Genomic DNA, 57671 nt, shown 5'->3' on the forward strand with positions numbered 1-57671 from the left:
TGTTGCGGTATTCTCTGGCATGATTGGGGTAACTATTTTTGGCCTTATCTTAACGCCACTGTTTTATTATGCGCTCGCAAAACGTGGCAAAAATAAAACCGAATTAGCTGAATCAAGCATAACCCAAGATTAACCACGTTATTGATTCAATGATAACCAAAAAGAGGTCACCTTAGGGTGACCTCTTTTTATGACTAATAACGCTACTCTACACCCACTTGATCCATTATTGCACTTGTGACCAAACGGGCAACGCAGGAAATGCGCCTTTTTTCGCACACGTTATCGCACCACACTTAATCGCAAACTCAGCAGCAGTTTGAACCTTCACTCGATTAAGCAATTTTTGCACTAAAAGCTCTGGCGCTAAATATCCTTCATCACTGCCAAGTTCATATAAGAACCCCGCAACAAAACTATCTCCGGCGGCTGTAGTATCTGTGGCGACAATTTTAGGCACCGGCAACTCAAAGGAAAATTCAGCGCTGTGACATAAAATGGACTCTGGGCCATTGGTGACCAAAATTAACCTCACCCCTTGTCCAATACAGAATGCTAAATATTCGTCAAATGATGCCCCACGCTCCTGAGCCAAATACAGTGCCTCCTCTTTACTCATTTTAAGCACGTGAGTATAACGAAAGCATTGCTCCACACGGGCTGATAACAACCGAGTGTCTTGCCATAATGACAAGCGTAAATTAACATCAAAACTGACTAAAGCTTGTTCCTTATGCGCTTTTTTAGCACCATAAAGACTGACGTTGAAAATAGCCTTTTCAGTAAAGGTATTAGAACAAAGATGAAAAATATCAATTTTTGACCAGTCGATAGCATCAAAATCAGCTTCACGGTATAGCATGTCAGCAGTGTTCTGCCGATTAAAGCTAAACGACCGCTCCCCCTGCGAATCCAAACTAACTAACACTGTGGCAGTAGCAGCATCTGGTATTAATGCTAAACAACTAACATCAACACCTTGTTCTACCAGTGTATTTGTTAACAACTGGCCATGATCGTCAGCACTAATGCCACCAGCAAAAAGACTCTTACCACCTAATTTAGCGTAACCCACAGCGACATTGGCAGGCGCGCCGCCAGGGATAGGCTCGTGAACCAAACCAGAATGGCCCACCGGAAGTAAATCAATTAATACTTCACCAAAACTCAATAATGTACTCATATAAAACGTCCAAAAAAAAGCCCATTTGCATGGGCTTGTTAACAGGGATCTCTAAAAACTAATACAACTAATACAACTAATACAACTAATACTATTACAACTAAGGTTATGACAATAAACGATTAAAACTCGTACTTAACCGTGGCGCTGGTTGTACGACCGTTAATGGTTCTGGCACGAATGATATTGTTATCGGGTACAGAACCTTCTTCAGCTTCGGTAATACCCACAGTATCAAACAAGTTATTGACGTTAAGCGCGACGGATAACGCATTGGTTAACTGGTAAGATGCAAACGCATTGACTTGAGTATAACCATCAAAACTTAGGTCATTATTATCTTGAGCATAAGACTCAGTGGTACCAATCAAATTGACCCCAACAGAGCCTTTATCAAAGTTATAACGGCCCATTAGCGAGTAAATAAAATCAGCTTGGCGACGAGGTGTGTTGCCAATTACACTTGGATTAAGGGCATCTTTAACAATTTCAGCATCGGTCCAGGTTACGTTACCGCGAAAATCGAAATCACCAACATAATAAGCACCTTCTAACTCAATCCCTTTGGCTTCATATTTACGGTCAAAGAATATTTGGCTAGTGGCTTCAAAGTTTTGCTCTTCTGTTTCAGAGTAAAACGCCGTGGCAAATAGCGACACGCTATCGTAACGATACTTCACACCCACTTCGTACTGGTCTACTTCATCCACAGAGTCTTCGTCAGAAACTGAACCATCAGCATTCACTTTACCAAACAACAAACGGTCAGCATTGGCACGACCACCATGACTGATACGACCAAATGCGGCTAAATCTTCAGATACTTGATAGTTAGCACCTAATGAATATGATAGGTAACCCCAGTCATAATTCACTAGTTGTGGGTTAGCATTATCAATTGACGACACACTTAGCTCAGGCTGAGAAATCACCCCATCACGGTTCATATCCACTTGTGATTGCACATTACCCGCATAGTAACCACTGGCATCGCCAGAGTCATAGCGCACGCTACCGTCTAATGATAAATCGCCGAACTTAGATGACGCAGCAATATACGGTGCTTTAATAGTGTAGTCTGAATCATAGTTACGTTGACAGCAATTGCCCCAGTAAGGCACGCCATAAGCGTATAAACCATTATCTGAGTACTCAGAGCCATCGGCACCGACCACATCTAAAAGTGCCGCATTATCGCCTTGCACTTCCATCAAATAAGAGTTCCACATCCAAGTCATATTGATATTTTGCGTGGCAGTATAAAAACCAAAAGTGACATTAGAATCATCAAACGTTTTGGTTAATTTCATGTCATTGACGATAGAACCAAAGTCATTCATGGTCACATCAAAACTGTGTACGCGCATAGCTAAATCACTATCAAATGCTTGACCCGCTTTGGCACCATTAGCATAAATCAGTGATGATCCGCTGCCACCAATACTGTCAGCAATACTCGAGCTGTTAGCCACTTCAGCAGGCATTAACGACATAAAATTACCGCTAACATCCGAGATGCGGAAACGGTTTTCAACTAACCAGTCATCGCCTAAATCAAATGAAGCTTCTAGTCCAACTGAATTCACAATCGGATTCATACCATCACGCATATCACCACGGCTGATATTGCCGTCAGCATCTAAGCGCAGGGTTGATAACATGTTAGCCGAATGAACCGTATCAGATTGGGCATCAAATCCAGGTATTGAACTGCCATCTGAATACATTGGCATCGGTAAGTAGCCAATACTTTTGTCGTCTAAATGTTTGAAATACAAACGCACATAACCAGAATCAAATTCTTTGGTTAAGTTAGCTTTAATTTGGCCACCCTTGTTCGCGGTGTAACCAGGATCACGCGGACCATCACCGGTACGTACAAAACCACCAATATGAAAACGCATAGAGTCATTAATGCTTGCGCCATATTCAAAATCAGTACGCAAAGTATCGTAATCAAGACCCACAGTAGACGAAATACTGCCAGCATCACTGGTGCCCGTTTTACTAATGACGTTAATAATACCGCCTGGTGCGTTACTGGCAGCTGTTGAGGCTGAACCACCACGGATTGATTCAATAGTTTGTGTTGTAGAATCAATACGTAAGAAAATATCCGCATTACCAAATGCAATATCACCAAACTGTAAAATAGGTAAACCATCTTCTTGAATTTGTAAGAATTTAGCTCCACCAGAGGCAACAGGTAAACCACGTACTGCAATGTTGGCGTTACCTTCACCACCGGTCGATTCAACCTTCATGCCCGGAATAATACGGAACGCTTCGGCTGATGAACGAGGTGAGCTAATTGCTAAATCTTCTGGTGACACACTGCTCACTGACACGCTCGAGTCCATTACACGTGTACCACGTGCGACACCCGTTACCACAATGCGCTCAAGACCAATGGCGTCTTTTTTAGTTTCCACAGTGTCAGCAGCCCACAAGCTTGAACTGACCATCACAGCTAGCGTACTTAATACAAATTTCTTAGATGTGCTTTTTATCATTTTTATGTCCCCACATAGAGTGTATTGATGTTGTCTTATCTCCCCATAACAACATCAGTAATATATTCATCAATCGAACTAAGCCCCCAAACTAGCTCAGTAGCGAGTCAAAAGGTTAAGGTTAAGGTTAAAGTTAAATCCAAGCCCTTACTTAATCGATTAAGTTACAAGTTAGCAACTAAATAGTAAATTGCAAGTACAATTTATGTTCAATTATCGTTAACAGGATTAAAAAATCGCCTAAGTAGATGTTTATTAGATTAAATATTTATAATCGCAGAGGTTCATTATTTAGCGTCAGCGGTCAACAAATGTCCTGACGGATCACGAAGTAGATTGTAGGCTGCCAATAAGCACAACATAAATGCAAAGCCAGTTGCTAAATAAAACCCGTATTTAACATGACCAAATATGTCGCCTACCACTCCCATCAACAATGGACCTAATGCAGCAGAAAGCGCAGTAAAGAATAAAATAACCCCAGCAACCGAACCGTGCTGGTCAACAGGGAAACAACTGATCCCTTTAGAGTTTAATGTTGGATACATCATTGACATAAACAAGCCTGATAAAGGCAATAAAATAACCGCCGCAGAAATGCCATACATCATTGCACCTAAATAACATAGGCTAATTGCTAGGCTGAACCAAAACATCACTTGCTGCCAACTGTATCGATTGAGGATCCAGCCACCTAAGAAACGTCCCAGTGCCCGTAATGTGAAAAAGATTGTTAGTGCATACGTCGCGATTAATGCCAACTCACCTTCATAGTTGAGTAATAGCGTCGGCATCCATACATAAATGGCCACTTCAGTAGCAACATAAAGCCCAATCGCTAAAGAGTAGCCCAATGCATAAGGGTTTCTCATCATGCTAAACGTACTGGCTAGATTAATATCTTGAGTAGATGAGCGCTTAAGTTGCGGGTATTCAGCTTTATAAGCTAACCAACATAATATTAAACAAAACACCCCAGCGCCAAAATACAGATATTTCCACGACACGCCTGTTATCAATAAATAACTGACAATCGCCGGACCGACCATAGCACCCACACCGAAATAGCCTTCGACGGTGTTCATGGTGCTTGAGTGTTGTTTCGAGTTAGTTGAAATATCACCAATTAATCCTAGCGCACCCGTTTTGAACACCCCAATAGCAATACCGACTAACGCCAACAAACATAGAAAATAATAAAATGACTCACCTAAAGCGAACATAAAACTGGCTAGCGCAAACAACATTAAACCAATTAAAATTGTTATTTTTCGGCCTAACTTATCTGCAAGAAAGCCTAAAAACAGCCCACTTAATGCAATAAAAAGCATTGGCATGTAATGAAATGCGCTCGCTTGTGACATCGATAAGTCAAATGTGTTAATCAGCTCAGGAATAATCACTCCCACCGCATCAGAAGTCATCGCGAACATAAAAAACATTAAATATGTTAGTATCCTTATCCTAGTGTTACCACTATTCTCATTATCATTCATATGGTTAGCCATATTTCTCACCTTATTGTTATATGTTTTCTTTGCGGTCACACAGTCTATTTATGGCGACATATTCGTCTTCTCCCACAGAAAACGAATTCAATATTTAAACAAAGCCCTTGAATAATGTTTCATATTGGTTAAATATACAACTTAATCGATTAAGTTTTTTCTAAATACTTACTTTAAGAGTCACCAACATGAAAAATAATGTTCAGCTGATCACTTACGTAGATCGTATAGCGCACTCAGACTTAAAAGGACTCAAACAGGTTCTCGACACAGAACTGCATGATCTCTTTGGTGGCGTACATCTGTTACCTTTTTATTATCCGATTGACGGCAGCGATGCTGGCTTTGACCCTATAGACCATGCAAAAGTAGATGAACGTCTTGGTGATTGGAATGACGTAAAGCAGATTGGCCAACAATACGACATCATGGCCGACTTAATCGTTAACCACATGTCTGCAGAGTCTACCGAGTTTCAAGACGTGCTTGCCAACGGCAAAAACTCTGTTTATTGGGATTTATTTTTAACCAAAGATAGTGTATTTCCAGACGGTTTAAGCGCAGAAAACCAAGCTAAAATTTATCGCCCACGTCCGGGGAGTTGTTTCACCACCTATAAACTCGCGGACGGTACACAAGCCGAGTTTTGGACGACTTTTACCTCAAATCAAATTGATATTAATGTGCATACCGCTGCAGGTCAGGCACATTTAAACAAGGTGCTAACGCGTTTTCATGAAAGCAAAGTCGATCTTATTCGTCTTGACGCTGCGGGTTATGCGATTAAAAAACCAGGCACTAGCTGTTTTATGATTGAAGAATCATTTGAATTTGTCGATGAGTTAGCCAAAAAAGCCAACAGCCTAGGCATGACCACCCTTGCCGAAATTCACTCGCATTACATGACCCAGCTCGATATTGCTAAGCGCGTAGACATGGTGTACGACTTTGCGCTGCCGCCATTGATTCTCCACAGCTTATTTAGCCAAGATGCCAGTGCATTAAGCCATTGGCTATCCATTGCCCCACGTAATTGTGTCACGGTATTAGATACTCATGACGGCATTGGCATTATCGACGCTGGCCCGGTCGGCAATAAAGCAGGTTTATTAACAGCTGCAGAAATTGATAACTTAGTTAATCGCATCCATAGCAATAGCAAAGGTGAAAGCCTGCAAGCAACGGGCGCAGCAGCCAGCAATGTCGACCTATACCAAGTTAATTGCACCTACTACGATGCACTTGGCCAAAATGACATTGATTATTTAATCGCTCGAAGCGTGCAGTTTTTTGCTCCCGGTATACCGCAGGTGTATTACACCGGTTTACTGGCAGTGCCTAATGCCATGGAGTTACTGAATCAAACTCAGGTAGGTCGCGACATTAACCGCCCTTATCTACAGGTAAGCGACATTCAAACAGCCATGCAAAAACCGGTTGTTAAAGCGCTATGTGAGCTGATCACTCTACGCAATAAAGTCGATGCCTTTAATGGTGAGTTCACCATGACAAACCAGGCTAATCAGTTAGATCTTTGTTGGGTGCATGGCGACAGTTCAGCCAAGTTAAGCGTTAATTTTGCCAGCAAAGAAGCCCATATCAACATCGTTGAAGCCCAGCAATCGACTCACATTGTACTGACTGATTTACTGGCTAAACACCGCGGATAATCTGCCGTTTGATTTAAGCTTAAACGTAAACAAGGCGCCTAATTAGGCACCTTGTTGGTATCGATATGATTGTCTCGATCTGATTGTCTCGATCTGATTATCTCGATATATTTGTATCGAACTGTTTGTATCAATAATCGTCCGGTCATCAATATTACATCAACAACTACCACCACGAGAAAGTTCATAACCTAACACTTCAGCATGATGGGCATCAGCAATAAACATTTCTGCGGCTTTACGACCTTTTTGTTCTGAATGCTGGAACACTGTTGTCAGCGGCGGGATAGCTCGTGAGCCTTCATCAATACCATCAAAACCCACCACTCGAATATCTTCAGGGATCCGCAAACCTTGTTGGATTGCCTCGCGCATTAAACTCAAGGCAATGAGGTCACTCATGCACAAAAATACATTCGGACGCGGTACACAATTAAGCGCTTCTTTGGCTGCTATAGCAGCAAAGTCGGCATTACTTTCAGGAATATTCCAAATGCGATCATCACCAAGCTTAACCCCAGTATCACCAATGGCATCCAAATAGCCTTGCAAACGCTGATGTGCTACTGAAGTGTCGATTTCCATAGAATGAATATCATACACGCGGCAGGTTAAGTGAGTGTCGAGCAAGCGTAATCCAAGAATTGCGACCTGATCTTGCTCAGATTGAATTGCCAATTTAGCCACTTCATAGGCACCGGCTTTATTATCGATACTCACCGAAGCACTACGATGAATATTAAAGTCGACCGTCACCACTTTTTTACGGATTTTTTTTAATTGCTCGGCCAATAAACGGTTGCGAGGACGGCCATAACAAATAAAACCATCGACAAAATCATTTACGCCATTCACATTGTCAGAACTGCCAGAAAACAACAGTAAATTAATTTTATGTTGCTCAAAAACTGCCGCAACGCCTTTCATAAACTTACTGGCCACGGGATCAGACACCATGTATTCAATACTGTCCGACAACACTAATGCTACTGTATCGAATTTGCCACGCCTTAAAGATTGCGCTGCTTTATTGGGTCCAAAATATCCTAACTCGTTACAGGCAGCTAGAATGTCTATACGGCGTTTTTCCGACAGCTGATCTGGACGATTAAACGCATTAGATACCGTCGCATTCGACACACCTAATTCTTTGGCAATACTTTTTAAGGTCCAATGCTTGGAGTCTGGCATAACGGGTCCGTTTACGTCGTGATTTTAGCCTAAACAGCTATTTATAACATGAATATAGCGATGCTAAGCGGTGAAAACAACCCAAGCAATACTTCAGATGCTGTCCTAAGGTTGAAGCGAATAAACGGCACCAGCTTGTAAAACTGCTGCCAAATTATAAATGATCTTGCTGTTGAGCATGTTCGACCAGCCTGGCTAAAGACATATTTTGCTCAAACGTAGTACTTTTTAAGCGTTTAGCAAACCAAAATCTCGGTTTCCAATACACGTTATTTAAACTCGAAATCTTAACCCCTTTTTGGGTTGATGCATGTAAAAACCTGGCATCTCCCATGTAAATGCCCACATGACGGGCGCTTTTACCGGTTTTAAAAAATACTAAATCGCCCACTTCTAAGGCTTCACGTGGGACTTCTTTACCTAATACACGTTGCGCATTGACAGAGCGAGGTAACTTTTCACCCACTATGTCAAGATAAGCTAAGTACACAAAACCAGAGCAATCAACACCTTGTTTACTCATACCACCTAATCGATAAGGCGTTCCCGCCCAATCCTGATGGTAAGCTAATAAATTAGGCTCACTCCACTTAGGTAATCTTGGCTCAGCCTTTACAATCACAGGCTTTGGTGGAGGCTTAACAACTGTTACGGGAACCTGAGTGGCACAAGCACTCAGTAATACCGACAAGCTAATAAGCGATAATTTCTTTATCAATTTTATAGACCTCTAAGCCTAAACATATCTGTTAATCACGCTAAACTTTGTTTAAAAAGATTAACTTACAATTATACTGTTCAAGTAATAAACAGGGTAATTTACACCAGTTAAAAAAAATCTCAAAATAAAACTTCTCTCATCTATAAAGTAAAAATGGCAACCTAGGGGTTGCCATTCATTGACATCGATTATATTGATAATAAGTGGTGATTAATTTATCGCCATCGATAGGAAGTAACCAACCAAGGTTGCCGTGATCACGCCAATAAAGCCGGGAATAATAAAGCTGTGATTGAGTACATACTTACCAATATGAGTTGTGCCTGTTCTGTCAAAGCTTATCGCCGCTAAATCACTTGGATAGAATGGGAAAAAGAAGTAAGCATAACAAGCGGGTAGCACACCTATTAGTACAGGTGCAGGGATCCCCAGTGAAAAACCTAATGGCAGCATAATAGTTAAAACCGCAGCCTGACTTTTTAAGAAAATCGATGACACAAACATGGCAATCGCAAATGTCCACGGATAAACACTGACAATATCGCTTACCGCGCTAACCAAATAGGTTTTATGGTGCTCTATAATGGTGTCACTCATCCATGCTATGCCAAAAATAATGATAACCGCTGTCATACCTGCGGTAAATACATTACTGGTGACCACTTTTTTCGGTGATATATTGGTGGCGAGTAAAATAACCGCACCAACAGATAACATCATAAACTGAATCGCTACCGACATACTTACACCATCAGGTAACACTTGTTTGCTAAACATCGCCACCATGATCACAGCAAAAATACCCAGTAAAAATACCATTAAACCTTTCTTTGCAGTTGCCTCTGCGGCTGGAGTTTGCACTTGGTCAGCACTAGGATCGATTAATGACTCACGAAACTCATCATCTTTTAAACGTGCCTGAAACTCTTGATCTTTATCTAAATCTTTACCCCGCTTTAAACTCCAGGTACACGCCACCAGCAAACCGATTAAGGTCGCAGGAATAGTCACCATCAATACATCAATTAAGCCAATATCAAGCTGATTATCTACCGCAGTAGCAAGCACTACAGCTGCAGCGGCTGCTATTGGGCTTGCTGTAATGCCCATTTGTGAGGCAACTGTTGCCATGGCTAATGGCCGTTCAGGTCGGATACCTTTCTTGTATGAGACATCATAAATAACAGGAAGCAGGGGATAAACAGAGTGACCAGTACCAACAAGTACAGTTAACGAATAAGTACACAGGGGACCTAAAAAGACGATATGTTCAGGGTGTTTACGTAACAGCTTTTCAGCAAACTTGACCAACAGTTTTAAACCACCAGTGGCCTCTAATGTTGCTGAAGCCGCGACTACAGCCAAAATAATCAGCATTACGCTGACAGGCGGCGTACCCGGTGCTATACCAAATACAAAAGCCAGTACCGAAACACCTAGCCCACCCAGCAAGCCAAAGGCGATTCCGCCATGGCGTATACCAACAAAAATGACAATTAATAACAACAGCATATGTATATAAAACATTATCAGTACCTACCATATTAAATAGCTGTTGCAGGTATAACACAGCAGAAAATACCGTTAGTGACCAAAATCAAGCTATTACATAAAGCGCCGTACCCAATAGATAAAACTGTGAGTTATTGAACACTTTTTATGAGAGTTATACTCATCTAACTAATTAGTTTACGAAAATCAACTTGAAAGGTTATCGCAGCCAAGCTTCACCCACCAATTAACAAACGGCCACTGATATATATTTTTGACTTACAACGAGTCTAAGTTAATCTTAAGTGCAAAGAATAGTGGTACTAAAGGGCGGCAATTAATGAATCGGCTAATAAATGAGTGCCTTAATGCTACTAAAAATCGGTTCAGAACATACCTAAGCATGGTATTAAGTGGATTATTACTTTTACTTACCAGCCAAATAGCCGCAGCCACTGAGGTTGATAGAGTCATCACTATTACCACCCAAGAGTGGGCGCCCTACCAAATGCAAGTTGGCCAGAAAAATGAGGGTTATGCGATAAAAGCATTAGCCTGTGTAATGGATAAACTTCAACAACCTTATAAGGTAATATTTCTCCCGTGGGGTCGTGCGCAGTTAGAAGTGAAACAAGGTAATTACGATGGTTTTTTTTCAGCCTCACACAACAATGAAAGAGACGATTTTGCGGTATTATCAAATACTTTTATAGCACAGCAATGGAGCTTTTACTTACTCAAAAACACCGCTATCCCCTTAAATCAAGACGCTATTAAATCAAACGCACAATTTGGTGCTCGCAGGCATTCCAACGCTACATTCTGGCTACAAAAACACAATTATAACGTTATCCATCAAACAAGTACTTTAGATGAGTTGATATCCTTGCTTGAAAAAAATCGCATAGGTGCGATCTTAGAAAACAACTTATTTTTTGAAGCTGCAGCCAAACGGGTAAACATCCCACTAAGTGATTTTTCTGTGGTGCCCAATCTAGATAGGTCACTAGGAGTTTATTTTGGTAAAACCTTTTTGACACAATATCCCGATTTTTTAGATAAATTTAATCAACATACTGAAAATTGTAGATTTACCTTAGAATAAGTTAACTAAGCGATTTTGCCAAATAACCTCCATAAGCTTGATTAGCTGATATACAGAAAAGCCAGCACGCTGGCTGGCTTTCTCAATTGAGTCTATTTAATGCAGACAAAATCACCGACTTAGATTTATGAATCAGCGATACGGAGTTCGTCGACCACTTTATCTACATCATCAGCATTTTTGGCTATCGCTATGGCTAAGTCACGTTCTGCATCATTTGTTACCGTCCCTTCTAACGTCACAACACCAGACTTAACATCGACATTAATGTCGGAACCCGTCACATCGTCAGAGAACATCAAACGTGTTTTGACAATCATTGCTATCTTAGCATCGGTTAGCTCGTCACCTAAATCACTGTCGTTACTATCGTCTTGTTGCTTCATAACAGTCAATTGATTATCAATGCTTTCAACGCCGTCCAAGCTTTTAACCAGCTCACTCGCTAATGACTTATCAATACTACCATCAACTTTACCCGTTAAAGTAACCTTACCGGCGTGTACATCGGTATTGATATCAAACGAGTTAAGATTGGTGTTGAGCAATAATGTGGTTTCAACTTTACCGTCAATCCATGCGTCTTTAGCGTCATCCTGCCAATCTTGTGCTGCATTTGCAGAAAAAGCCATTGCACCAAGCATCGTACTTACTACCAAAGATAATGTTGTCTTATTCATAAAGATATCCTCCATTGTTTATCTTGATATTAGTAATGCGCAAATCATGCCAACAAATTAAGGTCATGTTTTAAATGATTTTTATTATTTAACATGTGTGTAAGTCTAATCATTTTTGGACATTTTTACCGACAACAGGTAACTTTTTCACTTGAGCGATAACTAATATTCAAATGGCGATTTAATCACTCAATTCGCTTTACCTTTGTGACTCACATAAAGGCTTTCCATACTGTCGCATCCTATTTGAAGCCATGCACAGCCTTCGGCTAATTGTTGAGCAACCTCTTTATTTGTCGCCTGACGAGCTGCCCACTTGAGTTGATGAAGGACCTGCTGCTCTATATCTAATAGTAATCCTAACGCTGTCCATAGCTCGTCTTGCTTTATCGCTTCACTTGCGCAGTCATACTCATCGCTAAAAGAAAACAAACTAATTGGTTGGGCATCATAAGGGACTATTTCGTCTTGCTTCACTTGCTGTAACAAGGGCACTAAATACTGTAATATGCACCTTCTTGTTTCTGCCATATCCATAAAAATACGCTTGATGTTATAGTCATCAGCATCCGCAATTGCTTTTGTGTAAAACAGCTGTCCTGCTTGACATAAATCAATTGCATCGCTAATTACGCCTAAGTCGATTTGCTTGCTTGATAAACGTTTGATATGTGAATATTGCAATGTCATTTCTCCTATCATCAAATAACTAATAGCTATCCTGTAATATTTATAGTCATAATGGATAAACCAATATTGTTTACCTTATGATCAACGCATACATAATTCGTACACAACACCACAAAAACACTTAAGGCACTGATTAATAAATTATTAATAAGTCAAACTCTCCAGTGTAAACCACATGTTAAGAAATAATTACCGATTGTTATTGTCAAATTTACAAATTTGCCATTAGTTAAATGAGCACAAAAAGGAGTAACACTGACATGGCCAGTCCTACCTTGTTTTACCACTTGCTTCACCCTCAAACGGCAACACAGCTCTTAAAAGTACCTAGTTGTGGCCATTTTAATAAAATAGCGAGTATTACTGAGCTCCCCTGGCTAACACAACTTGAGGCGAGTAACGCAGATGTGGCAATTATTGAAGTATCTCAATTAGGCCAAGCTGATTATGCCAGCCTTACAGATAACGCCTTAATGTCTGATATTGAATTTATCTTTTTAAGTGAAGGAAAACCCAACCCTAACCTTGATACATTAATGTCAAAGGGCGCAGGCTATCACTTTAGACAGCCATACAATATGGAACTGATTGATGACACTCTGGAAGATTTTGCTCAAGACTTATTATTAGAGTCGACTAAGCGTCAGCATGTATTGTCGAGTGAACTCGATCAATATGGATTATTGGTTGGATCATCCCGTGCAATGCATAAACTGTATCGCACTGTTCGCAAAGTCGCGGTGACAGAAAGCAATGTATTAATTGTTGGCGAGAGTGGTGCAGGTAAAGAATTAGTAGCTAACACCATTCATCTTGCAAGTAACAGATCAAACGAGGCTTTTATTGCAATTAACTGTGGTGCGCTCAGTCCAGAACTAGTCGACAGTGAGCTATTTGGTCACACTAAAGGGGCTTTTACCGGTGCACACCGTGATCATCGTGGGGTATTTGATCAAGCTGAAGGCGGGACGTTATTTCTAGATGAAATTACTGAAATGCCCATTGATCATCAAGTGAAATTATTAAGAGTGTTAGAAAATAGTGAATATCGCCCCATTGGCAGTGCCAGTGTAAAAAAGGCCAATGTACGTATTGTCGCCGCAACCAATCGCGATCCTGCTAGCGCTATTGAACATGGTCTTTTTCGTGAGGATTTATACTTCAGACTCGCTCATTTCCCTATTCGCGTTCCACCGCTACGTGATAGAGGTGATGATATTAGCGGGTTGGCAAAACATTTTTTAGCCTATAGAAATGTCGCAGAAAAACTCAATAAAACCTTTACGCCAGAAGCTGTCAGCTTTATTCAACAACAGCGCTGGCCGGGTAATGTGCGTGAGTTAAAACATGCCATTGAAAGAGCTTATATTCTCGCTGACGACACGATTGATAGAAGTCATTTCAACAGCTTCGAAACAGGATCTCAAACAGAAAACATGTTTGAGGAGGTTAAAGTACCTACTGGTATGCGTTTAGATGAAATTGAAAAAATAGCCATTTATCAAGCGCTAGAACAGGCTGACGGTAATAAAAATGACACCGCCGAACAACTGGGCATAAGCGTTAAAACCTTATATAACAAACTCAGTAAATATGAAGATAACAGCAATGCCGATTAACGCCTCAAAATCGGGCTTTTTTCTGGCACAAAAACCTTCAACGATTTTGGCACAACCTCTACCGTCACATCGTTAGATTCAAAAAGCTCTCCATCAATCACATAATGTGTTTTTTGTTGAGCTGTTAGGTATATTTTTTTAGCTTGGGCATGATGTATTGCATCAGACTCAAGCTTGTTATTAGTTTGGTTCCACAAACGCGTAATCCCAGTAAATAATAAATCGACCAGACTCAGTAACTGCTCTTGTGATGACTCAGTAGGCTCAATCCAAGTAATATCTAATAGTCCATCAATGATATTAGGCTCGCCATTACCTTGTGCTAGTAAACTGCTGAAAGGAGCTGAATTGGCAATCACTATACTGGTAGTCTCAATTGTATGTGTTTCACCATCATCTAATTGCATAGACAAAGATAATGGCTGATTTTCATCAATCGCATTCCATAAGCCACCCAAATAAGCAAACTGACCCGACTCATTTTTTTTGTCTCGATTAGCACTTTCAATCATCTTATGTTCAAAACCAATACCCACCAGCAACAGCATTATCCGTTCATTACACATAGCTGTATCAATAGGTTGATAATGGCCTTGAATCAAAATATCCACGGCTTGAGCAACAGGGATCACCTTACTGCCGACACCAAATAAGGTATGAGCCAAGGCATTTGTTGTCCCCATCGGAATAATACCTAATGTGATAGAGGTGTTAACCAGCATCGACGCCACCTCATTAACAGTGCCATCACCACCGCAGGCTACAACAATATCAGCACCACACTTAACGGCTTCACGGGCTTGAACTGCAGCATCTTTATCTTCAGTCGTCTCAAGCAGCTTTACTCGATAGTAGCTGGATAAGGTTTGTTGAATATACTCGGCATCATCTTGCCACTTACCACCGCCAGACACAGGATTAGCAATTAAATAGAGTGTGTTATTAATTTTAATCCGATTCTGCTGATACATTTGGGACACTTTAGCAAATTGCCATTTATTCAAACGGGCGGTATGGCGAATTTCATTAATAGAGTGCAACACCTCTTCTAAGTGACTTTTTTTATCGCGACAAGCAAGATAAGAAGCTAGCACGAGTACCGACCGCCCACGGCCTAGCGCACAATGTACTACAACCTTTTTACCGTTAAGTACCTGGTTATTTAGCCAATTTATTGCCTGATTGAGTTGCGCTTCTGACGGGACACTATGATCTAAAACAGGCACATTTAAATAATCGATATCCTCAGCCAATAATGTGCCATCTAATGCATCAAATTCAGCCGTCACATCTAGAATGGCATCAACCCCTTGGGTTTTAAGGTATTCAATATCAGAAGGAAATAAACGACATGCTAAATAGAGTTGATCTTCAATTTTTTGAATTGCGGGTACTTTATCGTGTTTTCTTGCCCAGGCATTATAAACCTGACATCCCAATAGAAAAGGGACAAATCCCCAGCTGATATACCAAGGAATTGAACCATTTTGTTTCTTACGGAAAATACCACCCGCATTAAACCAATATGCAAAACTCACTAAGCCCAAAGATAATGCCAACCAGCCAATAAAAAACTTAGCCCACGATGAATTAAGTAATATGCACAAAAGCGCGGCCAATAAAGCCCCTGCAGTATAGTAATACTTAATATTTATCTTGGTTAGCATATAAACTTCTTATTTTAAAAACAGCAAAAAGCAGCGTACTATGGTGCGCTGCTTAGTTTCTTTAACAATCAGGATCTTCTGCTTTAAGACCTTCTTTTACATCTTCACACGCGTCTTCAACTGCATTACCGGCGTCTTGCATCATCTCATCCACTTTTTCACCCGTATTTTCTGCTTTGTTGTCGGAACATGCCATCATACCTATTGTCGTTAATCCCAATAAAATCATGATACTTAGCTTTTTTAGTAAATTCATATTGAGCTCCTTGCTCACAGGCCATTCCATTAGTTATTATTACATTTAGATATACTCATTTTATATCATTAAGTAATAGGCTCAATCCATAAAGCGTAACTTAGTTAACGTTACGCTTTCGGTGCTTTACCTCGTATTGCACTTACCACTAAAGAGATAACAAGTAACACAATAAAAATAAAGAAAATTATTTTCGCAATACCGGCTGCCATACCAGCAATACCACCAAAACCTAACACTCCTGCAATGATAGCAATAACTAAAAACATCAATGTCCAACCTAACATAAGAAACCTCCTTGAGTATGGGACGATCAATAACACACAAAAATAAACTCGTAATAATGAACAACTGTTTGTGTACCATTTAACTACTTTATACCAAGCCAACTTCATGCCAACCTTGAAGCAACCAACTAAGAATCTAATAAATAAGGAAAATAAATTTAAATTCTTTATTTCAATATCATTAACAAACTCAGTTATTGGCAATAATTACCGACAATTCGGTAAGAGTTTCACATTAATTATGGGTAAAGGGGCATTCCAATAAATTATTGGGGATATCTACGGAAAATGGAGGTGGCCACAAGCAGGTGACGAAGAGACATTAGAAAAGAGATGAGCAACAAAGCGATTGATTCAAAAGAAAAACGGCCTAAAGTTATAAAGTAGAGTTCCTCTGTATTTTAGCAAAAGAACTCAATAAAAAACACTTTAAACAGCTAACCCCGCGGCCACACCAGACGACCATGCCCATTGGAAGTTAAACCCGCCTAACCAGCCACTTACGTCCATTACTTCACCAATAAAATACAATCCAGATACCTTATTGGCTTGCATGGTTTTTGATGATAACTCATTAGTATCAACACCGCCCAAGGTAACCTCTGCAGTGCGATAGCCTTCTGTACCGTTCATAACAATAGACCAGTCATTTAAATCACTAGCCAGCGTTTCACGCTCGCCATGACCTAGTTGATTTAACGCTTTATCCAACTGAGCTTCTTCAAATAAGGCCTCAACTAATCGTTTCGGTAGCCATTGGCTTAGGGTATTTCGCAGGCTTTGTTTCGGATGATGTTTGAGTGCGAATTCGATTTTATCTAACGCATTTTCACCCGGTAATAAATCGATAGAAATTGCTTCACCTGGTTGCCAGTAATTTGAAATTTGTAGCACTGCCGGGCCTGATAGACCACGATGCGTAAATAATAATGCTTCACTGAACTGAGTGCCATCTTGGGCGGTAATGGTGGTTGGCACAGCAATGCCCGATAATGGTTCAAAGCGAATTTTTTGATCACTATGCCAGGTAAAAGGCACCAAACCTGCACTGGTAGGCAGTACTTTTAAGCCGAACTGTTCTGCAATTTTATAGCCATAAGGTGTCGCGCCAAGTTTAGGCATTGATAAACCGCCTGTTGCGATAACTAATGACTCACAACTGAGCTCACCATTAGAGGTGCTTAGGGTAAAGCCTGTATCGGTTTTGCTAACAGATAAAATTTCAGTTCGCAGCTGAACCTTTACCCCAGCCCATTCACACTCTGTCATCAGCATGGTGACTATTTCTTTGGCTGAGTCATTACAAAATAACTGGCCGTGATCACGCTCTTGGTATTCAATACCATGGCGTTCAACCAATTCAATAAAATCACTTGAGCGATAACGGGCTAATGCCGATTTTACAAAGTGGGGGTTACCACAAAGAAACTGATGTGGTTCAACTTTTTGATTGGTGAAGTTACATCGTCCACCACCACTAATAAGTATTTTACGGCCAGCTAGTTTGGCGTTGTCTAGCACGAGGACATCACGACCACGATAACCCGCAGTTGCTGCACACATTAACCCTGCAGCACCGGCACCGATAATAATTACGTCATGATGTTTCACTGTTGAGACTCTCTTTAAACAAGTTGGTTATGCTGACGTTAAGGTCAAAATGTCTTTTTACATGCCATCCATGGTCTTCAAGGATAATGACTTCCATGTACAAAAAAGGGCGCTATATTAGCACCCTTTTATTGGTATTTGTATATTCGCTAGCTATTAGACTGTTTCCGATTTTTTATCTCGGCTTAACAGCTCTTTAGCTGCATCAACGGGTGCCTTGCCTTGATAAAGTACCTGATAAATTTGTTCGGTAATCGGCATTTCTACCCCTAGTCGTTTAGCTAAGGTAAATACCTCTTTGGTATTTCGATAACCTTCAACTACTTGGCCAATTTCAATCTGCGCAGTATCAACATCACACCCTTTACCAAGGGCGAGTCCAAAACGACGATTTCGAGATTGGTTGTCAGTACAAGTCAACACTAAATCGCCTAAACCAGCCATACCCATAAAGGTGTTAGCATCAGCACCGAGTGCCACACCTAAGCGAGTTAACTCAACCAGACCGCGAGTGATTAGCGCTGTTCGGGCATTTGCACCAAAGCCAATACCATCTGACATGCCTGCGCCAATAGCGATAACATTTTTTACCGCACCACCAAGCTGAATACCAGTAAAATCATCATTGGCATATACACGTAAACGTTTTGGGCTGTGTAAAAGCTCAACTAAGTCATGGGTGAACTGCGGACAAGTACCCGCTACCGATATTGCTGTTGGTAAACCTGCGGCTAATTCTTTAGCAAATGTAGGGCCAGACAATACCGCTAGGGGATAATGTTCACCTAATTGCTCACGGGCAACATCTTGTAATAAACGGCCAGTTTCAGGCTCTAAGCCCTTGGTCGCCCATACAATACGTGCATCACTGCGCAATAAGGGTTTTGCTTGCTTAAGCACGTCACCAAAAACATGGCTTGGCACAACCACTAACACATTTTTACTTGCAGCTAAGGCTTTAGCTAAATCAAGTTCAATGTGCAAACAGTCAGGGAATGTTATTCCGGGCAGGTAAGCTTCATTGCTGCGCGAATCGGCCAATGCCTGCATGCGCTTGGGATCGTGTCCCCACAATAAGGTTTTATGGCCATTACTTGCTAAAGAAATAGCAAGGGCGGTGCCATAAGACCCCGCCCCTAATACCGTTATTTCGGCAGTGCTGTTCATCACTTACGCGTTAGCTTCAGCTGGCGCTTCTGCAGCAGCCGCTTGACGCTGTTGAACATATTGAGCAAATAGTGCATCAAAGTTCACAGGCGCTAAGTTAAGTTGTGGGAAAGTACCACGGGCAACAAGGCCTGAAACAGTTTCACGAGCATATGGGAACAATACGTTAGGGCAATAAGCGCCTAAAGAATGTGCTAATTGTGGCTCTGTTAAGCCAACGATAGAGAAAATACCCGCTTGCTGAACTTCACATAAGAAAGCTGTTTCGTCGCCATTTTTAGCGGTAACAGTTAAAGAAAGTACCACTTCATAAGTATCGTCAGATAACTTAGTACTGCGCGTGTCTAAGTCTAACTTAACTTCTGGGTTCCACTCTTTTTGGAAAACAGCTGGGCTGTTTGGTGTTTCAAAAGACAAATCCTTTGTATAAACACGCTGAATGTTAAACTGTGGTGCAATTGCTTCGTTGTTTGCTATTTCTTCAGCCATGATATCCTACCTATATAATGTTATTTTTCGCTTTTCTGTGGAGCGAATATGGTGTTGGGCTAATAAATGAGGGTAACCTCGCCTTGCCCCTAAAGTCGATCATACATCGAAAAGCGACTAAGCACCTTTACCAGTAAGACCAAAAACTAATAGTGTCGATTTTTGCTCAACACTATGTGTTTACTGCAATATGATGAAACTGGTGACTATCTCTTGCTTTTAACAACCGGCATATTTGCTGATTGCCAGTCGCCCATACCACCTTTAAGGTTATGCACGTTTTCAAAGCCTTGCTTAACAAGAAGTTGAGCCGCTTGAGAAGATGTTACGCCAGCGTTGCATACTAATATAATGGGGCTGGTTTTAAACTTTTCAAGACTCGTGGCCTGATTATTTTTAATTTCAGACAATGGCACGTTAATAGAATCAACGATATGGCCTTTTTTAAACTCTTCTTTGCCACGCACATCGACAACTTTAGCGTCTTGCTTGTTCATCATTAGCGTGAGTTCATGATTGTTAACGGTCTTTACTTTTGATGTACTTGATTTGAATGTCGTCACAATTAAAGCAAAAAATAAGCCAGCCCAAGCCAAAGACAACATTGGGTTTGCTCTTAAAAATTCAATATATTCTTGCATGGTCACTGCCTATAACGTATCGAGCTAAGATTAATTTGGCCAAGAGTATATACCCAAACAAGCTTAAGATACAGGGCTCAGAGTGACATCAAAGTGGTTAGGTAAGATTCAATATTGGTGGATATGTTAATTACCTTTCAGACAATTTTTCACACAGAATTACGTACCTCAAACAAGGTCAAAAAGTGTTAATTGCGTAAACACTCACATATAAATGAAATTTAATCACCTGTTAGGGCAATCGAGAACCTAAGCCTGTTGCCAACAGCTAATAAGTAGTAATATTTATCCAATTTCATTTTTAACTTCATCTTTAACACTTTAAATAAGGGTACTTCCATGACGACAACTAAACGTCCGCTGGCACTGCTTATTCTTGATGGCTGGGGCTATCGTGAAAATCCGCAAGATAATGCGATATTTCACGCTAACACTCCGGTCTTGGATAAGTTAACAGCCACCTATGCTAACAGCTTAATTTCAGGTTCAGGTCTTGATGTAGGTTTACCTGATGGCCAAATGGGTAACTCTGAAGTTGGCCATATCAATATTGGTTCTGGTCGCATTGTTTATCAAGAACTAACGCGGATCAGTAAAGCCATTGAAGATAATGAATTTGAACAAAACCAAACGCTGGTTGATGCGGTAGATAAAGCTATTGCCGCAGACTGTGCGGTTCATATTATGGGGCTGTTATCACCCGGCGGCGTTCATAGCCATGAGCAACACATAGAAGCAATGTGCCGCATGGCGGTTTCCCGTGGTGCTAAAGCCGTTTACTTGCATGCCTTCTTAGATGGCCGAGATACTCCACCAAGAAGCGCCAAAGGCAGTATTGAGCACTTTAATACTGTTTTTGCCGAAATAGGAACAGGTCGTATTGCATCCTTAATTGGACGCTACTTCGCATTAGATCGTGATAATCGTTGGGATCGAGTCTCGCAAGCTTATGAACTGATTACTGAAGGCAAAGGTAAGTTTGACTATACGAACTCAGTCGATGCACTTGAAGCCGCTTATGCTCGTGATGAAAATGATGAATTTGTTGCCGCATCGGCTATTGTTGATGCAACTGGCCAGGCAGCGACACTGAATAACAACGATGCATTAATTTTCATGAATTTCCGCGCAGATCGTGCACGTCAAATTAGCCGCAGCTTTGTTAATCCAGATTTTGATGGCTTTGTTCGTCATAAAACACCCAAAATTAACTTTGTCATGTTGACCCAATACGCTGACGATATTAAAGCACCTGTGGCGTTTGAATCAGACAATCTTGTTAATACACTTGGTGAAACACTGCAAAAACAAGGTAAAACTCAGCTACGTATTTCTGAAACAGAAAAGTATGCCCATGTAACCTTCTTTTTCAATGGTGGTAAAGAAGCACCATTTGACGGAGAAGACCGTATTTTAATTGAGTCACCTAAAGTGGCTACCTACGATTTACAACCAGAAATGAACTCAACTGAGCTCACCGACAAACTGGTAGGTGCGATTGAATCAAACAAATACGACGTGATCATGTGTAATTACCCTAATGGCGACATGGTTGGCCACACAGGTAAGTTTGATGCCGCGGTAAAAGCGTGTGAAGCAGTAGACGCGTGTATTGGTCGAGTAGTAGAAGCATTAGCCAAAGTAGGGGGTGAATGTATTATCACCGCTGATCACGGTAACGCTGAGCAAATGACCGATCCAACTACTGGTCAAGCCCATACTGCGCACACAAGTGAATTAGTTCCTTTCATCTATGTCGGTCGTGATGCTACTATCAAACCTAACGGCCGCTTATGTGACATCGCACCAACGATGTTAACGTTAATGGGGCAAAGTGTGCCAACCGAAATGACCGGCCGCTGTATCATTGACTTAAAAGAGTAATTAATTACCTGTGATAATTCGTTTCTTTGTTAAAGCCAGCATTTTCGCTGGCTTTATAATACTATCCTATGCCGCAACAGGCGCCGACCTCAGCAAACGTCAGTCTGAGTTAAAGTCTATTCAGACACAAATCAATGCGCAGCAAAATGATTTAAAAAACACCTCAAAACAACGAGAAAAACTCATCACATTACTTAAAAAAGATGAGCAAGCCATTGCACGCGCGGCAAGCAGGGTAAATGAAACTCAAACCTCATTAAAAAACATCAGCAGCCAACTTATTGATTTAGAAAAACAACAAAAAAGCTTAACGGCACAAAAAATTGGCCAACAAAAAACCTTATCAAAGCAGCTATCTAGCGCTTATTTAGCTGGAAACCATGATTATAGCAAGATGATGCTCAATCAGCAAAACCCAGCAACGATTGAACGCATGCTGGCTTACTATCAATATTTAAACAATGCGCGTATCAAAGCGATAAGCAAACTAAAAACCACTAGTGAGCAATTAGTTGAAGTTCAAAACAAACAAGTCAAAAAGCAGCAGCAACTGAACACAGTGATGATTGACCAGAAACAACAAGCTAAACAATTAAGTAATGAACAAAATCAACGCCAGCAAACCCTAACTCAAATTCAGCGCACCCTATCCAACAAAGGTGCTCAGCTAGAACAATTACAAATTGAAGAAGCCAGCTTAAAGCGTATTGTCGAACAAGCTGTTGTTACGGCAAAAGCCAACCCATTAATGGATGGGCTTGAGAATAGAAAAGGTAAACTAAGCTGGCCAACAAAAGGTCGCATGAGTGAACGTTTTGGCAGCAACCGTTCTGGTCAAATAAAATGGAAAGGTGCTGTATTAACCGCACCAGAAGGGCAAAACATTAAAGCTGTTGCCGCGGGTAAAGTAATATATGCCGATTGGTTACGAGGTTTTGGTATGGTGATGGTACTCGACCACGGTAAAGGCTATATGAGTCTATACGGCCATGCTCAAACCTTATTCAAGGAAGCTGGCGATAATGTTAACGATGGAGAATCGATTGCTTTAGTCGGTCGTTCAGGTGGACAGACCGAACCTAGCCTATACTTTGAAATAAGACATAAAGGGCAAGCGGTCGATCCAGCAAGATACTGTCGCTAGGATAACGTAAACAGCCCATGGTTATAGGGGCAGTTATGCATCAAACAATTCGTTATATTAGTTGCTTTATACTTGGCGTCTGCGTGGCGCTATCGATCAGCATTTCAAGTTTAGAGCACGCTAATCCAAAGCCTGCCTATTATGATTTTGACTACCCACTTTTAGTCGATGTTATTGATACTGTTGAAACTTACTACGTAGATAAAATAGATCGACAGCAACTTATTGATGCTGCAATAAAAGGGATATTCAAAGAACTTGACCCCTACTCTGGATTTCTAACTCATGAAGATTTTCAGGCAATAAGCGACTCCAACAAAGGTGAGTATTTTGGTTTTGGGTTTGAAGTCGCGACTGATGATGGAAAAATTACCATCATCAGCCCCTTCAAGAACTCACCAGCAGAACGTGCAGGTATTAAAGCGGGTGATAAGATTATCAAGCTTAATGATACGTTTGTTGATGCCACAAACCTGCAAATGGTATTAACCGAAATCAGGCAGTATAGTAATAACAACAAAGCCATCTCCCTAAGTCTTCAACCCATCACAAGTAAAGTGCCCCTTACAATCACCTTACAGCCAGACTTTATTCGCATCAATTCTATAAACAGTAAAATTATTAACGGGGATATTGGTTACTTGCATCTGACAAGTTTTCAGGAAGATGCAACCGATGCGATAAGCAAACAAGCAATAAAATGGCAGCATTTACCACTAAGAGGGCTAATTTTGGATTTACGCAATAACCCAGGAGGACTACTTGATCAAGCGATTAGTATTGCAGATTTATTTCTTGATCACGGTCGAATCGTGACAACTACTGGACGTATTTTTGATGCAAATGAAGATTACTATGCCTCATCAGATACTATTTTTGCTAAAGTCCCCATGGTTGTGTTAATCAATAAAGGTTCAGCATCGGCTTCGGAAGTTTTAGCGGCGGCGCTGCAAGAAAACCATCGCGCAACCTTATTAGGAGAAACCAGTTTTGGTAAAGGAACAGTTCAAAGCCTTATCCCCATACTTGGCCAAAGTAATGCGATCAAACTAACTATTGCAAACTACAGTACCCCTAATGGAAATAATATAAACACTGTAGGCATTACACCAGATATAGAAATATCAATTACTGCTGTTACAGATGAGATGAATGTGCCTATAATCGGTACAGAAAAAATGTTAGATAATGATTACGATCAGCAAATCGACTCAGCTATCGCCTGGATAGATAGCAGAGAAAACTAAATAAAATCAAAAAGAAAACAATAATAACTGTGCGCTTTTTATTAATAATAATATTACAATTTGCCTGTTTTTCATCATTAAATGCAGCAAACTTAGCTATCATCATTGACGATATTGGATACCGTCAAACAGATGAGGCAGTTTTGTCATTGCCTCAAAATATTACCTTATCAGTCTTACCGCACACACCTTTAGGACAAAGGCTAGCATTAGAAGGCCATAATAAGGGCTATGAAATAATGATACATTTACCAATGCAGGCTTTAAGCGGTAATGCCTTAGGCCCTGGTGGATTGACCAATGACATGAACGAGCAACAAGTTAAACACGAAATAACATCTGCTTTTGGAAATATCCCTTTTGCCCGCGGGGCGAATAATCATATGGGTAGCTTACTGACTCAATTAGAAAAGCCAATGCTTTGGGTCATGCAAAGCTTAAAAAGCAAGCAAGCGTATTTTGTCGACAGCATGACAACTAAATATAGTAAGGCGAGTGATAAAGCAAAAGCGGTAGGAGTGCCATTATTACAGCGGCAAGTCTTTTTAGATAATGACTTACGCCAACACGCACTGGAAAAGCAGTTCAAACAAATTATTTATCAAGCAAAGCAACGAGGTACACTGGTTGCTATTGCACATCCGTATCCTGAAACTGTTGCCTACCTAAAGGCCAACCTTCCTAGGCTGAAAGAAAATGGTATCAACTTAGTACACACTTCAGATTTACTTGCGACCGATATAGCTAAGGTTTATTCAACTAGCTCATATCAAACACTGAGATAGATAAATCAGGTAAGGTAGAGATTAACTCAGATTTATTGTTTACTATATCCGCTAAAGAATATAGATCCAATACAGCTAAATAAGCAGCAACCGCTTTTCCTAATACCCCTTTCAAATTGCATACGGGTGTAAAGCGGCAAAATGGTTCTTCACAATTAACAGCAATTAATGAGTGTTCTAGTTGTCTAACCAACAAGCCTATTTGGATATCCTTAACAGGAATAGCTAATTTAAACCCACCACTCTTACCCCGGATAGTTTTTAAATAACCTAACTTTCCAAGCTGATGAATAATTTTAGCAACGTGATTTGATGATAAATCAAAAACGTTAGTTACCTCAGCAATACGGAACAATGCATCTCGCTCTGGTTGTACAGCAAGGTACATCAAAATGCGGATACCATAATCTGTATAGCGGGTTAATTGCATTGATAAACCATACTCTATAAAAGAAAAGAAGACTTTAACATGTTGAACGCTCTAGATCATTGATCAACCATAAGGCTTGCTCATTTGAAGAGCCACAAACATCTATACTTGCAGAAAAACCACTACACACTGAAGGCCTCTCTGGTTTACCGAAGATCATACATAGGTTTTCATCACTTAATTGAGCACAACGGACACCTGCGGGTTTTCCGTCAGGCATCCCAGGTATAGCACTCGTAATCGACGGCGAAATACAACACGCACCACAACCCAATCGACAATCCATTCTAATCTCGTATAGTAAAGTAACCAATTATATATCTGATATAACATTTAAAGAAACACTAACAGTTCTGGTGTACCACTCAATACATTTAAAAAACTCGTTTTATAAAATATTGATGAATATCGATATCAATTTCAAACAGCGATATGAATATCTCATTAGAAAAGTTATCAAACAATACCGAGTACTTTGCTGAACTAACAGAACTACCACAGATATTTACAAATTTCATATACGAAGAAGGCCTTTGCATTACAGCAAAGGCCTTCATCTTAAGTTCGCGAAGCGGACGCTGCTTGTAACAAGAGTGAACCCGCGACCTCCGGCGTGACAGGCCGCTGCCCCGAATCTATGTCTCGAAAAAGTCTTAACCAACAAAACTTTCACCAATATTTATAAATTTCACATACGAAAAAGGCCTTTGCATTGCTGCAAAGGCCTTCGTCTTAAGTTGGCGGAGCGGACACTGCTGGTAACAAGAGTGAACCCGCGACCTCCGGCGTGACAGGCCGCTGCCCCGAATCTATGTCTCAAAAAAGTCTTAACCAACAGAACTATTACCAATATTTTTAAATTACACACACGAAAAAGGCCTTTGCATTACTGCAAAGGCCTTCGTCTTAAGTTGGCGGAGCGGACACTGCTGGTAACAAGAGTGAACCCGCTGCCCCGAATCTATGTCTCAAAAAAGTCTTCACCAACAGAACTTTCACCAATATTTGTAAATTTCACATACGAAAAAGGCCTTTGCATTGCTGCAAAGGCCTTCGGCGAAGCGAACGCTGCTGGTAACAAGAGTGAACCAGCGCCCCCCGGCGTGACAGGCCGCTGCCCCGAATCTATGTCTCGAAAAAGTCTTAACCAACAAAACTTTCACCAATATTTATAAATTTCACATACGAAAAAGGCCTTTGCATTGCTGCAAAGGCCTTCGTCTTAAGTTGGCGGAGCGGACGGGACTCGAACCCGCGACCCCCGGCGTGACAGGCCGGTATTCTAACCAACTGAACTACCGCTCCTTTAGCAAATTGCTTACGCACGATGCTAAATCTTTTTAAGTCACTGATATGTCACTATCAGGAGACTTCTCTTTCTTAAAAGAGAAATTAGGCGCCTGGAAATGACCTACTCTCACATGGGGAGACCCCACACTACCATCGGCGATACTGTGTTTCACTTCTGAGTTCGGAATGGGATCAGGTGGTGCCACAGCTCTATGGTTTCCAGACAAATTTGGTTATCTAACGCCATTTAACTAGCATTAAATAATAATTCGGAAAGCTGATTGCTCATTAGAGCTTCTTGAGTTCGCACTGTCTAAGTGTCCCATCCTAACAACTAAGGTTAGTAAAACCCATCTGGGTTGTATGGTTAAGCCTCACGGGTCATTAGTACAAGTTAGCTCAACGCCTCACAACGCTTACACACCTTGCCTATCAACGTAGTAGTCTCCTACGGCCCTTTAGAGAGCTTAAAGCTCTAGGGATGACTCATCTTGGGGCTCGCTTCCCGCTTAGATGCTTTCAGCGGTTATCGATTCCGAACGTAGCTACCGGGCAATGCCATTGGCATGACAACCCGAACACCAGCGGTTCGTCCACTCCGGTCCTCTCGTACTAGGAGCAGCTCCCCTCAATCATCCAACGCCCACGGCAGATAGGGACCGAACTGTCTCACGACGTTCTGAACCCAGCTCGCGTACCACTTTAAATGGCGAACAGCCATACCCTTGGGACCGACTTCAGCCCCAGGATGTGATGAGCCGACATCGAGGTGCCAAACACCGCCGTCGATATGAACTCTTGGGCGGTATCAGCCTGTTATCCCCGGAGTACCTTTTATCCGTTGAGCGATGGCCCTTCCATTCAGAACCACCGGATCACTATGACCTACTTTCGTACCTGCTCGACGTGTATGTCTCGCAGTTAAGCTGGCTTATGCCATTGCACTAACCGTACGATGTCCGACCGTACTTAGCCAACCTTCGTGCTCCTCCGTTACTCTTTGGGAGGAGACCGCCCCAGTCAAACTACCCACCAGGCACTGTCCTCAACCCCGATAAGGGGCCAGAGTTAGAACATCAAAACTACAAGGGTGGTATTTCAAGATTGACTCCACTCCATCTAGCGACGAAGCTTCAAAGTCTCCCACCTATCCTACACATGTAGGTTCAATGTTCAGTGCCAAGCTATAGTAAAGGTTCACGGGGTCTTTCCGTCTAGCCGCGGGTATACGGCATCTTCACCGCAATTTCAACTTCACTGAGTCTCGGCTGGAGACAGCGTGGCCATCATTACGCCATTCGTGCAGGTCGGAACTTACCCGACAAGGAATTTCGCTACCTTAGGACCGTTATAGTTACGGCCGCCGTTTACCGGGGCTTCGATCATGAGCTTCTCTTGCGATAACCCAATCAATTAACCTTCCGGCACCGGGCAGGCGTCACACCGTATACGTCATCTTGCGATTTTGCACAGTGCTGTGTTTTTGATAAACAGTTGCAGCCACCTGGTATCTGCGACTGCCGTCAGCTTAGGGAGCAAGTCCCATCACCAACAGCAGCGTACCTTCTCCCGAAGTTACGGTACCATTTTGCCTAGTTCCTTCAGCCGAGTTCTCTCAAGCGCCTTGGTATTCTCTACCCGACCACCTGTGTCGGTTTGGGGTACGATCCCTACTAACCTGAAGCTTAGAAGATTTTCCTGGAAGCATGGCATCAACTACTTCATCACCTTAGTGACTCGTCATCAGCTCTCAACGTGTACATTTAAGTACGTGTTCCCGGATTTGCCTAAGAACACCGCCTACTACCTTAAACGCGGACTACCAACGCCGCGCTAGCCTAGCCTTCTCCGTCTCTCCATCGCAGTTAGCAGAGGTACAGAAATATTAATCTGTTTTCCATCGATTACGCCTTTCGGCCTCACCTTAGGGGTCGACTCACCCTGCCCCGATTAACGTTGGACAGGAACCCTTGGTCTTTCGGCGAGGGAGTTTTTCACTCCCTTTATCGTTACTCATGTCAGCATTCGCACTTCTGATACGTCCAGTGTGGGTTACCCCTTCACCTTCAACCGCTTACAGAACGCTCCTCTACCGCTTGCAGTAAACTGCAAACCCGTAGCTTCGGTGGTATGTTTAGCCCCGTTAAATCTTCCGCGCAGGCCGACTCGACTAGTGAGCTATTACGCTTTCTTTAAATGATGGCTGCTTCTAAGCCAACATCCTAGCTGTCTAAGCCTTCCCACATCGTTTCCCACTTAACATACACTTTGGGACCTTAGCTGACGGTCTGGGTTGTTTCCCTTTTGACAACGGACGTTAGCACCCGCTGTCTGTCTCCCGAGTAGTACTCATTGGTATTCGGAGTTTGCAAAGGGTTGGTAAGTCGGGATGACCCCCTAGCCTTAACAGTGCTCTACCCCCAATGGTATTCGCTCGAGGCGCTACCTAAATAGCTTTCGAGGAGAACCAGATATCTCCGAGTTTGATTGGCCTTTCACCCCCAGCCACAAGTCATCCGCTCATTTTTCAACATAAGTCGGTTCGGTCCTCCAGTTGATGTTACTCAACCTTCAACCTGCCCATGGCTAGATCACTCGGTTTCGGGTCTACGCCTTGCAACTAAACGCGCAGTTAACACTCGGTTTCCCTACGGCTCCGCTATTCGCTTAACCTCGCTACAAAACGTAAGTCGCTGACCCATTATACAAAAGGTACGCAGTCACGGTCTCAAGAACCGCTCCCACTGCTTGTACGTATACGGTTTCAGGTTCTATTTCACTCCCCTCACAGGGGTTCTTTTCGCCTTTCCCTCACGGTACTGGTTCACTATCGGTCAGTCAGGAGTATTTAGCCTTGGAGGATGGTCCCCCCATATTCAAACAGGATGTCACGTGTCCCGCCTTACTCGTTTTCATCTATGGTTAGTTTTCATGTACGGGGCTATCACCCTGTGCCGCTGAGCTTTCCAACTCATTCCACTAACACCCCATAGACTTAAGGGCTAATCCCCGTTCGCTCGCCGCTACTAGGGGAATCTCGGTTGATTTCTTTTCCTCTGGGTACTTAGATGTTTCAGTTCCCCAGGTTCGCCTCATACAGCTATGTATTCACTGTATGATGACCACTTATGTGGCCGGGTTTCCCCATTCGGATATCGTTAGCTCAAATGCTTATTACTAGCTCGCCAACGCTTTTCGCAAGTTATTACGTCCTTCATCGCCTCTGACTGCCAAGGCATCCACCGTATACGCTTAGTCACTTAACCATACAACCCAAATGAGTTTCACTGCCCTTGTAAACAAGAGAATGAACTAATCAGACTGTATCGCAACTAGCTGGTTTTTACTTGTCTCACTCCCGACCAGGAAGTGTGACTCGCCTTAGTTTTTAGAATATTCAAGACACTTAAACAGTGTTTTGAGAACTCAAGATACTGATGCTTTCGCATCAATATTATTTTCGCACTAACCTAATCACACAAACGACAACGAATCATCATCTATGCGCCTTTAGTTAGTACTATCAGCTTTCCAAATTGTTAAAGAACAACACTTAACCGGCAAGCGGTGTGTTTCACTCTACTTCCGAAGAAGTTAACAAGTAATCTGTGTGAACACTCACATGCATCTCTGCACTTTTAGGTATTGAGTTAGTCGTATAGGTAAGGAGGTGATCCAGCCCCAGGTTCCCCTAGGGCTACCTTGTTACGACTTCACCCCAGTCATGAACCACAAAGTGGTGAGCGTTCTCCCGAAGGTTAAACTACCCACTTCTTTTGCAGCCCACTCCCATGGTGTGACGGGCGGTGTGTACAAGGCCCGGGAACGTATTCACCGTGACATTCTGATTCACGATTACTAGCGATTCCGACTTCATGGAGTCGAGTTGCAGACTCCAATCCGGACTACGACGTACTTTGTGAGATTAGCTCCACCTCGCGGCTTTGCAACCCTCTGTATACGCCATTGTAGCACGTGTGTAGCCCTACTCGTAAGGGCCATGATGACTTGACGTCGTCCCCACCTTCCTCCGGTTTATCACCGGCAGTCTCCCTAAAGTTCCCGACATAACTCGCTGGCAAATAAGGATAGGGGTTGCGCTCGTTGCGGGACTTAACCCAACATTTCACAACACGAGCTGACGACAGCCATGCAGCACCTGTCTCACAGTTCCCGAAGGCACAAGTCCATCTCTGGTCTCTTCTGTGGATGTCAAGAGTAGGTAAGGTTCTTCGCGTTGCATCGAATTAAACCACATGCTCCACCGCTTGTGCGGGCCCCCGTCAATTCATTTGAGTTTTAACCTTGCGGCCGTACTCCCCAGGCGGTCTACTTAATGCGTTAGCTTGGGAGCCCAGTGACTAAGTCACCAAACTCCGAGTAGACATCGTTTACGGCGTGGACTACCAGGGTATCTAATCCTGTTTGCTCCCCACGCTTTCGTGCATGAGCGTCAGTCTTTGTCCAGGAGGCCGCCTTCGCCACCGGTATTCCTTCAGATATCTACGCATTTCACCGCTACACCTGAAATTCTACCTCCCTCTACAAGACTCTAGTTCCCCAGTTCCAAATGCAATTCCTAGGTTGAGCCCAGGGCTTTCACATCTGGCTTAAAAAACCGCCTGCGCACGCTTTACGCCCAGTAATTCCGATTAACGCTCGGACCCTCCGTATTACCGCGGCTGCTGGCACGGAGTTAGCCGGTCCTTCTTCTGTAGGTAACGTCACAGCAATAGTTTATTAAACTACTGCCTTTCCTCCCTACTGAAAGTGCTTTACAACCCGAAGGCCTTCTTCACACACGCGGCATGGCTGCATCAGGCTTTCGCCCATTGTGCAATATTCCCCACTGCTGCCTCCCGTAGGAGTCTGGGCCGTGTCTCAGTCCCAGTGTGGCTGATCATCCTCTCAGAACAGCTAGGGATCGTCGCCTTGGTGAGCCATTACCTCACCAACTAGCTAATCCCACCTAGGTTCATCCAATCGCGAAAGGCCCGAAGGTCCCCTCCTTTCCCCCGTAGGGCGTATGCGGTATTAGCAGTCGTTTCCAACTGTTATCCCCCTCGACTGGGCAGATCCCTAGGCATTACTCACCCGTCCGCCGCTCGCCGGCAAAGATAGCAAGCTACCTTCCCGCTGCCGCTCGACTTGCATGTGTTAGGCCTGCCGCCAGCGTTCAATCTGAGCCATGATCAAACTCTTCAATTAAAGTTTTTTTGAAACCCGAAGGTTTCGGCTCAATGAATTCTGATTGCTTTATCAACCGAAGTTAACAAAGTCTTTTTGTACATATTGCTATGAACATTCATCGTTGCATTGAGTTTAAATTTTTTGATTGCTCTTCCTAAGAAGAAGCAATTTCGAATAACTCAATACCTGTGAATGTCCACACAGATTTCTTGTTTAAGTTGTTAAAGAGCGTTGATGTTAATTTTTCAAACATCGCCGTTGGACGCTAGGTCGTTGGCTTGGGCTGCGTATTCTACAGACCCTGTTGTCAGCGTCAAGTGTTTTTTCAAACTTTCTTTTCGCTGTTGATTTGATGATGAAACCGAAGTTTTTACCCTTTCAAATCAATCTAACTCGCTACTTTGCTTTCGCGCTGTGCCGTGTCAGTGGATGCGCATTATAGGGAGATTCTGAGGCAGTGCAAGGGCTTTTAAGAAGTTTTTTATCAAAACGGCATTGATGGGGTGTTTTTTGGACGAAACGCACAAAAAAGGGACTGTTCGTCCCTTTTTCATATGCTTTATGACTATTCTTACTGTTTTTTACTCACCGAAGAATCGTGTTTCTTGGGTAGTAATGACAGATTCACCATCTATTTCAGTTCGTACAACGATATTGATGTTGGTAACGCTACGTTTTAGCTCTACCGGGTCAATTGCTACACTAATAGGTAATGTTAGAATTTCACCTGCTGCGATACTGACATTGTCCAGTCCGATCCATCTCGCATTATTCAGTCCTTCTACGCTTAACTGGTAATCGTGCTTAGCTTCAGTCTTATTCAGTATTTTAATCGTGAAGGTGTTTTCTATTTCACCTCGATTGTTTTCACGGTAAAGGGCGTTGCGATCACGGATAACATCCATTCGAACCGGCGCTATGGTTGCACTGGCGTAGACAAACAGTAATATCATCACAGTTAATATAACGCCGTAACCAACTAACTTAGGACGCAGCACGGTCTCTTTAACATTATCAAGCTTGTTTTCTGTGGTGTAACTAATTAATCCTTTAGCATATCCCATACGTTCCATGGTGTTGTCACATGCATCAATACATGCCCCACAGTTAATACATTCATATTGCAAGCCGTTACGGATATCTATTCCCGTTGGACAAACCTGAACACAAAGATCGCAGTCAATACAATCTCCTAATCCCTTTTCCTTAGGATCATCTTTACGAGAACGAGGCCCGCGTGTTTCACCGCGCTTAGCGTCATAGCCAACAATATAGGTATTCTTATCAAACATTGCTGCTTGGAATCGCGCATAAGGACACATATGAATACACATAATCTCTCGCATCCATCCTGCATTACCGTATGTAGCTATGGTAAAGAAAATCACCCAGAAGTAGATACTACCATCGGCATTTAACGTAAAGACATCAATATACACTTCTCTTGTCGGAATAAAATAAGATACAAAGGTCATAGCGGTTAAGAGGGAGACAAAGATCCAAGCGGTATGTTTTGCGGTTTTACGCCATACTTTATCAAGGCTCCATGGCATTTGATCTAACTTGATACGCTTATTACGTGCACCTTCAAATTTCTCTTCAAACCAGATAAAGATGAATGTCCATACCGTTTGCGGGCAGGTATAACCACACCATACTCGACCAAGATAAGTAGTGACAAAGAATAGGCCAAATGCGGCAATCATAAAGAGGGCAGCGAGCAATGTTAAATCTTGTGGCCAGATAGTGAGGCCAAAGACGTGAAATTTCTGTTCAGCAAGATGAAACCATACTGCTTGGCGGTCGCCCCATGGGATCCATGGCAGTATTAGAAAGAACAACATGGTAACCCAGCCCATACGACGACGGACTCGTGTCCAAAGCCCATCAACAGCCCGTACATATATACTGTTGCTGGGATTAAAACGGTCTGCCTTATCTGCATCTGGCTGATGAATCTTAATTCGATTTTGCTTCGAATAATCTTTAGGTTTCGATTCTATTGTCATTTTACAGCCTTACTACATTAACATTACAAAGAAACTGGAATAGTATATACCTTTCTAACATCAACTCGGACAAAAAAATGAGAGGTTGGATAGGTTTAGCCATCATAGGTGGCATTATTTATTACTTTGCAACAGAAACTGACAAGCTCGATGAGCCTATAGAATATGTGCAAACTATGTTTGATACGGCAGATAAAAAAGTCTCGTCAATGACTGGTACTAAAATTCAGCGAGTAGATCATAAGCTCCCTATTCTTAAAGAGAAGATTTATGAGCGCTTATCTACTATAGAGATTCGCGAGCTTGATGGTGTCTTCACCGATAGTGACTCTATTGCAGAGTTTAAAGAAACATATTGCTCAAGCTCAAAAGGAAGCCACCCTGTGTTTAGTCGGGATAACCTACAATTCATTTGCGATCAGATATAGTTAACGTTTTTATACTCGCTAGATTGACCTATATATTAATACAGCATAGCCTTTGGATAATGGATTGAAGAAGGCTAGCTTATAATGACACAACCAATTTCAGATATATTTGACTCAACACTTTGGAACACTGTAAGTGGCTTCGACTTTGAAGACATCACTTATCATCGCGCTAAAGATCAAGGCACTGTGCGTATTGCGATTAATCGCCCTGATTGCCTTAACTCATTTCGCCCAAAAACTGTAGATGAACTCTTTATCGCTTTAGACCACGCAAGACAATGGTCAGATGTTGGCTGTGTGCTTATCACTGGCAATGGACCATCAGCAAAAGGTCAATACTCTTTTTGCGCAGGTGGAGATCAACGTATTCGCGGTAAAGACGGTTATAAATATGAAGGCGCTGAAGAAGGTAAGCCCGATGTCGCCCGCATGGGACGTCTGCATATTTTAGAAGTGCAGCGGTTAATTCGATTTATGCCTAAAGTGGTTATTGCGGTTGTGCCCGGTTGGGCTGTTGGCGGCGGTCATAGTTTACATGTGGTTTGCGATTTAACATTAGCATCTAAAGAGCATGCTATTTTCAAGCAGACCGACCCTGATGTAGGCAGTTTTGACTCAGGTTATGGCAGCGCTTATTTAGCTAAGATGATTGGCCAGAAGCGCGCCCGTGAAATTTTCTTCCTGGGATTTAATTACTCTGCAGAAGAAGCTGTTGATATGGGCATGGTTAACCGTGCTATTCCACATGCTGAGCTAGAAATAGAAGCCTTAGCATGGGCGAAGGAAATTAACGCTAAATCACCTACCGCAATGCGTATGCTTAAATACGGTTTTAACATGGTAGATGATGGCTTAGTTGGCCAACAACTGTTTGCCGGTGAAGCAACTCGTTTAGCTTACGGTACTGAAGAAGCACAAGAAGGGCGCGATGCCTTTTTAGAAAAGCGCGACAAAGACTTTTCTAAATTTCCTTGGCATTATTAATTGTTTGACGATTCAATGAAACTTTAAAAAGTGAATTATAAGCCTGCTTTGTCTCAGCAGGCTTATTGATTTAAAAAATCGATTAACCCAACTAATAAATTTAGCTTTCAATCACAAATGATAATCACTATCATTTAAGCAAATCAATTGGGGGTCTTATTATGAAAAAAACAATGACATTTGCTGTACTGCATTTTTCTGTCGCATTTACGGTTACCTACCTTCTCACTGGCAGTATTGTCATTGGCGGCGCGGTTGCATTAATAGAACCGGCGGTAAATACAGTGGTATTTTATTTTCACGATAAAATTTGGAACCGTATTGAAGCAAAGAAGTTAGCTCAAGAACTCGAGCTAACGGCTATCCATTAATCAGCCTCAATCACTTGGTATGGCAACCTAGCTAGACACTCTAGTAATGGCAATATAACAGTGCGCACCTATGTTTCAGCAAAACACTGCATACAAAGGCGACTTTACGATATTGGTTTGAATATTTGAACTGCTATTGCCTGATCAAATTGGTTTTAGGCTGTTTTAGCCGTTTGTGCACTTATGTGATAACCGTAGAGGAAGTTTAAAAATTATAATCTAGAATCAATTAACACTAATAACTCATTAATAATCTTAACCATGCCCGTTTTTGCTAACTCCGGCTGTCGCATTCTTATCGCATTATAAATAGCAGCATGATCTTGCACATTAGCACCATTAACGCCTTTCATTTGATTGGTATAACGCAAACTTACCTTTAATGCAGTACTGGTAAAACCGGTCATTTGAATAAAAAAGCGATTATTACTAGAGCATAGAATATTTGCATGAAACAAAATATCGGCCTCAAGTGGATCTTCAAGCCCCAACTCGGCATCCTTCATTCGCTGTAACGCTATACCTAAATGCTCTATCTGCTCAGCAGTTGCGCTTTTGGCTGCCAATGCTGCAGCTTCTGGCTCTAATGCTAAACGCATTTGCGTAAACTCTTTTAATAATGATAAAGAGGGTTTACTGCTTAGTATCCAATGTAAGACATCAATATCAAACATATTCCATTGGCTTTCTGGCATCACTCTTATGCCCTGCTTTGGGCGTGAAGTAATCAAGCCTTTAGCCGACAACATCTTTACCGCTTCACGCGTTGAACTGCGGCTAACATCGTACTTAACACACAAATCAGCTTCTGAAGGCAACCCTTCTCCAATAGGATATTCTCCACTGACGATAGCAATACCAAGATCATGAGTGAGTTGATGGGTCAGATTTTGCCTAGGTATGCTTGCCATGCTGGTATGTCTTATTGATGTTTGACGAATACGTCACATCATACTACAAAGATCCTCTGCTTATTACTTGGTATGTGTAAATTCAGTCCAGATAATTTGTTACCTATAAAAATGGCTTAAACAGATGTTTTAGCCATCTTAATTACCTAAAATGCTTACAAGTTACCTATTTGTACGCCATTGCTATTAAAGTTAAATTGATTCACTTTACCGCATTGAGCGACATGATTACTTGAAGGGAATGGTGTGTTGGACTGACTGATATTGCTTTCCCAGCCCTGGCCATTTTTGACGAACGCTTTAACCTCAAAGTATCCATTAACCGTTTTACTGCAATCCATATCCACATCTAACATCCAATAATGTTGTCCCCAGATGTTTAAAGGCTCTTCTCCGAAGCCATTATTAGCAACCGTTTGTTTAGCTCCCCAAGCTACTGGCCATAAATTGGTTGTCCAATCTAATGCAGAACCTGATGATTCAGGGCTTTGAGCAGCCTCAGGGCCATACCAATCTAGATAAACATCATTGGCTTTCCAAGGTGCTGTAGTGGTATTACGCAAGTTGTTATGTCTAATTGGAATAGCACATTCAAAATTGCTGCTGGTACAGGTTTTATTTAAATTACTTGCCGCATAGGCATGATCAATGCCACCACGCACAAACATATCTTGGCCGCTTTGTGTTTGAGCTTGCACAAAAATAACCGTCCGCTTCCAATCAGGATTATTAATAACCTCACCAGTGATGAGCTTAGCACCTTGATGAATGGCAAACGCATCCCAAGCTCCGACGTTAGCATTGATAGAACCATTATTATTAACAACAATCGTTTCGCCGCTGCATGAGCGCTTGTCTTGAGCAACCTTGCCTTTTAGCACATTACAATAAGTCCCTGGCGCCATAGATGTTGCTAATGTTGCGGTTAAATTAGAGTTTTCTTTATTAATAGCCACAAAACCTGAACTACCACGACCGAACGCAATTTTATTGTTGCCGTTGTCCCACCAGTTTGTGGTCGTCCAATTATCAGCGGTGTTATTTCGAAAACTCACCCCACCAGCAATATAGCCCCAACGATGCTCACACTTCCAGTTGTTATCAAAACATTCTAAATTGCCATTGTTATGAACCCTAACGCTAGGCGCGCCAACATCGGTATTGCCATTGAATGCATAACTCGACATCACTTTTGGGTAACCGTAGGGGTAAGCCAACATAAATACATTGGCTAAGTCATATAACCGTCCGTCTTCAAATGTGATCACATTACCAGCGCCGCCGTGACCACGTTGATTGTCATGATTATCAACAAAAACAACCGCGGAACTGCTGGCCATAAAACCCCAGCCTTCACCAAAGTTCTTTAAAGATGCTAAATTGCCATTACGGAATGTATTGCCTAACTGGGTTGAGTATTTAAACTCAGTCACCAAGCCCACACTGGTATATTCACTGGCACTAATGGCTTCGCCACCTTGGTCAATCACTTCTTGGAAAACCAAAGGTGTGCCATTTACCTTTGACATCACACCTTGAATATCTTCAACGGCCATGTGTTTAGAGGCATCAAAGCGAAAGCCTGCGACACCTATATTAGTCAAATCATTCAAAAAACCCGCAATCGAGGTTTGAACATAATTAGCACTGGTATTAAGATCAGTTAAACCAACAAGCTCACAGTTTTGAACCTCCCAACGGTTGTTGTAATCTTTAATCGCACATGTGTTATGAAAGTCCTGCGGGCTATATGCTGGGTAGCTTTTATTACCATAAGCACTGCCTGCGGTGCCTGTACCACTGCCGCTAGCCATATGATTAATCACCGCATCAACATAGATATCTACATTAACCGCCTTACAGCGGCTAACCATATCAATAAACTGACCACGGTTACCGCCACGACTTTGTAGTACATAGCTTACTGGCTGATAACGAGTCCACCACTGGCTACCTTGAATATGTTCGTTCGGTGGGGATACTTGCACCGCTGCATAACCATTTGGCCCCAAAAATTGTTCACATTCTTGAGCAATATCTTGCCAATTCCATTCGAAAAGATGAACAAATGTAGTCGGTTGTGGGTTGGCAAATACTGATGATGACATACACAAAGATAAACCAGTTGCTATGGCTACCTTAGTTAACGCGCGATTAGGATTCATGTTTAAGGCCTTTATTATTAGATTTTTATTGGAGTTAACAATTTGTTAACCCAAATCAGTATCGCCTAATAATCGAACAAATAAACACCTTGGAATATTGAATACGTATGCATAACGACTAAAGTAGCGTCAGCTAATGGCTAAAGTAAGCACACAAAATCATAGTCAGCAGGCTAATTCAAGCGGCAGAATAATAGCAATTTTAAATCATAACAGAGGTTATTTAATCTAATGTTTTCTTAAATCGAGCTGCAGCAACGAACAAGCCGACCACAGTAAAACAAGCAAGCCACAGGGTATCGCGCCATAGGTCGATTAAATCAGCTTCTCGTAATACAACACCTCGAATTAAACGCATAAAGTGAGTTGCCGGAAGCGCTTCTGATATCCATTGTGCCGTTTCTGGCATACCTTCATACGGAAACATAAAACCAGACAATAATATTGAAGGTAATAAGATAAAGATGGTCATTTGCATGGCTTGTAATTGATTTTTAGCCAAGGTAGAAATCATTAACCCCAATGATAAACTGGCTGAAATAAACAATAGGGTGCCGAATAATATCTGTGCAACTGACCCATTGATAGGCACATCAAATATCCAATGGCCTAACCCCAAAATGATGAACACCTGAATTAAGCCAACAAAAATATATGGAACAATTTTGGCTATCATCAACTCTATTGGGCTAATAGGGGTAGTGATAAGCAACTCTAAGTTGCCTCGCTCCCGTTCACGTACTATGGCGGTACTGGTGAATAGAATCATCGTCATGGTCAATATAATCCCTAACAAACCCGGCACAATATTCACCGCAGAGCGTCGGCTCGGATTATAAAATAATACCACTTCAAAGGTTTTAACGGTCTTAGGGCGAATGTCGAAATCAAAATCGGTTAACGGCATAGACTTTAGCGCTAAAATAGCTGAACTGATCATAGTGTCTGAGCCATCAACTATCCATTGGCCTAACACTCTATTTTGCACCATTCGCTGAGTTAAATCCTGCGGCAGTATTAGCGCTGCACGCACAACTCCCTGTTTAATGGCTTGCTCAGCCTCTTCTGCGGTAGCAAAATGCCTAACAACGTTCACCACTTGAGTAACTTTAACAGACTCAGTTATCACCCGCCCCGCAGTACTCTGGCTTTGGTCGACAACTGCTATCGGTATTTGGCGAATGTCGGTATTAATGGCATAACCAAACAACAATAGCTGAATAAGCGGGATCATCACTACCATGCCAAAGGTAATCCGGTCCCTTGATAATTGACGGATCTCTTTCACCATTACCGCTTTTATTCGATAGAAAGACATCATTGGCGCCCCTCACCGGTGACACACACAAACACATCTTCTAAACTAGGACGTGCAAGATTCATTTCAGCTTGGGCAAGTTCAGGAAAGGTTGTTTTCAGCCATTGAATAGGATCGGTGATGTCTTGATAAATCAACACCCTTAAGCGTACTCCTAGCTGCGCCGCTGATCGAACAGCTTTCGTTGCCAGTAGCTTTTTTTTCAAGGCACGTAACTGCGGACTGTTAACCTCCACAATATTAACGCCCATATCACGCATTAAAGCATCAGGTTCTCCGTCTGCACGAATAATACCAGATTCCATTACCGCCAAACGATGGCAACGTTCAGCTTCATCCATGTAATGGGTGGTGACTAAAATAGTGGTGCCTTGTGCTGATAACTCAAACAACTGCTCCCAAAACTCTCTTCTATTTTGCGGGTCAACCGCGGAAGTAGGTTCATCCAAAAAAAGTAACTCTGGGTTATGCATAGTGGCACACGCTAAAGATAAACGCTGACGCTGACCACCACTCATACCCGCAACCCTTTGTTGACGAATAGAATCTAACCCATAAGTCATTAATTGCTCATTAATGCGCAGGCTTAATGCCTTACTGCCCATACCAAATATTTGCCCCATAAACTGCATGTTTTCTTGCACACTTAAATCATCATACAGGGAGAATTTTTGGGTCATGTAGCCAATTTTTAAGCGTAATGATTCTGCTTGCTTGGGCATGGATAAGCCCAATACGGTGATGTCACCCGATGTAGGGCTTAGCAAACCCGTTAGCACTCTTATCATGGTGGATTTACCGCAACCATTTGGGCCTAAAAAGCCATAAATACAACCTTTAGGGACACGTAAGGTGACGTTTTCGATAGCAGTGAAATCACCAAACTTTTTCACCACGTTGACTGCTTCAATAACGAATTCAGTCATGACTAATCTCCCGTTGAATCATTAATAATCAAGTCAACCTGGGCGGGGATACCCGAAGGAAATGTTGCCGCAGAGTCTTCTAAATCAATTTCGGCAAGGTACATTAATCGAGCGCGTTCATTCTCAGTCAAAGCGTAATAAGGGGTAAATGAGGCCTCATGGGACACCCAACGCACAGTGCCCACTAATGCTTGTTCAACACCATCGACATGCACAGTCACTTTTAAGCCAGGAATAAAATGAATACGGTGCGGTGCAGGGACATATACCCTAGCGTAGGGCACGCTATTAGCCAACATCACTGCCACAACACTGTTTAGCGCCACTCGCTCACCTAAGTTATATGGCAAGTTATCTAATATGCCACCGCGGGTGGCCACTATGGTTAACTCATCTAACTTCTGGGTTTGTAAAACAACTTCTGCTTGGCTAGCCGCTAATTCAGCTTTGGCTTGTTCTATGTCTTCGATACGCGATCCCGCGGTAAGCTTGCTAAACTCTTCCTTGGTCGCATTTAATGACGCCAGTGCTTTATCTCGACTGGCTAAAGCGCTGTCTAAATCAGATTGACTCACTAATTTACGGGCGACTAACTCTACCTGACGACGATAATTTTTCTGTGCCTCAACAAACTGTGCATCAGCTTGAGCCACTTTAGCTTGTGCTGAGGCGATATCTTCAACCCGCTCGCCATTAGTCAGCTTTAGCAAAAAAGCAGTCGCTTTGGCCTTTTTGGCTATCGCATTAGCCAAGATAGCTTGCTGATTTTGAGTATCTAAGCGCACCAGCACTTGTCCTGACTCGACGAAGCTGCCTTCAATAACGGGCAATTCACGAATAATCTCATTCGAGGTGGCGGTAAATGTCACTCGATCACGCTCTAGCGTGCCAATAGCTTGTGGTACTGAGGTAGGAGAACAAGCTAGCTGCATGAATATAAAAAACATGCCTAGTATTATCAAACGCATTTATTTTCCTTAACTAAAATCACATACCCATTAGCAACTCATGGGTCGCTTAGAATATAAACCCTTGTAAAAAAATCTTAACCATCAATACATTATTGCACTTTGAGTTACACCAGGATCCCAAAAAAGGTTTATGGAATCTATTGATTTTGAATGAGTGACGAAAGTATTTGAACGGTTGCTCAAACAAACTTGAACGATCGTTCAAAAGATGTTTATATTATATCATACTAAGCAAACAATGAAGTGATTAACCTATCACTTATTAGATAAACGACCTTTTTGGAGTGTCATATGAGCAAATTTACTATCCATAATTTAGAAACCGTTCCTGCAGAAAGCAAAGCCTTATTAGAACAATCTAAAAAAGCCTACGGTATGATCCCTAATCTTCATGGTGTGTTAGCCGAGTCTCCTGGCATTTTTGAAGCCTATCAAACATTACACACGCTATTTACTGAATCTTCATTTAATGCTGATGAATTAACCGTAGTATGGCAGACAATAAATGTTGAGCATGGCTGTACGTACTGTGTCCCTGCCCACACGGGTATAGCAGAAATGATGGAAGTCGATTCCGCATTGTCTGATGCATTAAGAAACCGTGAAGCCATGCCAAATGCCAAATTACAAGCACTTCACGACACCACATTACTTGTAGTACGTAACCGCGGAATATTGTCAGATACTGAAATGGAAGCATTCTTTGCCGCAGGTTATGGTCAACGTCAATTACTTGAAATCATATTAGGTTTATCGCAAAAAGTGATCAGCAATTATGTTAATCATCTTGCTCATACTCCTGTTGATGCGCCTTTTAAAAAATTCGCTTGGCAAAACAATAAGTAACTTAAACGAGCAAACTTATTCTGACACACCACTTATTAACCTCTTTAAAATAGGATGGATTTAAGTAAACAGAAGAGAGTGGGTCAATGACTTGCTCTCTTTTTCATTTATTGGAATGATATAACGTCGCATTAAAGCAGGTGAAACATGGCAGATAAAATTAAAATCGACATCATCTCTGATGTTGTTTGTCCGTGGTGTATCGTTGGATACGAAGGATTAAAACAAGCCATCAACGAACTTGGTATTGAAGACAAAGTTGATATTGAATGGCAACCATTCGAACTTAACCCAGATATGCCTACAGAAGGTGAAGAATTGCGCGCGCATGTTGCCCGCAAATATGGCTCTAGTCGAGCAGCCAGTGATCGTGCTCGAATCAACATTGCAGCCCGTGGGGCGGAATTTGGATTTAAATTCAACTATGCTGATGACATGAAGATGGTCAACACGTTTGATGCCCACATCTTGTTAAATTATGCCAAAGGTTTTGGCAAACAAACCGAGCTTAAAATACGTTTATTTAACGCCTTTTTTAGCGAACATAAAGATGTGTCAGACAGAGCTGTTCTTGCCAATGAACTGATCGCTGTAGGTTTGAATCCAAAAGAAGCATTACCGCTATTAGATAATGCAGAAGCTAGAGCACATATCACAGCAGACAAAAACCGATGGTTATCTGCAGGCATAAACTCTGTGCCAACAGTGGTATTTAATCGTACTAGTGCATTAAATGGTGCTCATCCTGTTGAGTCCTATAAGCAAGTGCTTAGCGAACTACTGGCCGAACAAAAAACATAAATTAAAAGTAACGACTTTAAAAGCCAAAATCCTTATCGGTTTTGGCTGTTTAATATTAAAGAGATAAGGATTACATTGATTGGTGTTTGTGTTGGTATTAGAGCACAGTAAATAGCTTATTTTTTAATGGCTAACGGTGGATTGCTGAATATAGCTTCAATAAAATCACCAATGGTATTGTCGTCACGATTTGCGTGGGCATATGTGCGAATACCAATAATTTGCACCTGTAAAAAACGTGCTAACGCTTGTGGCGTTTGTGCTGTATCTAGCTCACCATTTTGTTGTGCTTGAGTCAATAAACTTGCAAACTCAGCTTCAACCATTACCAAAGACTCTTTTGCTTCTGCTAATAAGTCAGCATTATCTTCCGTTAATTCAGCGACTGTTTTAACCAACATACACATGCCACTTGGCGCATTACCTTGGCTTAATACTGCACGTTCAACAAACAATTTTAACGCCGCTAATGGAGAATGGGTATCAGCAATACAAATATGAAGTTGAGCAACCCCACTTTTGACATAATGCTGTAATGCCGCTTTAAACAATCCCTCTTTACTGCCAAAACTAGCGTAAATACTGCCTGGGCGCATATCAACAACTTCTTGAAGATTACGCATAGAAGTAGCATGAAAGCCTTTTTCCCAATATAAATTGGCCGCTTTTTCAATAATATCTTCGCGATTAAATTTAGCAGGTTTACTCATTAGTTTATCTCTAGAAAAGCAAGGTAACGTTTTGAACGACCGCTCAATTATAGTCATGACACTTATTTTAGTCCAGTCGTTTAACGGTTATCACTTATCACAACGGCTTTCATTAACTCCAATCCATTATTTCTCTGTATTGGGTTTATGACAAGGTAATCATATAAATGTTGCTCGACGATAATGTCGTTAACGACCTTACATCGGTATGACCATCATATAGAAATACATTAGCCTTTAGCCCAAACCACACAATAGTCTATCAAATAAAAATGAGTCCTACAGAAACGTTAGCTTATGAACGCTGCAAACCTCCTTGCTAAATAAACAAGGAGGTTTGTTTATATTGGAATAACGCTAAAATCGTGGCTTATTTAACTTGGCGAGTACAGCATACTTTACCAATGATCTTTCTTATCAAGGTAAGTAATAAGCTTTGAGTTTAAATAAGCAAGCAAAAATGCTAGCGGTGTGGTTATTGCTAATGGGCTAAACATAAACCATGACATAAAACCAATTAGTAGCAACCCGTATTCCATATAAACCATATGAGTACGTCTGTTTATATCTAGAAGAAAAAACCTCACTATCCAGGGCTCTGACTTCCAACTTGCTGAGTTTTTATCTATCACTGTAATTTCCTCTGTTAGTTTTGAAATATCAACTTCAAAAACAGCGGCAAGTGACTTGAGCGTTTCGATACTGGCATTGTTACCAGCCTCAACACGTTGAATCGTTCTCAGGCTTAACCCTGAAATGGTGGCTAATTGCTCTTGCGACCAATTATTTTTATCTCTCAGTTTTCGAACAATCATCCTAAGTCCTTTTCGCACTGTTTCGAGAAAACTATGCCTTGAAATTACCGTCGTCGGTGACGCCATCTTACCGACACGATAGTGACAGCTATATAATTCAATGGTTTAGATTAGCTTAATATTAACTCGTTTTTTAAACAATAGATGTCACTTCATCGCGAGTACTTAATCGTATTGATGAATAGGAGTAAACCTTATCTGTAAAACCACGTTTTGCATCAATTATCCGCACTGCTTTTTTAGTTTGGTTAACATCATAATCCATCACCTGAATTGTTAATGAACTAAATCCTCGCAGGTAGTTGATTTTATAGCCAATAGTTCTATTGCTTCATTTTTTCGAAACAACAAGTTACTAGGATAATATAAGTACCTGTAGAGTTGATCTCACAATCGCCATAAACGCATGTTAGCTTTTAACTTAAAGCTATCTTAGGCGCCATTAAACCCGGCAGTTAATTACCAATAGGAGTTGGCACAAAGCAGACGTTTCTACATCATCAAATGTCCAAAATCAGATAAAAAGTAATTTAAATATTGCTTTGGGCTGCAGCCACCATATCTTGTAAATAGTCTATTACTGACGGATCACCTTCCCCTTTTTGCTTAACCATTTTAATAGCGGTTTCAAAATTAGTTTTTGCTAGCGTAAATTGCTTAGTTCTTAAGTAACCACTACCTAAGCTAGTGTATGCAAAAGATGAATGAGGATAAGTCTCAACAAAAAGCTTTAAAGTTTCAATTGCTTGGCTATCCTTCTTATTTTGAAACTGTGCATCAGCTAAATCAGAAAATACAACTTCAGGAATTAACATCTGATATTTGTATCGTTTTGATAAAGTTGAATAATAATTTTTAACATCACCGATTGAACCATAAGTCGCAAGTTCATCGCTTACGTTAAAATTAAGATCTTCATATAAGTGCTGTAGCCCCTGGTAAATACTCGGGTAAACGGTTGACTCATGAGTATCACTTTCAAAGTGTTTAAAATTCCAATGTAGAGAGAGCGGTGCAACGGCTTCAAGTTGTGAAGCTATTCTTAACGCATTTGAGTACATTCCCCCACCTTCACCCGCTACGCTCAAGAATAAATTGCCGCTAAAATCTTTATTATCCGCCTTAAATTTAATTAAGTTTTGGTCTATTTCATCGTTTCCCCACCATGCTGCAGAGCTAATTAATAAATAATTTGTAAAGGTTGTTGGAGCGTTAACTAAGGTGTGTAGCCCATAAACCCCTGCATTTGAGTAACCTATCATCGTACGGTTAGGCAGTACTGGGTAATTTTTTCTACGTATGGGAAAAGCTCCGACACTAAAAATTGGGTAAAATTATCTGTGCCGCCAAATTGAGGAAACTTTTTGCTAATCCAACTTTGATGTTTGTTCTTTGGTTCGCCGTTAATGGGCGGTAAATAATCTCTCACTCTTATCGTTGTTTCAACGCCAATAACAATAGATGGTGGAATTTTTCGTGCCGTCATAAGTGCATCAACAACACCTATAGTCGATATGAATAGATGCTCAGCATCAAAAAGGTAAATAACTTGATACTGTTGGCTTTTATCAAAATGTGGGGGTGTGTAAATTAATATATTTCTATTTTCTTTTAATAGGTTAGAGGAAATAACCACCTTAGATGCCACACTATAATCTTCTTTTGATACGACATCTGTCGCGAAAGCTAATTTGTGAAAAAGTAATACAATGACCAAGCTGATGAAAGGTCTCATGTTCTATCCTTAGTTTAATATCCCTGAATATCAGTACATTACCATCACGAAAATTAAACGGCTACTTAATAACCATTTTATAACAGTTCAGTTTGAAAATAACATTGGATATTTGAGTCGTTAAAAGGAGTGCGAGTGCCTACAATCTCAAATATTGATTGCTGAGATACTTAAGGAAAGTGCTAGTAATAAACAAGAAAAAGCAAACAACACATACTGCGCAGCGACTTTTACGTACTACAAAATTGAAGAGTATCTTATTGCTTACGGTTTTTAACTAAGCGTTACCAGAGTCTATTTTGTAATGATCAAAAAAGGGGCTCGCTGAGCCCCTTTTCACTTTCCATCCTTGATTGTCATATCCAACCTAGCTTGGATGTAGCAATATCTGTGGGAGGACAATAAAGTTTAGAACTTTATTGTCTATCATCTCTTATTCTCTCGCTATACCAATAGAGAAAAGAAACAATAAAGTTTGAAACTATTGTAAAACCAAGCTTTGCAATCAACAAAATAGTGACAATAAAGATTGAAACTTATTAAAACGCACTTCAGTCTAATGCGCGTAAGGGCTCTGCCCTTGCCCTGGATACTTCTCGAAAATGTGCATATAGACTTCGCTACAGGTCTTAGGCCACAAGTCATCGTCATAAGACTCAGGTAAGTTATCTAAAACTTCCTCAATCATATTTTTAACTCTGGCTTTAGTTCGTTGTTTTTTACGCCAATCAATAACCAACATTTCTTGCATCTTTTCCGTTAGCACTTTGGCGACTTCTTTAACTTGATTTCGTTCTTTATCTGTTAACGGTGCAGCTTGAACCATCAAGTCGTACACTGCCAATTCTTCTTCCGTTAAGCCTTCACGCACCGTACGCTTGTCTTCATGTGCTAATTCAGTGATGAACTCTTTCAAGCGGTTGAAGAATTCTTCAGCGGTATACGCACCTAAATTATATGCTTCAATCAGATCTTGGAACTTCTGTTGTAAGTCTTGGCGCGTTTTGTTTTTTAGCATCATTGGCTGCAATTTACGCTCAATGAGGTTTTTAAGTTTTTCCGCATCCGATTGCTTTGGCTTTTCAACCTTAGCGACCATTGTCGCTAACGCATCAAAGTCGATATTGGCAATGTTGACAGGCTCAGGTAAGTTGCTCTGTATTTTAATGGTTGATATCGACTCATCCAACAGATCATTAACTTGGTTGCGAACAACATCCAACACATCTTCATCATCAACTGATAAGCCGGACTTCAAGCGCATTTGAGAATAGATGATATTAATCGCTATTCGGTAAGGCACATACTGGTTCGCACCATCATCAGGTGTTCTGGTCAACTCCAACCGGACACTTTTCTAAAAGAAATTTCAAAATCTATCGGTGACTGATCAGCATTTGCCGAGTGCAGTCGCTCTAGATTGTAATATTTCATATATTTAGCTACATCATCACACATATGGTGACGAGTTGGCTGTGGTATTTTTAATAGCCAATCATGCTTTAAACTACCAAAGAAACGCTCCACAACTGCATTGTCCCAACACGCACCGACATCACCCATACTCGCTCGACAGTTCAATTGTTTTAATAAACGTCGATACCCTTTACTCGTATACTGCGAACCTCTATCGCTATGAAATACTAAGCCTTTAGGTGGTTTTCGCAAGTTGTAAGCCTTCAAAAATGCTTTCTCCACTAAGCTTCTCGTCATACGCTTAGAGATATGCCAGCCGACGATTCTGCGAGAATACAAATCCATTACAACGGCAAGATATAGCCAACCTTCACCTGTTTTAAGATAGCTCACATCACCTGCCCATACTTGGTTTGGCCCAACAGGATTAAAATTCATATTAAGCAAATTATCAGCCACGCTATCACTGTGTTTACGCTTTGTGGTGACTTTATAAGCCAGACGTTGCGTTACCACCAGTTTCAATCGCGCCATTAACTTAATAGTGCGATAACGTGTAATGCTAACCCCTTCTTTGCGTAATGCTTTAGCTAACTCTCTGCTACCTAGGCTGTTTCTACTGGCCTTGAATAATGCTTTAGCTCGACGAAATAATTCTAGAGTGTCAGCAGTGATAAGCTCACCAGGCCTTTTAAGCCAAACGTAATACGCTGACGAACTGACTTGCATCACTTTACACGCCATCGAAATAGGAAATTTCGACTCAAGATTATTGATAAATGAATACCTTACTTCATTTCTTTCGCAAAGAAGGCGCTGGCCTTTTTTAGTATTTCGCGCTCCATCAATAAGCGTTTATTCTCTTTACGCAATAACATGAGCTCAGTGCGTTCATCTACAGATAATGCATCGCCTTGAGTTAGCTTTTTTTGTTTAGCCACCCAGTTATAAAGAATTTTATCTGTAATACCTAAAGACGCTGCTGCTTGGACTATCGTGTAATTTTGTTCAAGAACCAAAGCGACAGCTTCTTGTTTAAAATCATCTGGATATTGTTTATTTATTCGTTTAGTCATATTCACCTCAATAATGGCATTATTATATTCCTTTATTGAAGTGTCCGGCTAATTCAACCACAACAAGTTTTACTATTCTTTTTAGCCTTCTTCAGTTTCTTTTCGAGAAGGTCATCAAAATCCCTTTCAACAGGTGCATACTGGTACTTAGCCTCAGCCAAAACTTGCTTTTGGGCCGCTTGACGCTCCCAAACTTGATACCAAGTAAGATCTCTGAATTCACGACTTCTTGTGGAAATATCACAAACCCAAAAAGTATTTTTTCCCTCTTCGGGAAACAGATAAATATGATTAACAGATCCAAGTTCATAGGCAGCATATAGACCTTTAGGCCTAGAAACTTTGGACGAGCGGTGCATCCAGCCTGTTTGAAGAACCTCTTTGCCTGAATAAATGACCCCCCATAGCTTTACGCCTAATTCAGAAACGGAGACCCTTTCGCGAGGTAACAACAAAATTTTTGCAAGGTCAGTATCTATGCTTCTTAAACGTCCGGTGCGGTGTTGAAGCCCCCATCGCCACAGCTCAATTGGGATAGAAGGAAGGCTTTCTGGCATATCTGGGGCACGATCATATTTCTCTAAAGGTTTATTCAGATTATGAGCAAGAATGGAATAGAGCATAATTTCAACAAAATCGGAGATTGTTACCGCAGCTTCTACTCTATAATCTTTTTCACCATGCTTTTTAACCTTATTGCCGGATACGACACCAGGCATATAAGGTTTAAATTTGGCCTGAAAAGCCCCAAATGACCGTTCAACAATACCTTTGGCATCTCCCCTTCGAGGAGGTGCACTTTCAAGTCGAACTCCAATAGCATCAACTAAGTAGTTAGCTTGATGGCTCATTAATTCCCCACGATCAGCCAGTAACACATCCGGAATACCAACACATGGCCACTGTTCTTCTGAAATATCGATGCCATACCTTGCACACGCTTCAACTTTACTAATAAAGCTGGATATCAAAGCTTTCATTGCAACGGGATAAGACGCATTGTCGAAACCAATATAAAAACCAGCAACCATGCGACTAAATACATCGATAACCATGTAGATCGTTGGCCTACCAATAACTTTGTCCGAGTCGTTATCATCCACCAAGTATATATCTGCAATGGTGGCATCAATTTCGTATCGACTACCTGGGCCTAAAGCCTGCTCGGTTGCAGTTCCATGAAGCGGCCTAACATCTTTGTTGTAATTGCCTTGAGGCGTCTGAACACAGAGCAGAGTAACCTTGTTATACTCTGTCTTGTAAAAGTATTGAAACTGTCGAAATGTTGGTATTTGATGCTCTTCGGCATCAGGATGTTTTACTTTGTACGCTTTGCCAAACTTGTTGTATGCGTAGCGAATTGAATAGCCCTTATCGTTCATCAAATACTTATCGCAAATGATTCGAAATTGTTTTCTAATATTTTCTGTTACAGGCTGTCCGCTGCCGATACCGTAAATCCTTGGTCTGCCAGCTTTGCTGGTTGAAAAGTTTCTTCTTTTTCCAGCTGCGCCAGAGTTTTTGTAATCAGGCAAAAGTGCATTTTTTATCTGCCCACGTTGCCAATAGCGCCTAACTAAACGGTAGATCGTTGATTTGCCTTTATCAGAGCTGGCAATAGCATGGTTAAGTCTTCTGGCTCGAATTCTCTTATCGAACGCCTCTTCGCCTTCCACTATAGGCTTGATCAGTTCATAATTACTTTGGCTTTCCTGATAAACACTAGACTCTTTAGCCCAAGATTCACCTTGTAGATAAGCATAGGGATCAGGGATTCTTTCTACACGCCCTTCATCAACCCAATGGTTGCATTCATCAAAGTAAATTTTTTCAGGTAAGCCTTTGTTCTCGTCAAGAGCAATCCAATAGAAGTAACTCGTTTCCGTGAGAAGTATGCGGTAAGGTTTACCATCAAATGAGAGTGTTTCATTAACTTGCCACATAAACATATCCTTCATTTAACGCCACACCTCTAAACGCAAGATCTTCTGCCCTCAAACTATGAAAAGGATAACGAATATCAAACGTAATCAACCTCGCGGCACACATCAGTCGGAGGTCAAACAAGGAGTCACCTAAACCCTGTCCGTATGCCTTGTCATATTCCTTACAAATATCAATCACTTTTCTATTAGGATGGTGAATAAAATAAGTTTTCATGTTTTCATACAATAGCATCAACTCATCAGTGACAAGCTCGTCAAAATAACCTTTAACACCATAAAGCCAGTCAATATTAGTTACGACTACTTTATCTATCTCTTTTTCTGTTACGAGAAACCATGGAATTTTTTTGAGCTGCCAGTACCGGCGCTCAATTTCCAATTTTTCTACCGTTCTCGGATCTTTTAAAGCGTTTGAGTATTTTGCTTGAATAGCGAATTTAGGCTGAGTTTTGGAAGTCGAATTGACCAGAAAATCAGATGACATGACTAGATTGGAACCGCCTTGAGAGGGATGCCAAAGTTGGCCTTCTTTAGAAATATTTAAAGTATCATCCCGGTTAAGTGGGAACTGCTCACGAATATCAGTTACGGCGGAGTTATGATCGAGTAAAAGAAAGACTGCGAATTCAAGATCTGATAAGACATGATGAATCCGGCCAGTAAGATGAGAAAAGACCCTTTGGGAGCGACCTTCCGATGGCACCTCATTAACATACAACCACGGCTTGTAGTTAGAAAGCCTACCAGCACCGCGACCCTCTTTAATCCGCTTGATGATTTGCGTTTCAGTTAAAACGTACTTTGATTTAGCCATAACAAAAATCCGGTCAACTTTTATTCAGTTTAACCGGATTTAAAAAGTTTTCAACTTTAATGTCTCAGTTTCAAACCTTATTGTTTAGTATCAATCTTTATTGTCCACCGACATATCAACCACCAGCAATAATGTTACTTATTCTACTGTAACCGATTTTGCCAAGTTACGTGGTTGATCCACGTCAGTACCTTTAATTAATGCCACGTGATATGACAATAACTGTAGTGGGATAGTGTAGATAAGTGGCGCCATAAACTCATCACAATGAGGCACTGGAATCACCTTCATGGTGTCGTCTGATTCAAACTCAGCGTCTTTGTCAGCAAACACATACATTAAACCTCCACGGGCACGTACTTCTTCCACATTTGATTTAAGCTTTTCAAGCAGTTCGTTGTTTGGCGCAACCACGATAACCGGCATATCAGCATCAATAAGTGCTAATGGACCGTGTTTTAATTCGCCTGAGGCATAAGCTTCTGCATGAATGTAAGATATTTCTTTTAGTTTTAACGCGCCTTCCATTGCGATTGGGTACTGATCGCCACGACCTAAAAATAATGCATGGTGCTTGTCGGCAAAATCTTCTGCAAGCTGAGCAATGGCATCGTCCAACCCTAATGCTTGCTCTACTTTAGCTGGCATTGACAGCAGGCTTTGGGTGATGTTAGCTTGCATCTCATCTGACATACCGTTGTAACGACCAATCACAGCGGTAAGCATTAATAAACCGGCTAATTGCACAGTAAATGCTTTGGTTGAGGCTACGCCAATTTCAGCACCGGCTTTCATCATGTAAGCCATGTCAGATTCACGTACTAACGATGAACCACCTGAGTTACATATAGTTAAGGTTGCTTTGTAGCCCATTTCTTTAGCGAGGCGCATTGCTGCTAACGTGTCGGCGGTTTCACCCGATTGTGAAATAGTCACTAATAAGCTGTTTGGAAATAAATGTGATTTGCGGTAACGAAACTCTGAAGCAATTTCAACATTACATGATACACCGGCCCAATCTTCTAACCAGTAACGCGCGGCCATACCTGCATGGTAACTAGTACCACAGGCGATAATTTGTACGTGTTTAATGTCTTTTAAGAACTCCGCGGCGTTGTCACCAAAGGCACTGTCTAGTACTTGTTTGTTGGCGATGCGACCTTCTATAGTGCGTGCTAAAGCCATTGGTTGCTCGTAAATTTCTTTTAGCATGTAGTGACGGTATTCACCTTTATCACCAGCATCATGGGTCACTTCTGACTCTTTGACTTCACGCTTAACGGCATCGCCATTTAAATCATAAATATTCACTTCACGACGCGTGACCTCTGCAACATCACCTTCTTCTAAGAAAGCAAAATTACGCGTTACCGGCAGTAGTGCAAGCTGGTCTGATGCGACAAAGTTTTCACCTATGCCATAACCGATAACAAGTGGACTGCCACTACGAGCCACAACCATGCGTTCGCTGTCGCGACGGTCAATAACCACTGTGCCGTATGCACCTTCTAGCTGCTTAACGGTTGCTTGTACCGCTGATAATAACGTATTAGCCGTTTTAAGTTCATGGTGCACTAAATGGCAGATAACCTCTGTGTCTGTGTCTGATGAAAACACATATCCTAGCTCTTTCAGTTTTACACGTAGCTTGTTGTGGTTTTCAATAATACCGTTGTGTACAACAGCAATATCACCTTCAGATAAATGTGGGTGGGCATTACGCTCACTGGGTTCACCGTGGGTTGCCCAGCGAGTGTGTGCAATGCCGGTGCCACCCGCTAATGGGGATTCATCTAATGCTGATGATAGCTCTTGTACTTTACCTAAGCGACGGGTGCGGCTTAACTCGTCATTATGGATAACCGCAACACCTGCACTGTCATAACCGCGATATTCTAAACGGCGTAGACCTTCAACTAAAATTTCTGCTACATCTCTTTGCGCTACTGCGCCAACGATTCCACACATGATTATTTACCTATTGAGTAATTTTAAAATTAATTTGATTCAACATAGGACGCAAGTAACACTTTTACGCCCTGGTCTGTAATGGTTTGTAATGCCTCGGCTGAGATATGGTCATCGGTGACCAATACATTGATCTCGCTCCAAGGCAGTTCTAAATTCGGAATTCGGCGACCTATTTTTGATGATTCAAGCAAGACGATAACTTCACGAGACATTTCGGCCATCACTTTACTCAGCCCGGTTAGCTCATTAAACGTGGTGGTACCACGGTCTAAATCTAAGCCGTCGGCACCGATAAATAGTTGGTCGAAGTTATATGAGCGTAAAACCTGTTCAGCTACCTGGCCCTGAAAAGACTCAGAATGCGGGTCCCAGGTACCACCGGTCATCAATAATGTCGGTTCGTTTTCAAGTTCATGAATCGCATTGGCTAGCTGTAATGAGTTAGTCATCACCACTAAACCACGCAAGTTATTTAGCTGCTGCACAATACCTGTGGTAGTGCTACCACTATCAATAATAATTCGGTTGTGATCTTTAATCAGCGCGGCGGCGGTTTTAGCTATGGCCAGTTTATTGGGTGCTATTTGGGCACTAAACTGCTGAGTGACTTCGTCGGGCACTGCAATAGCGCCACCATAACGGCGTAGTAATAAGCCTGTTTTTTCTAAAGTAGCTAAATCCTTGCGAATGGTGACTTCCGATGTTTCAAAACGTAAAGACAACTCTTCAACACTGACTTCTCCTTGCTGATTAAGCAGGTTGATAATGCTGTGTCGACGTTGTTGGGTATTACGCTTATTCATAATGGGGTTTTCTTTCACTTAAGTTACGAAACGAAAGATATTTTAGCAGCAAATGAAACTTTATCTAGACTTGTTGAAAGATAAATAACAAAAAAGCAGCGATAATCGCTGCTTTTTTACGCTTTGGGCGTTAACTAATATTAAAACTTAGCTTCTACCGCTAGGTTAAAGTTACGACCTTGACCTATGGTAACCATATTATATTGGCCACCTTCGATGTAATCGGTATCGAACAGGTTTTTTATGTTCGCACGAAAGCTAACATCTTTGCCCATCATATCTAGAGTGTATGCTGCACCTAAATCAAAACGGATATAATCATCTTTAGTGATAGTGTTATTAACATCAGCAGAACGCTCACCGACATAGATTGCGCCAAAATTCATGGCAAAGCTCTCGGTCATTTCATAACGAGTCCAAATGTTGGCAGACCATTCAGGTGCATCGATAGGCGTATTACCTTCACGATTATCGCCAGTATGATACTTAGCATCTAAAAACATCATAGAGGAGGTCATAAACCAACTTTCACTTAATTGGCCTTGGGCACCCATTTCAAAACCACGATGTTTTTGCTCGCCACCTTGAGTGGTAATGTCAGTAAACTTACCCGTTGGTGTAGGTAATGTCTCGGTAATGGTGATGTTTTCTAATGTTATATCAAAAACAGCTGCAGTTAATAGCAAGCTATCATCAAATAACTCCCACTTAGTGCCCACTTCATATTGGATTCCATATTCAGGCTTTAAATCTAACCCATTGTTAACGTCAGATTCATTATTTACCGCGCCCTGTGGGCTGAAGCTTTTTGAATAGTTAACATAGATACTGCCATTATCTGCAGGAGCGTAAATTGCACCAAACTTAGGTGATATAGCATAGCTATTTTCACCTAGACCGTCTTTCTTTTGCTCGTCATAACGCACGCCTGCAAGTAATTTCCATTGCTCATTCAAGGTCATTAAGTCTTGTAGATAAAAGCCGTAGTATTTGTAAGTGCTCGCCGCTCGCGCTGTAACATTGTTATAGTCATAATCAGGCACAGCAACTGGCTGGCCAGGAATAACATTAACTAATTTTTTACCGCCATCACGGCGTTGTTGATAAAAGTAATCCAGGTAGTTAGCACCAATCAGCAACTGATGTTGTATACCTGCTAGATCAAATTCGCCAGTAAAGTCAGCATAAGCGGTTTTATGTTGCCAATCATCGTAGCGGTCAAATGGTTTGATGTTGTAACCATTAGCAGTAAATGGGTCTTCAACATACTGTGGAGCAGAATCAAAACGTTGACGATTAAACTGCTGCTCGTTATATCCCGTCTTCAATTTCCATGTGTCGTTGATATGCCAAGTTAAGTCTGCACCTAGATTTGATACCGTGTTGTCGGTAAATGCCCAAGGGGCATCCCATATAGTTTCGTTGATACCAATAACATTACCTTGCTTGTCTAACCAGCCACCAGCATCTATACCCGCCTTATCTTGAGTATGGTCATACTTAAGTGACAACATAAGATCGTCGCTGAGGTCAAATTCGGTATTAATATAGCCTAACCAGCGATCGCGCTCCTGAGCTTCATCACTGGTAGAATACTCACGCCAATACTCAGTATCTTGCTTCACTAATACTGCGCGGTAGCGCATAGTCTGCGCTTCATTAAAACTGCCACCTGCATCTAATTGAAAACGAGTTGAACCGTTTTCATCGGTATCAAAACCTAGATCTAGCATGCTGTCGTAAGTTGGCTTTTTTGTCACCATGTTAACCAAGCCACCAGGGCCTGACTGACCATATAACATGCTTGAAGGGCCTTTTAATACTTCTACCTGCTGTAGCGTTTCAATAGGCTGCACATAGTGCGACCATTGCTGGTGGCCATTAATAAGGTAACCGTTACCTGAATCTAATTCAAAGCCACGGATACTAAACACTTGGCGATTCCATCGAGTTGTTCCTGCTGTAACACTTGAGTCATTTACTAAAACTTCAGCTAAGTTAGTAGCAAGCTGTTCATCGGTAACAAAATCGGGGATAACATTAACAGATTGTGGGGTGTCCATTAAGTCAATATTGCCACGCATAGCGCCTGATGCTGAAACCACTTTGTAGTCGTTAAATGTCCGTCCAGTGACTTCCATACGTTCAATGTTTTTATGCGATGCGGCAGCTTGATCTGGAGAAACTTGCACT

47 protein-coding genes, 1 tRNA gene and 3 rRNA genes (2 of these 51 cut by a window edge) are annotated in these 57671 nt (G+C 41.6%); 13 read left to right on the plus strand and 38 right to left on the minus strand.

Annotated elements, in window-relative coordinates; all coding sequences use genetic code 11:
* A protein-coding gene (locus FJ709_RS19200) for an efflux RND transporter permease subunit (protein ID WP_226412133.1) crosses the window boundary here: on the plus strand, positions 1-133 show its final stretch. It extends 3029 nt beyond the left edge of the window; 133 of the gene's 3162 nt are visible here — the last part of the coding sequence; its start codon lies off the left edge, out of view; the stop codon is at positions 131-133.
* 93 nt (positions 134-226) lie between these two features.
* On the opposite strand, the gene FJ709_RS19205 is transcribed toward FJ709_RS19200, so the two are convergent.
* The 3 genes from FJ709_RS19205 to FJ709_RS19215 all read right to left on the minus strand — a co-directional run bounded on the left by FJ709_RS19205 (position 227) and on the right by FJ709_RS19215 (position 5204).
* Positions 227-1183 carry a carbohydrate kinase family protein gene (locus FJ709_RS19205; protein ID WP_226412135.1) on the minus strand — a complete coding sequence of 319 codons (957 nt, stop codon included), beginning with the start codon at positions 1181-1183 and terminating at the stop codon, positions 227-229.
* Between the two features lie 122 nt (positions 1184-1305).
* Positions 1306-3696 (minus strand): TonB-dependent receptor domain-containing protein, encoded by a 2391-nt coding sequence (locus tag FJ709_RS19210; RefSeq protein WP_226412137.1) that lies wholly within the window; start codon positions 3694-3696, stop codon positions 1306-1308.
* A 287-nt stretch (positions 3697-3983) separates the two neighbouring features.
* On the minus strand, positions 3984-5204 hold the full coding sequence (locus FJ709_RS19215; protein WP_226412139.1) for an MFS transporter: 1221 nt from the start codon (positions 5202-5204) through the stop codon (positions 3984-3986).
* A 188-nt stretch (positions 5205-5392) separates the two neighbouring features.
* Between FJ709_RS19215 and gtfA the strand changes: the two genes are divergently transcribed.
* Positions 5393-6874, plus strand: coding sequence for a sucrose phosphorylase (gtfA, locus tag FJ709_RS19220; RefSeq protein ID WP_182744670.1), 1482 nt, complete (start codon positions 5393-5395; stop codon positions 6872-6874).
* Positions 6875-7033: 159 nt separating this feature from the next.
* Here the strand turns inward: gtfA and FJ709_RS19225 are convergent, their stop codons facing one another.
* The 3 genes from FJ709_RS19225 to FJ709_RS19235 all read right to left on the minus strand — a co-directional run bounded on the left by FJ709_RS19225 (position 7034) and on the right by FJ709_RS19235 (position 10313).
* Positions 7034-8065 carry a LacI family DNA-binding transcriptional regulator gene (locus FJ709_RS19225; RefSeq protein WP_101088655.1) on the minus strand — a complete coding sequence of 344 codons (1032 nt, stop codon included), beginning with the start codon at positions 8063-8065 and terminating at the stop codon, positions 7034-7036.
* Between the two features lie 154 nt (positions 8066-8219).
* Positions 8220-8780, minus strand: a complete 561-nt coding sequence (locus tag FJ709_RS19230) for a C40 family peptidase (protein ID WP_226416062.1) — start codon at positions 8778-8780, stop codon at positions 8220-8222.
* A gap of 216 nt (positions 8781-8996) precedes the next feature.
* A complete protein-coding gene (locus FJ709_RS19235; RefSeq protein ID WP_226412141.1) occupies positions 8997-10313 on the minus strand; it encodes an anaerobic C4-dicarboxylate transporter in 1317 nt (438 codons plus the stop codon).
* A gap of 304 nt (positions 10314-10617) precedes the next feature.
* Between FJ709_RS19235 and FJ709_RS19240 the strand changes: the two genes are divergently transcribed.
* A complete protein-coding gene (locus FJ709_RS19240) occupies positions 10618-11382 on the plus strand; it encodes a substrate-binding periplasmic protein (RefSeq protein WP_226412143.1) in 765 nt (254 codons plus the stop codon).
* Between the two features lie 125 nt (positions 11383-11507).
* On the opposite strand, the gene FJ709_RS19245 is transcribed toward FJ709_RS19240, so the two are convergent.
* Positions 11508-12062, minus strand: coding sequence for a BON domain-containing protein (locus tag FJ709_RS19245; protein WP_226412145.1), 555 nt, complete (start codon positions 12060-12062; stop codon positions 11508-11510).
* A 189-nt stretch (positions 12063-12251) separates the two neighbouring features.
* Positions 12252-12752, minus strand: a complete 501-nt coding sequence (locus tag FJ709_RS19250) for a ferritin family protein (protein ID WP_226412147.1) — start codon at positions 12750-12752, stop codon at positions 12252-12254.
* A gap of 260 nt (positions 12753-13012) precedes the next feature.
* Here FJ709_RS19250 and FJ709_RS19255 point away from each other — a divergent pair, with 260 nt between their 5' ends.
* Entirely contained in the window at positions 13013-14371 is a 1359-nt protein-coding gene (locus FJ709_RS19255; RefSeq protein ID WP_226412149.1) for a sigma-54 interaction domain-containing protein, read from the plus strand.
* On the opposite strand, the gene FJ709_RS19260 is transcribed toward FJ709_RS19255, so the two are convergent.
* From FJ709_RS19260 to FJ709_RS19290, 7 genes are all read right to left on the minus strand, one after another.
* Positions 14368-16038, minus strand: a complete 1671-nt coding sequence (locus FJ709_RS19260; protein WP_226412151.1) for a diacylglycerol kinase family protein — start codon at positions 16036-16038, stop codon at positions 14368-14370. The genes FJ709_RS19255 and FJ709_RS19260 overlap by 4 nt on opposite strands.
* A gap of 61 nt (positions 16039-16099) precedes the next feature.
* Positions 16100-16294: a hypothetical protein gene (locus tag FJ709_RS19265; RefSeq protein ID WP_226412153.1), complete on the minus strand. Its 195-nt coding sequence runs from the start codon at positions 16292-16294 to the stop codon at positions 16100-16102.
* Between the two features lie 110 nt (positions 16295-16404).
* Positions 16405-16581 (minus strand): DUF1328 domain-containing protein, encoded by a 177-nt coding sequence (locus tag FJ709_RS19270; RefSeq protein ID WP_226412154.1) that lies wholly within the window; start codon positions 16579-16581, stop codon positions 16405-16407.
* Between the two features lie 429 nt (positions 16582-17010).
* Positions 17011-18192 carry a BaiN/RdsA family NAD(P)/FAD-dependent oxidoreductase gene (locus FJ709_RS19275; protein ID WP_226412156.1) on the minus strand — a complete coding sequence of 394 codons (1182 nt, stop codon included), beginning with the start codon at positions 18190-18192 and terminating at the stop codon, positions 17011-17013.
* Positions 18193-18348: 156 nt separating this feature from the next.
* Positions 18349-19359 (minus strand): NAD(P)H-dependent glycerol-3-phosphate dehydrogenase, encoded by a 1011-nt coding sequence (gene gpsA / locus FJ709_RS19280; protein ID WP_226412158.1) that lies wholly within the window; start codon positions 19357-19359, stop codon positions 18349-18351.
* A 3-nt stretch (positions 19360-19362) separates the two neighbouring features.
* Positions 19363-19848 carry a protein-export chaperone SecB gene (gene secB / locus FJ709_RS19285; RefSeq protein ID WP_226412160.1) on the minus strand — a complete coding sequence of 162 codons (486 nt, stop codon included), beginning with the start codon at positions 19846-19848 and terminating at the stop codon, positions 19363-19365.
* A 206-nt stretch (positions 19849-20054) separates the two neighbouring features.
* Positions 20055-20489 carry a rhodanese-like domain-containing protein gene (locus FJ709_RS19290; RefSeq protein WP_226412162.1) on the minus strand — a complete coding sequence of 145 codons (435 nt, stop codon included), beginning with the start codon at positions 20487-20489 and terminating at the stop codon, positions 20055-20057.
* A gap of 339 nt (positions 20490-20828) precedes the next feature.
* On the opposite strand from FJ709_RS19290, the gene gpmM reads away from it, so the two are divergent.
* The 4 genes from gpmM to FJ709_RS19310 are packed head-to-tail and all read left to right on the plus strand — an operon-like array spanning position 20829 to position 25549.
* Entirely contained in the window at positions 20829-22373 is a 1545-nt protein-coding gene (gene gpmM, locus FJ709_RS19295; protein ID WP_226412164.1) for a 2,3-bisphosphoglycerate-independent phosphoglycerate mutase, read from the plus strand.
* A gap of 10 nt (positions 22374-22383) precedes the next feature.
* Entirely contained in the window at positions 22384-23517 is a 1134-nt protein-coding gene (locus FJ709_RS19300; protein ID WP_226412166.1) for a murein hydrolase activator EnvC family protein, read from the plus strand.
* 35 nt (positions 23518-23552) lie between these two features.
* Entirely contained in the window at positions 23553-24764 is a 1212-nt protein-coding gene (locus FJ709_RS19305; protein ID WP_226412168.1) for a S41 family peptidase, read from the plus strand.
* Positions 24765-24793: 29 nt separating this feature from the next.
* Entirely contained in the window at positions 24794-25549 is a 756-nt protein-coding gene (locus FJ709_RS19310) for a divergent polysaccharide deacetylase family protein (RefSeq protein ID WP_226412170.1), read from the plus strand.
* On the opposite strand, the gene FJ709_RS19315 is transcribed toward FJ709_RS19310, so the two are convergent.
* From FJ709_RS19315 to ccoG, 7 genes are all read right to left on the minus strand, one after another.
* A complete protein-coding gene (locus FJ709_RS19315) occupies positions 25524-25979 on the minus strand; it encodes an Rrf2 family transcriptional regulator (RefSeq protein WP_226412172.1) in 456 nt (151 codons plus the stop codon). The two genes, FJ709_RS19310 and FJ709_RS19315, sit on opposite strands and share 26 nt — an antisense overlap.
* A gap of 34 nt (positions 25980-26013) precedes the next feature.
* On the minus strand, positions 26014-26265 hold the full coding sequence (locus FJ709_RS19320) for a YkgJ family cysteine cluster protein (RefSeq protein ID WP_226412174.1): 252 nt from the start codon (positions 26263-26265) through the stop codon (positions 26014-26016).
* Between the two features lie 942 nt (positions 26266-27207).
* A tRNA-Asp gene (locus FJ709_RS19325) sits at positions 27208-27284 on the minus strand.
* Between the two features lie 93 nt (positions 27285-27377).
* A 5S ribosomal RNA gene (rrf, locus tag FJ709_RS19330) occupies positions 27378-27493 on the minus strand.
* Positions 27494-27632: 139 nt separating this feature from the next.
* Positions 27633-30535: ribosomal RNA gene (locus tag FJ709_RS19335) — 23S ribosomal RNA — on the minus strand.
* Between the two features lie 397 nt (positions 30536-30932).
* A 16S ribosomal RNA gene (locus tag FJ709_RS19340) occupies positions 30933-32477 on the minus strand.
* Together the 16S, 23S and 5S rRNA genes with 1 tRNA gene alongside form the textbook arrangement of a ribosomal RNA operon.
* Positions 32478-33040: 563 nt before the next feature.
* Positions 33041-34468: a cytochrome c oxidase accessory protein CcoG gene (ccoG, locus tag FJ709_RS19345; RefSeq protein ID WP_226412176.1), complete on the minus strand. Its 1428-nt coding sequence runs from the start codon at positions 34466-34468 to the stop codon at positions 33041-33043.
* A gap of 77 nt (positions 34469-34545) precedes the next feature.
* Between ccoG and FJ709_RS19350 the strand changes: the two genes are divergently transcribed.
* The 3 genes from FJ709_RS19350 to FJ709_RS19360 all read left to right on the plus strand — a co-directional run bounded on the left by FJ709_RS19350 (position 34546) and on the right by FJ709_RS19360 (position 36254).
* The gene (locus FJ709_RS19350) at positions 34546-34896 is read left to right on the plus strand and encodes a hypothetical protein (protein WP_226412178.1); all 351 of its coding nucleotides are present in this window, start codon (positions 34546-34548) and stop codon (positions 34894-34896) included.
* Between the two features lie 84 nt (positions 34897-34980).
* On the plus strand, positions 34981-35883 hold the full coding sequence (locus FJ709_RS19355) for a 1,4-dihydroxy-2-naphthoyl-CoA synthase (RefSeq protein WP_226412180.1): 903 nt from the start codon (positions 34981-34983) through the stop codon (positions 35881-35883).
* A gap of 161 nt (positions 35884-36044) precedes the next feature.
* Positions 36045-36254 (plus strand): DUF2061 domain-containing protein, encoded by a 210-nt coding sequence (locus FJ709_RS19360; protein ID WP_226412182.1) that lies wholly within the window; start codon positions 36045-36047, stop codon positions 36252-36254.
* Between the two features lie 212 nt (positions 36255-36466).
* Here FJ709_RS19360 and FJ709_RS19365 read toward each other — a convergent pair whose 3' ends face one another.
* The 5 genes from FJ709_RS19365 to FJ709_RS19385 all read right to left on the minus strand — a co-directional run bounded on the left by FJ709_RS19365 (position 36467) and on the right by FJ709_RS19385 (position 42542).
* A complete protein-coding gene (locus FJ709_RS19365; protein WP_226412184.1) occupies positions 36467-37165 on the minus strand; it encodes a FadR/GntR family transcriptional regulator in 699 nt (232 codons plus the stop codon).
* 155 nt (positions 37166-37320) lie between these two features.
* On the minus strand, positions 37321-39330 hold the full coding sequence (locus FJ709_RS19370; protein ID WP_404829984.1) for an alpha-amylase: 2010 nt from the start codon (positions 39328-39330) through the stop codon (positions 37321-37323).
* A 223-nt stretch (positions 39331-39553) separates the two neighbouring features.
* Positions 39554-40651, minus strand: a complete 1098-nt coding sequence (locus tag FJ709_RS19375) for an ABC transporter permease (RefSeq protein WP_226412186.1) — start codon at positions 40649-40651, stop codon at positions 39554-39556.
* Positions 40648-41574: an ABC transporter ATP-binding protein gene (locus tag FJ709_RS19380; protein WP_226412188.1), complete on the minus strand. Its 927-nt coding sequence runs from the start codon at positions 41572-41574 to the stop codon at positions 40648-40650. The genes FJ709_RS19375 and FJ709_RS19380 overlap by 4 nt, the downstream gene beginning before the upstream one ends.
* Before the next feature lie 2 nt (positions 41575-41576).
* The gene (locus FJ709_RS19385) at positions 41577-42542 is read right to left on the minus strand and encodes an HlyD family secretion protein (RefSeq protein ID WP_226412190.1); all 966 of its coding nucleotides are present in this window, start codon (positions 42540-42542) and stop codon (positions 41577-41579) included.
* Positions 42543-42836: 294 nt separating this feature from the next.
* On the opposite strand from FJ709_RS19385, the gene FJ709_RS19390 reads away from it, so the two are divergent.
* Both FJ709_RS19390 and FJ709_RS19395 read left to right on the plus strand, forming a co-directional pair.
* The gene (locus tag FJ709_RS19390; protein WP_226412192.1) at positions 42837-43391 is read left to right on the plus strand and encodes a carboxymuconolactone decarboxylase family protein; all 555 of its coding nucleotides are present in this window, start codon (positions 42837-42839) and stop codon (positions 43389-43391) included.
* Positions 43392-43538: 147 nt separating this feature from the next.
* A complete protein-coding gene (locus tag FJ709_RS19395) occupies positions 43539-44192 on the plus strand; it encodes a DsbA family oxidoreductase (protein WP_226412194.1) in 654 nt (217 codons plus the stop codon).
* A gap of 116 nt (positions 44193-44308) precedes the next feature.
* Here FJ709_RS19395 and FJ709_RS19400 read toward each other — a convergent pair whose 3' ends face one another.
* The 11 genes from FJ709_RS19400 to FJ709_RS19450 all read right to left on the minus strand — a co-directional run.
* Positions 44309-44902, minus strand: a complete 594-nt coding sequence (locus FJ709_RS19400; protein ID WP_226412196.1) for a TetR/AcrR family transcriptional regulator — start codon at positions 44900-44902, stop codon at positions 44309-44311.
* A gap of 398 nt (positions 44903-45300) precedes the next feature.
* Positions 45301-45717, minus strand: coding sequence for a helix-turn-helix domain-containing protein (locus FJ709_RS19405; RefSeq protein WP_404829985.1), 417 nt, complete (start codon positions 45715-45717; stop codon positions 45301-45303).
* Between the two features lie 530 nt (positions 45718-46247).
* Positions 46248-46979: a hypothetical protein gene (locus tag FJ709_RS19410; RefSeq protein ID WP_226412198.1), complete on the minus strand. Its 732-nt coding sequence runs from the start codon at positions 46977-46979 to the stop codon at positions 46248-46250.
* Positions 46976-47452, minus strand: coding sequence for an alpha/beta hydrolase-fold protein (locus tag FJ709_RS19415; RefSeq protein WP_226412200.1), 477 nt, complete (start codon positions 47450-47452; stop codon positions 46976-46978). The genes FJ709_RS19410 and FJ709_RS19415 overlap by 4 nt, the downstream gene beginning before the upstream one ends.
* Before the next feature lie 556 nt (positions 47453-48008).
* Positions 48009-48797: a type I restriction enzyme endonuclease domain-containing protein gene (locus FJ709_RS19420; protein WP_226412202.1), complete on the minus strand. Its 789-nt coding sequence runs from the start codon at positions 48795-48797 to the stop codon at positions 48009-48011.
* Positions 48788-49944, minus strand: a protein-coding gene (locus FJ709_RS19425; protein WP_226410792.1) for an IS3 family transposase whose coding sequence is annotated in 2 segments (ribosomal slippage) — positions 48788-49698 and positions 49698-49944 — 1158 coding nt in all. Because the reading frame shifts where the segments join, the coding sequence is not laid out codon by codon here. Before FJ709_RS19425 ends, FJ709_RS19420 begins: the two co-directional genes overlap by 10 nt.
* A gap of 53 nt (positions 49945-49997) precedes the next feature.
* Positions 49998-51887, minus strand: a complete 1890-nt coding sequence (locus FJ709_RS19430) for a transposase (RefSeq protein WP_226412204.1) — start codon at positions 51885-51887, stop codon at positions 49998-50000.
* Positions 51874-52704, minus strand: a complete 831-nt coding sequence (locus FJ709_RS19435) for a TnsA endonuclease N-terminal domain-containing protein (RefSeq protein ID WP_226412206.1) — start codon at positions 52702-52704, stop codon at positions 51874-51876. Before FJ709_RS19435 ends, FJ709_RS19430 begins: the two co-directional genes overlap by 14 nt.
* Before the next feature lie 138 nt (positions 52705-52842).
* A complete protein-coding gene (gene glmS / locus FJ709_RS19440; protein ID WP_226412208.1) occupies positions 52843-54672 on the minus strand; it encodes a glutamine--fructose-6-phosphate transaminase (isomerizing) in 1830 nt (609 codons plus the stop codon).
* Positions 54673-54701: 29 nt separating this feature from the next.
* Entirely contained in the window at positions 54702-55478 is a 777-nt protein-coding gene (locus FJ709_RS19445) for a DeoR/GlpR family DNA-binding transcription regulator (protein WP_226412210.1), read from the minus strand.
* Between the two features lie 140 nt (positions 55479-55618).
* Positions 55619-57671 carry the 3' portion of a TonB-dependent receptor gene (locus FJ709_RS19450; RefSeq protein ID WP_226412212.1) on the minus strand. Its footprint extends 104 nt past the window's final position, so 2053 of the gene's 2157 nt are visible here — the last part of the coding sequence; its start codon lies off the right edge, out of view — the gene reads right to left on this strand; its stop codon occupies positions 55619-55621.

It is taken from the genome of Shewanella glacialimarina (genome assembly GCF_020511155.1).
Classification (GTDB): Bacteria; Pseudomonadota; Gammaproteobacteria; order Enterobacterales; family Shewanellaceae; genus Shewanella; species Shewanella glacialimarina.

What these genes read in the sequence shown, in the direction of transcription:
- FJ709_RS19400 (WP_226412196.1), bottom strand. Translation starts at nt 44,902, where the DNA reads ATGAGTAAACCTGCTAAATTTAATCGCGAAGATATTATTGAAAAAGCG.
- FJ709_RS19215 (WP_226412139.1), bottom strand. Translation starts at nt 5,204, where the DNA reads ATGGCTAACCATATGAATGATAATGAGAATAGTGGTAACACTAGGATA.
- FJ709_RS19395 (WP_226412194.1), top strand. Translation starts at nt 43,539, where the DNA reads ATGGCAGATAAAATTAAAATCGACATCATCTCTGATGTTGTTTGTCCG.
- secB (WP_226412160.1), bottom strand. Translation starts at nt 19,848, where the DNA reads ATGGCTGAAGAAATAGCAAACAACGAAGCAATTGCACCACAGTTTAAC.
- FJ709_RS19360 (WP_226412182.1), top strand. Translation starts at nt 36,045, where the DNA reads ATGAAAAAAACAATGACATTTGCTGTACTGCATTTTTCTGTCGCATTT.
- FJ709_RS19435 (WP_226412206.1), bottom strand. Translation starts at nt 52,704, where the DNA reads ATGGCTAAATCAAAGTACGTTTTAACTGAAACGCAAATCATCAAGCGG.
- gpsA (WP_226412158.1), bottom strand. Translation starts at nt 19,359, where the DNA reads ATGAACAGCACTGCCGAAATAACGGTATTAGGGGCGGGGTCTTATGGC.
- FJ709_RS19415 (WP_226412200.1), bottom strand. Translation starts at nt 47,452, where the DNA reads ATGAGACCTTTCATCAGCTTGGTCATTGTATTACTTTTTCACAAATTA.
- FJ709_RS19385 (WP_226412190.1), bottom strand. Translation starts at nt 42,542, where the DNA reads ATGCGTTTGATAATACTAGGCATGTTTTTTATATTCATGCAGCTAGCT.
- FJ709_RS19405 (WP_404829985.1), bottom strand. Translation starts at nt 45,717, where the DNA reads ATGATTGTTCGAAAACTGAGAGATAAAAATAATTGGTCGCAAGAGCAA.
- FJ709_RS19250 (WP_226412147.1), bottom strand. Translation starts at nt 12,752, where the DNA reads ATGACATTGCAATATTCACATATCAAACGTTTATCAAGCAAGCAAATC.
- FJ709_RS19315 (WP_226412172.1), bottom strand. Translation starts at nt 25,979, where the DNA reads ATGCAATTAACCCGCTATACAGATTATGGTATCCGCATTTTGATGTAC.
- glmS (WP_226412208.1), bottom strand. Translation starts at nt 54,672, where the DNA reads ATGTGTGGAATCGTTGGCGCAGTAGCGCAAAGAGATGTAGCAGAAATT.
- FJ709_RS19270 (WP_226412154.1), bottom strand. Translation starts at nt 16,581, where the DNA reads ATGTTAGGTTGGACATTGATGTTTTTAGTTATTGCTATCATTGCAGGA.
- FJ709_RS19205 (WP_226412135.1), bottom strand. Translation starts at nt 1,183, where the DNA reads ATGAGTACATTATTGAGTTTTGGTGAAGTATTAATTGATTTACTTCCG.
- FJ709_RS19390 (WP_226412192.1), top strand. Translation starts at nt 42,837, where the DNA reads ATGAGCAAATTTACTATCCATAATTTAGAAACCGTTCCTGCAGAAAGC.
- FJ709_RS19350 (WP_226412178.1), top strand. Translation starts at nt 34,546, where the DNA reads ATGAGAGGTTGGATAGGTTTAGCCATCATAGGTGGCATTATTTATTAC.
- FJ709_RS19430 (WP_226412204.1), bottom strand. Translation starts at nt 51,887, where the DNA reads ATGTGGCAAGTTAATGAAACACTCTCATTTGATGGTAAACCTTACCGC.
- FJ709_RS19305 (WP_226412168.1), top strand. Translation starts at nt 23,553, where the DNA reads ATGCATCAAACAATTCGTTATATTAGTTGCTTTATACTTGGCGTCTGC.
- FJ709_RS19355 (WP_226412180.1), top strand. Translation starts at nt 34,981, where the DNA reads ATGACACAACCAATTTCAGATATATTTGACTCAACACTTTGGAACACT.
- FJ709_RS19265 (WP_226412153.1), bottom strand. Translation starts at nt 16,294, where the DNA reads ATGAATTTACTAAAAAAGCTAAGTATCATGATTTTATTGGGATTAACG.
- ccoG (WP_226412176.1), bottom strand. Translation starts at nt 34,468, where the DNA reads ATGACAATAGAATCGAAACCTAAAGATTATTCGAAGCAAAATCGAATT.
- FJ709_RS19445 (WP_226412210.1), bottom strand. Translation starts at nt 55,478, where the DNA reads ATGAATAAGCGTAATACCCAACAACGTCGACACAGCATTATCAACCTG.
- FJ709_RS19320 (WP_226412174.1), bottom strand. Translation starts at nt 26,265, where the DNA reads ATGGATTGTCGATTGGGTTGTGGTGCGTGTTGTATTTCGCCGTCGATT.
- FJ709_RS19380 (WP_226412188.1), bottom strand. Translation starts at nt 41,574, where the DNA reads ATGACTGAATTCGTTATTGAAGCAGTCAACGTGGTGAAAAAGTTTGGT.
- gtfA (WP_182744670.1), top strand. Translation starts at nt 5,393, where the DNA reads ATGAAAAATAATGTTCAGCTGATCACTTACGTAGATCGTATAGCGCAC.
- FJ709_RS19365 (WP_226412184.1), bottom strand. Translation starts at nt 37,165, where the DNA reads ATGGCAAGCATACCTAGGCAAAATCTGACCCATCAACTCACTCATGAT.
- FJ709_RS19210 (WP_226412137.1), bottom strand. Translation starts at nt 3,696, where the DNA reads ATGATAAAAAGCACATCTAAGAAATTTGTATTAAGTACGCTAGCTGTG.
- FJ709_RS19410 (WP_226412198.1), bottom strand. Translation starts at nt 46,979, where the DNA reads ATGATAGGTTACTCAAATGCAGGGGTTTATGGGCTACACACCTTAGTT.
- gpmM (WP_226412164.1), top strand. Translation starts at nt 20,829, where the DNA reads ATGACGACAACTAAACGTCCGCTGGCACTGCTTATTCTTGATGGCTGG.
- FJ709_RS19245 (WP_226412145.1), bottom strand. Translation starts at nt 12,062, where the DNA reads ATGAATAAGACAACATTATCTTTGGTAGTAAGTACGATGCTTGGTGCA.
- FJ709_RS19370 (WP_404829984.1), bottom strand. Translation starts at nt 39,330, where the DNA reads ATGAATCCTAATCGCGCGTTAACTAAGGTAGCCATAGCAACTGGTTTA.
- FJ709_RS19255 (WP_226412149.1), top strand. Translation starts at nt 13,013, where the DNA reads ATGGCCAGTCCTACCTTGTTTTACCACTTGCTTCACCCTCAAACGGCA.
- FJ709_RS19240 (WP_226412143.1), top strand. Translation starts at nt 10,618, where the DNA reads ATGAATCGGCTAATAAATGAGTGCCTTAATGCTACTAAAAATCGGTTC.
- FJ709_RS19290 (WP_226412162.1), bottom strand. Translation starts at nt 20,489, where the DNA reads ATGCAAGAATATATTGAATTTTTAAGAGCAAACCCAATGTTGTCTTTG.
- FJ709_RS19260 (WP_226412151.1), bottom strand. Translation starts at nt 16,038, where the DNA reads ATGCTAACCAAGATAAATATTAAGTATTACTATACTGCAGGGGCTTTA.
- FJ709_RS19235 (WP_226412141.1), bottom strand. Translation starts at nt 10,313, where the DNA reads ATGTTTTATATACATATGCTGTTGTTATTAATTGTCATTTTTGTTGGT.
- FJ709_RS19375 (WP_226412186.1), bottom strand. Translation starts at nt 40,651, where the DNA reads ATGATGTCTTTCTATCGAATAAAAGCGGTAATGGTGAAAGAGATCCGT.
- FJ709_RS19225 (WP_101088655.1), bottom strand. Translation starts at nt 8,065, where the DNA reads ATGCCAGACTCCAAGCATTGGACCTTAAAAAGTATTGCCAAAGAATTA.